Annotated in this window: 63 protein-coding genes, 1 tRNA gene and 1 pseudogene (2 of these 65 only partly in view); 44 read left to right on the top strand and 21 right to left on the bottom strand. The window is 71.0% G+C overall.

All coding sequences use genetic code 11. The features are described from left to right. From FB465_RS12640 to FB465_RS12630, 3 genes are all read left to right on the top strand, one after another. On the top strand, window positions 1–38 hold the 3' portion of the coding sequence (locus FB465_RS12640) for a DUF2752 domain-containing protein (RefSeq protein ID WP_342791799.1). Its footprint begins 301 nt before the window's first position; only the last 38 of its 339 coding nucleotides appear in the window; its start codon lies beyond the left edge, outside the window; its stop codon occupies window positions 36–38. A 350-nt stretch (window positions 39–388) separates the two neighbouring features. Then, on the top strand, window positions 389–1,039 hold the full coding sequence (locus tag FB465_RS12635) for an IclR family transcriptional regulator (RefSeq protein ID WP_057237549.1): 651 nt from the start codon (window positions 389–391) through the stop codon (window positions 1,037–1,039). Between the two features lie 36 nt (window positions 1,040–1,075). Continuing rightward, complete coding sequence (locus FB465_RS12630) at window positions 1,076–1,882, top strand: S16 family serine protease (RefSeq protein ID WP_145790357.1); 807 nt, start codon at window positions 1,076–1,078, stop codon at window positions 1,880–1,882. A gap of 15 nt (window positions 1,883–1,897) precedes the next feature. Here the strand turns inward: FB465_RS12630 and FB465_RS12625 are convergent, their stop codons facing one another. Continuing rightward, a complete protein-coding gene (locus FB465_RS12625) occupies window positions 1,898–2,380 on the bottom strand; it encodes an Lrp/AsnC family transcriptional regulator (protein WP_246192638.1) in 483 nt (160 codons plus the stop codon). 216 nt (window positions 2,381–2,596) lie between these two features. Here FB465_RS12625 and FB465_RS12620 point away from each other — a divergent pair. Then, window positions 2,597–3,154: pseudogene (locus FB465_RS12620) on the top strand (VOC family protein); the annotation flags it as partial. A 10-nt stretch (window positions 3,155–3,164) separates the two neighbouring features. On the opposite strand, the gene FB465_RS12615 reads toward FB465_RS12620, so the two are convergent. Beyond that, entirely contained in the window at window positions 3,165–3,683 is a 519-nt protein-coding gene (locus FB465_RS12615; RefSeq protein ID WP_145790353.1) for a hypothetical protein, read from the bottom strand. 167 nt (window positions 3,684–3,850) lie between these two features. On the opposite strand from FB465_RS12615, the gene FB465_RS12610 reads away from it, so the two are divergent. The 4 genes from FB465_RS12610 (at window position 3,851) to FB465_RS12595 (ending at window position 9,331) form a co-directional block, all read left to right on the top strand. After that, a complete protein-coding gene (locus FB465_RS12610; protein ID WP_145790351.1) occupies window positions 3,851–4,546 on the top strand; it encodes a response regulator transcription factor in 696 nt (231 codons plus the stop codon). A gap of 41 nt (window positions 4,547–4,587) precedes the next feature. Then, a complete protein-coding gene (locus FB465_RS12605; RefSeq protein WP_170290801.1) occupies window positions 4,588–5,994 on the top strand; it encodes a sensor histidine kinase in 1,407 nt (468 codons plus the stop codon). Window positions 5,995–6,163: 169 nt separating this feature from the next. After that, window positions 6,164–7,690, top strand: coding sequence for a glycoside hydrolase family 18 protein (locus FB465_RS12600; protein WP_145790349.1), 1,527 nt, complete (start codon window positions 6,164–6,166; stop codon window positions 7,688–7,690). Between the two features lie 213 nt (window positions 7,691–7,903). Continuing rightward, window positions 7,904–9,331, top strand: a complete 1,428-nt coding sequence (locus tag FB465_RS12595) for a glycosyltransferase 87 family protein (protein ID WP_145790347.1) — start codon at window positions 7,904–7,906, stop codon at window positions 9,329–9,331. Window positions 9,332–9,378: 47 nt separating this feature from the next. Here the strand turns inward: FB465_RS12595 and FB465_RS12590 are convergent, their stop codons facing one another. Then, entirely contained in the window at window positions 9,379–9,795 is a 417-nt protein-coding gene (locus tag FB465_RS12590) for an SsgA family sporulation/cell division regulator (RefSeq protein ID WP_145790346.1), read from the bottom strand. A gap of 296 nt (window positions 9,796–10,091) precedes the next feature. On the opposite strand from FB465_RS12590, the gene FB465_RS37485 reads away from it, so the two are divergent. Further along, window positions 10,092–11,471, top strand: coding sequence for an RDD family protein (locus FB465_RS37485; RefSeq protein ID WP_145790344.1), 1,380 nt, complete (start codon window positions 10,092–10,094; stop codon window positions 11,469–11,471). Window positions 11,472–11,554: 83 nt separating this feature from the next. After that, window positions 11,555–12,223, top strand: a complete 669-nt coding sequence (locus tag FB465_RS12580) for an RDD family protein (RefSeq protein WP_145790342.1) — start codon at window positions 11,555–11,557, stop codon at window positions 12,221–12,223. Between the two features lie 110 nt (window positions 12,224–12,333). Here FB465_RS12580 and FB465_RS12575 read toward each other — a convergent pair whose 3' ends face one another. Continuing rightward, window positions 12,334–12,588, bottom strand: a complete 255-nt coding sequence (locus FB465_RS12575) for a hypothetical protein (RefSeq protein WP_145790340.1) — start codon at window positions 12,586–12,588, stop codon at window positions 12,334–12,336. A 266-nt stretch (window positions 12,589–12,854) separates the two neighbouring features. On the opposite strand from FB465_RS12575, the gene FB465_RS12570 reads away from it, so the two are divergent. From FB465_RS12570 to FB465_RS12545, 6 genes are all read left to right on the top strand, one after another. After that, complete coding sequence (locus FB465_RS12570) at window positions 12,855–13,538, top strand: endonuclease V (RefSeq protein ID WP_145790338.1); 684 nt, start codon at window positions 12,855–12,857, stop codon at window positions 13,536–13,538. A gap of 221 nt (window positions 13,539–13,759) precedes the next feature. Next, entirely contained in the window at window positions 13,760–14,257 is a 498-nt protein-coding gene (locus tag FB465_RS12565; protein ID WP_145790336.1) for a hypothetical protein, read from the top strand. Between the two features lie 88 nt (window positions 14,258–14,345). Then, complete coding sequence (locus FB465_RS12560; protein ID WP_145790334.1) at window positions 14,346–15,737, top strand: WXG100 family type VII secretion target; 1,392 nt, start codon at window positions 14,346–14,348, stop codon at window positions 15,735–15,737. Window positions 15,738–15,854: 117 nt separating this feature from the next. Then, complete coding sequence (gene mycP / locus FB465_RS12555; protein ID WP_170290577.1) at window positions 15,855–17,225, top strand: type VII secretion-associated serine protease mycosin; 1,371 nt, start codon at window positions 15,855–15,857, stop codon at window positions 17,223–17,225. Window positions 17,226–17,311: 86 nt separating this feature from the next. Continuing rightward, entirely contained in the window at window positions 17,312–17,518 is a 207-nt protein-coding gene (locus tag FB465_RS12550; protein WP_145790331.1) for a hypothetical protein, read from the top strand. 145 nt (window positions 17,519–17,663) lie between these two features. After that, on the top strand, window positions 17,664–18,095 hold the full coding sequence (locus FB465_RS12545) for an HIT family protein (RefSeq protein WP_145790329.1): 432 nt from the start codon (window positions 17,664–17,666) through the stop codon (window positions 18,093–18,095). 22 nt (window positions 18,096–18,117) lie between these two features. On the opposite strand, the gene FB465_RS12540 is transcribed toward FB465_RS12545, so the two are convergent. After that, a complete protein-coding gene (locus FB465_RS12540; protein WP_145790327.1) occupies window positions 18,118–18,624 on the bottom strand; it encodes a DinB family protein in 507 nt (168 codons plus the stop codon). A gap of 299 nt (window positions 18,625–18,923) precedes the next feature. On the opposite strand from FB465_RS12540, the gene FB465_RS12535 reads away from it, so the two are divergent. After that, window positions 18,924–19,904 carry an NADPH:quinone reductase gene (locus FB465_RS12535; protein ID WP_145790325.1) on the top strand — a complete coding sequence of 327 codons (981 nt, stop codon included), beginning with the start codon at window positions 18,924–18,926 and terminating at the stop codon, window positions 19,902–19,904. 67 nt (window positions 19,905–19,971) lie between these two features. Here the strand turns inward: FB465_RS12535 and FB465_RS12530 are convergent, their stop codons facing one another. After that, on the bottom strand, window positions 19,972–20,619 hold the full coding sequence (locus FB465_RS12530; RefSeq protein WP_145790323.1) for an NAD(P)-dependent oxidoreductase: 648 nt from the start codon (window positions 20,617–20,619) through the stop codon (window positions 19,972–19,974). Between the two features lie 123 nt (window positions 20,620–20,742). Between FB465_RS12530 and FB465_RS12525 the strand changes: the two genes are divergently transcribed. Together FB465_RS12525 and FB465_RS12520 are read left to right on the top strand one after the other, a co-directional pair. Further along, a complete protein-coding gene (locus FB465_RS12525) occupies window positions 20,743–21,132 on the top strand; it encodes a winged helix-turn-helix transcriptional regulator (RefSeq protein ID WP_211785768.1) in 390 nt (129 codons plus the stop codon). Between the two features lie 123 nt (window positions 21,133–21,255). Next, window positions 21,256–21,789 carry a DinB family protein gene (locus FB465_RS12520; RefSeq protein ID WP_145790321.1) on the top strand — a complete coding sequence of 178 codons (534 nt, stop codon included), beginning with the start codon at window positions 21,256–21,258 and terminating at the stop codon, window positions 21,787–21,789. 21 nt (window positions 21,790–21,810) lie between these two features. On the opposite strand, the gene FB465_RS12515 is transcribed toward FB465_RS12520, so the two are convergent. Together FB465_RS12515 and FB465_RS12510 are read right to left on the bottom strand one after the other, a co-directional pair. Continuing rightward, entirely contained in the window at window positions 21,811–22,878 is a 1,068-nt protein-coding gene (locus FB465_RS12515) for a DUF2332 domain-containing protein (RefSeq protein WP_246192637.1), read from the bottom strand. Window positions 22,879–22,999: 121 nt separating this feature from the next. Continuing rightward, a complete protein-coding gene (locus tag FB465_RS12510; RefSeq protein WP_145790319.1) occupies window positions 23,000–23,449 on the bottom strand; it encodes an RNA polymerase sigma factor in 450 nt (149 codons plus the stop codon). 239 nt (window positions 23,450–23,688) lie between these two features. On the opposite strand from FB465_RS12510, the gene FB465_RS12505 reads away from it, so the two are divergent. Beyond that, on the top strand, window positions 23,689–24,768 hold the full coding sequence (locus tag FB465_RS12505) for a cation diffusion facilitator family transporter (RefSeq protein ID WP_145790318.1): 1,080 nt from the start codon (window positions 23,689–23,691) through the stop codon (window positions 24,766–24,768). A gap of 82 nt (window positions 24,769–24,850) precedes the next feature. Next, window positions 24,851–25,687, top strand: a complete 837-nt coding sequence (locus FB465_RS12500; protein WP_246192636.1) for a hypothetical protein — start codon at window positions 24,851–24,853, stop codon at window positions 25,685–25,687. Here FB465_RS12500 and FB465_RS12495 read toward each other — a convergent pair. Continuing rightward, window positions 25,656–26,135: a hypothetical protein gene (locus FB465_RS12495; RefSeq protein WP_145790316.1), complete on the bottom strand. Its 480-nt coding sequence runs from the start codon at window positions 26,133–26,135 to the stop codon at window positions 25,656–25,658. The two genes, FB465_RS12500 and FB465_RS12495, sit on opposite strands and share 32 nt — an antisense overlap. Window positions 26,136–26,440: 305 nt before the next feature. On the opposite strand from FB465_RS12495, the gene FB465_RS12490 reads away from it, so the two are divergent. Further along, window positions 26,441–27,469, top strand: a complete 1,029-nt coding sequence (locus tag FB465_RS12490; protein ID WP_145790313.1) for a hypothetical protein — start codon at window positions 26,441–26,443, stop codon at window positions 27,467–27,469. Window positions 27,470–27,505: 36 nt separating this feature from the next. On the opposite strand, the gene FB465_RS12485 is transcribed toward FB465_RS12490, so the two are convergent. Continuing rightward, window positions 27,506–28,099, bottom strand: a complete 594-nt coding sequence (locus tag FB465_RS12485; protein ID WP_145790312.1) for an isochorismatase family protein — start codon at window positions 28,097–28,099, stop codon at window positions 27,506–27,508. 204 nt (window positions 28,100–28,303) lie between these two features. Then, a complete protein-coding gene (locus FB465_RS12480) occupies window positions 28,304–29,641 on the bottom strand; it encodes a nicotinate phosphoribosyltransferase (protein ID WP_145790310.1) in 1,338 nt (445 codons plus the stop codon). A gap of 132 nt (window positions 29,642–29,773) precedes the next feature. On the opposite strand from FB465_RS12480, the gene clpS reads away from it, so the two are divergent. From clpS to FB465_RS12450, 7 genes are all read left to right on the top strand, one after another. Beyond that, window positions 29,774–30,067 (top strand): ATP-dependent Clp protease adapter ClpS, encoded by a 294-nt coding sequence (clpS, locus tag FB465_RS12475; RefSeq protein ID WP_145790308.1) that lies wholly within the window; start codon window positions 29,774–29,776, stop codon window positions 30,065–30,067. A 35-nt stretch (window positions 30,068–30,102) separates the two neighbouring features. Next, the gene (locus FB465_RS12470; RefSeq protein ID WP_145790306.1) at window positions 30,103–30,678 is read left to right on the top strand and encodes a DUF2017 domain-containing protein; all 576 of its coding nucleotides are present in this window, start codon (window positions 30,103–30,105) and stop codon (window positions 30,676–30,678) included. 45 nt (window positions 30,679–30,723) lie between these two features. Further along, window positions 30,724–31,011 carry a hypothetical protein gene (locus FB465_RS12465; protein WP_145790304.1) on the top strand — a complete coding sequence of 96 codons (288 nt, stop codon included), beginning with the start codon at window positions 30,724–30,726 and terminating at the stop codon, window positions 31,009–31,011. Between the two features lie 43 nt (window positions 31,012–31,054). After that, window positions 31,055–31,486, top strand: coding sequence for a M67 family metallopeptidase (locus FB465_RS12460; RefSeq protein WP_145790302.1), 432 nt, complete (start codon window positions 31,055–31,057; stop codon window positions 31,484–31,486). A gap of 138 nt (window positions 31,487–31,624) precedes the next feature. Next, window positions 31,625–31,741: a putative leader peptide gene (locus tag FB465_RS37705; protein WP_342791798.1), complete on the top strand. Its 117-nt coding sequence runs from the start codon at window positions 31,625–31,627 to the stop codon at window positions 31,739–31,741. A 94-nt stretch (window positions 31,742–31,835) separates the two neighbouring features. Continuing rightward, complete coding sequence (locus tag FB465_RS12455; RefSeq protein WP_145790300.1) at window positions 31,836–32,108, top strand: MoaD/ThiS family protein; 273 nt, start codon at window positions 31,836–31,838, stop codon at window positions 32,106–32,108. 166 nt (window positions 32,109–32,274) lie between these two features. Next, window positions 32,275–33,243: a PLP-dependent cysteine synthase family protein gene (locus tag FB465_RS12450; RefSeq protein ID WP_145790298.1), complete on the top strand. Its 969-nt coding sequence runs from the start codon at window positions 32,275–32,277 to the stop codon at window positions 33,241–33,243. A gap of 85 nt (window positions 33,244–33,328) precedes the next feature. On the opposite strand, the gene FB465_RS12445 is transcribed toward FB465_RS12450, so the two are convergent. Beyond that, on the bottom strand, window positions 33,329–33,769 hold the full coding sequence (locus FB465_RS12445) for a type II toxin-antitoxin system PemK/MazF family toxin (RefSeq protein WP_145790296.1): 441 nt from the start codon (window positions 33,767–33,769) through the stop codon (window positions 33,329–33,331). Window positions 33,770–33,950: 181 nt separating this feature from the next. On the opposite strand from FB465_RS12445, the gene FB465_RS12440 reads away from it, so the two are divergent. Continuing rightward, the gene (locus FB465_RS12440) at window positions 33,951–34,145 is read left to right on the top strand and encodes a helix-turn-helix transcriptional regulator (RefSeq protein ID WP_145790294.1); all 195 of its coding nucleotides are present in this window, start codon (window positions 33,951–33,953) and stop codon (window positions 34,143–34,145) included. A 188-nt stretch (window positions 34,146–34,333) separates the two neighbouring features. Then, window positions 34,334–35,080 (top strand): MBL fold metallo-hydrolase, encoded by a 747-nt coding sequence (locus tag FB465_RS12435; protein ID WP_145790292.1) that lies wholly within the window; start codon window positions 34,334–34,336, stop codon window positions 35,078–35,080. Between the two features lie 7 nt (window positions 35,081–35,087). On the opposite strand, the gene FB465_RS12430 is transcribed toward FB465_RS12435, so the two are convergent. After that, on the bottom strand, window positions 35,088–35,996 hold the full coding sequence (locus FB465_RS12430) for a branched-chain amino acid transaminase (protein ID WP_145790290.1): 909 nt from the start codon (window positions 35,994–35,996) through the stop codon (window positions 35,088–35,090). A 149-nt stretch (window positions 35,997–36,145) separates the two neighbouring features. Here FB465_RS12430 and FB465_RS12425 point away from each other — a divergent pair, with 149 nt between their 5' ends. After that, window positions 36,146–37,102, top strand: coding sequence for a LuxR C-terminal-related transcriptional regulator (locus FB465_RS12425; RefSeq protein ID WP_170290576.1), 957 nt, complete (start codon window positions 36,146–36,148; stop codon window positions 37,100–37,102). A 91-nt stretch (window positions 37,103–37,193) separates the two neighbouring features. Here FB465_RS12425 and FB465_RS12420 read toward each other — a convergent pair whose 3' ends face one another. Together FB465_RS12420 and FB465_RS12415 are read right to left on the bottom strand one after the other, a co-directional pair. Beyond that, on the bottom strand, window positions 37,194–38,465 hold the full coding sequence (locus tag FB465_RS12420) for a PTS transporter subunit EIIC (RefSeq protein ID WP_145790286.1): 1,272 nt from the start codon (window positions 38,463–38,465) through the stop codon (window positions 37,194–37,196). 252 nt (window positions 38,466–38,717) lie between these two features. Then, a complete protein-coding gene (locus FB465_RS12415) occupies window positions 38,718–40,007 on the bottom strand; it encodes a PTS transporter subunit EIIC (protein WP_145790285.1) in 1,290 nt (429 codons plus the stop codon). A gap of 377 nt (window positions 40,008–40,384) precedes the next feature. Between FB465_RS12415 and FB465_RS12410 the strand changes: the two genes are divergently transcribed. From FB465_RS12410 to rdgB, 4 genes are all read left to right on the top strand, one after another. Beyond that, window positions 40,385–40,618, top strand: coding sequence for a PTS sugar transporter subunit IIB (locus FB465_RS12410; RefSeq protein ID WP_030060521.1), 234 nt, complete (start codon window positions 40,385–40,387; stop codon window positions 40,616–40,618). Window positions 40,619–40,718: 100 nt separating this feature from the next. Further along, window positions 40,719–41,444, top strand: a complete 726-nt coding sequence (rph, locus tag FB465_RS12405) for a ribonuclease PH (RefSeq protein WP_145790284.1) — start codon at window positions 40,719–40,721, stop codon at window positions 41,442–41,444. A 203-nt stretch (window positions 41,445–41,647) separates the two neighbouring features. Further along, on the top strand, window positions 41,648–42,037 hold the full coding sequence (locus FB465_RS12400) for a hypothetical protein (RefSeq protein ID WP_145790283.1): 390 nt from the start codon (window positions 41,648–41,650) through the stop codon (window positions 42,035–42,037). A 21-nt stretch (window positions 42,038–42,058) separates the two neighbouring features. Then, a complete protein-coding gene (gene rdgB / locus FB465_RS12395; protein ID WP_145790282.1) occupies window positions 42,059–42,667 on the top strand; it encodes an RdgB/HAM1 family non-canonical purine NTP pyrophosphatase in 609 nt (202 codons plus the stop codon). Window positions 42,668–42,744: 77 nt separating this feature from the next. On the opposite strand, the gene FB465_RS12390 is transcribed toward rdgB, so the two are convergent. Next, a tRNA-Leu gene (locus FB465_RS12390) sits at window positions 42,745–42,826 on the bottom strand. Continuing rightward, on the bottom strand, window positions 42,792–43,754 hold the full coding sequence (locus tag FB465_RS12385; RefSeq protein WP_211785766.1) for an HNH endonuclease signature motif containing protein: 963 nt from the start codon (window positions 43,752–43,754) through the stop codon (window positions 42,792–42,794). Before FB465_RS12385 ends, FB465_RS12390 begins: the two co-directional genes overlap by 35 nt. 352 nt (window positions 43,755–44,106) lie before the next feature. Between FB465_RS12385 and FB465_RS12380 the strand changes: the two genes are divergently transcribed. The 4 genes from FB465_RS12380 to FB465_RS12365 all read left to right on the top strand — a co-directional run bounded on the left by FB465_RS12380 (window position 44,107) and on the right by FB465_RS12365 (window position 50,377). Then, a complete protein-coding gene (locus tag FB465_RS12380; protein ID WP_170290799.1) occupies window positions 44,107–46,542 on the top strand; it encodes a chitinase C-terminal domain-containing protein in 2,436 nt (811 codons plus the stop codon). A gap of 240 nt (window positions 46,543–46,782) precedes the next feature. Continuing rightward, on the top strand, window positions 46,783–47,832 hold the full coding sequence (locus FB465_RS12375) for a substrate-binding domain-containing protein (protein WP_145790280.1): 1,050 nt from the start codon (window positions 46,783–46,785) through the stop codon (window positions 47,830–47,832). A 2-nt stretch (window positions 47,833–47,834) separates the two neighbouring features. Continuing rightward, on the top strand, window positions 47,835–49,370 hold the full coding sequence (locus FB465_RS12370; RefSeq protein WP_145797299.1) for a sugar ABC transporter ATP-binding protein: 1,536 nt from the start codon (window positions 47,835–47,837) through the stop codon (window positions 49,368–49,370). After that, complete coding sequence (locus FB465_RS12365; protein WP_145790279.1) at window positions 49,367–50,377, top strand: ABC transporter permease; 1,011 nt, start codon at window positions 49,367–49,369, stop codon at window positions 50,375–50,377. The genes FB465_RS12370 and FB465_RS12365 overlap by 4 nt, the downstream gene beginning before the upstream one ends. A gap of 63 nt (window positions 50,378–50,440) precedes the next feature. Here the strand turns inward: FB465_RS12365 and bcp are convergent, their stop codons facing one another. After that, a complete protein-coding gene (gene bcp / locus FB465_RS12360) occupies window positions 50,441–50,917 on the bottom strand; it encodes a thioredoxin-dependent thiol peroxidase (protein ID WP_145790278.1) in 477 nt (158 codons plus the stop codon). Between the two features lie 221 nt (window positions 50,918–51,138). Here bcp and FB465_RS12355 point away from each other — a divergent pair, with 221 nt between their 5' ends. Together FB465_RS12355 and FB465_RS12350 are read left to right on the top strand one after the other, a co-directional pair. Further along, window positions 51,139–51,480, top strand: a complete 342-nt coding sequence (locus FB465_RS12355; protein WP_145790277.1) for a DUF3618 domain-containing protein — start codon at window positions 51,139–51,141, stop codon at window positions 51,478–51,480. Between the two features lie 179 nt (window positions 51,481–51,659). Further along, a complete protein-coding gene (locus FB465_RS12350) occupies window positions 51,660–51,962 on the top strand; it encodes a GroES family chaperonin (protein WP_145797298.1) in 303 nt (100 codons plus the stop codon). Between the two features lie 31 nt (window positions 51,963–51,993). On the opposite strand, the gene FB465_RS12345 is transcribed toward FB465_RS12350, so the two are convergent. The 3 genes from FB465_RS12345 to FB465_RS12335 all read right to left on the bottom strand — a co-directional run bounded on the left by FB465_RS12345 (window position 51,994) and on the right by FB465_RS12335 (window position 53,299). Then, window positions 51,994–52,359 (bottom strand): response regulator transcription factor, encoded by a 366-nt coding sequence (locus FB465_RS12345; RefSeq protein WP_145790276.1) that lies wholly within the window; start codon window positions 52,357–52,359, stop codon window positions 51,994–51,996. Window positions 52,360–52,362: 3 nt separating this feature from the next. Next, window positions 52,363–52,623 carry a hypothetical protein gene (locus FB465_RS12340; RefSeq protein ID WP_145790275.1) on the bottom strand — a complete coding sequence of 87 codons (261 nt, stop codon included), beginning with the start codon at window positions 52,621–52,623 and terminating at the stop codon, window positions 52,363–52,365. Between the two features lie 70 nt (window positions 52,624–52,693). Beyond that, window positions 52,694–53,299 carry an RNA polymerase sigma factor gene (locus tag FB465_RS12335; RefSeq protein WP_170290575.1) on the bottom strand — a complete coding sequence of 202 codons (606 nt, stop codon included), beginning with the start codon at window positions 53,297–53,299 and terminating at the stop codon, window positions 52,694–52,696. Between the two features lie 282 nt (window positions 53,300–53,581). Here FB465_RS12335 and FB465_RS12330 point away from each other — a divergent pair, with 282 nt between their 5' ends. Beyond that, window positions 53,582–54,040, top strand: coding sequence for a helix-turn-helix domain-containing protein (locus tag FB465_RS12330; protein ID WP_145790271.1), 459 nt, complete (start codon window positions 53,582–53,584; stop codon window positions 54,038–54,040). Between the two features lie 14 nt (window positions 54,041–54,054). Beyond that, a protein-coding gene (locus tag FB465_RS12325) for a hypothetical protein (RefSeq protein WP_145790270.1) crosses the window boundary here: on the top strand, window positions 54,055–54,060 show its start. The gene runs 537 nt beyond the window's last position; the window shows 6 of its 543 coding nt (coding positions 1–6); the start codon lies at window positions 54,055–54,057; its stop codon lies beyond the right edge, outside the window.

Below are 54,060 nucleotides of genomic sequence, written 5' to 3'. Positions count from 1 at the left end.
TTGCCGCGCTCTGGACCGTCGGCCGCAATCTCCTCTGAGCTCTCCCCGGCACTCCCGGGTCTGTCCGAACTCCGGAATTCATTCGAACTGGTGTCCGATGAACCCCCTGGAATATGGGCCTGTTGCCCCGTTTTGCGGCTCGGGATTGCGTCGATCCTGACCGAATTTTGGACAACTACTTCCGCAGTGAGCCTCTCGTTCACTACCTTCTCCCCACGCTCTCTCGAACAACCACCCTGACCCGAGACGGGCACCGCAGAGCTGTGTGCTCGTCGATGGCGCCGACGCACCGTTCCAGCGCGGACACCCCAGCTGCGCGCGACACCTCCGTCCCGGCCCCGGCACGCACTGCCGAGGCCGGCGACCGCCGCGGAAAGGAATGCGCGTCGTGACTGCCGAAACATCCCAAACCCTGGACCGAGGGGTCCGGGTCCTCAAACTGCTCGCCGACTCCGAGCGCGGGCTGACCGTCACCGAGCTGGCGGCCCGGCTCGCGGTCAACCGCACCGTCGTCTACCGGCTGCTGGCCACCCTGGAGCAGCACGGTCTGGTCCGCCGCGACATCGGCGGCCGGGCCAGGGTCGGCCTCGGCGTGCTCCGGCTCGCCCACCGGGTCCACCCGCTGCTGCGCGAGGCCGCGCTGCCCGCGCTGCGCAGCCTGGCCGAGGACCTCGGGGCGACCGCCCACCTGACGCTGGTCGACGGCGCCGAGGCGCTCGCGGTCGCCGTGGTCGAGCCGAGCTGGACGGACTTTCACGTCGCGTACCGGACGGGGCTGCGGCACCCGCTGGACGAGAGCGCGGCCGGCCGGGCGATCCTGGAGGCACGGAACTTCCCGGGCCAGCGCCGCCCCGAGCAGGGGTTCGTGATCACCCGCGCGGAGGAGCAGTCCGGGGCCAGCGGTGCGGCGGCAGCACTGCTGGGTCTCAGCGGGATCGAGGGCAGCGTCGGCGTGGTGATGCTCAACGGCCTGGTGCCGGAGCGGGTCGGTCCGCGCGTGGTCGAGGCGGCGACGGAGGTCGCGGACGCGCTGCGATAGGGGACCGAGGGCGCCCGGGTGTGTTTGGATGCCGGTGTGCCCGATGTGAAGCTGCCCCCTGCCCTGACCGCTCCCCGGACCCGCGCGCTCGCGCTGTGCGGCCTACTGGTCGGTGCACTCTTCCTGGTGGCGGCCTTCGTGCCGCTGCCGTACACCCTCACCCTGCCGGGGACGACGGCGAACGTGCTCGGTGTGTACGAGGGCAAGCAGGTGCTCACCATCACCGGGGCGCCGACCAGGCAGACCATCGGGGAACTGCGGATGGTCACCATCTCGGCGACCAACCCGGGCGAGGAGCTCAGCCTCTGGACGTCCCTGAAGGCCTGGGTGAACCAGGACGAGGCCGTGCTGCCCTCCGAGGCGGTCTACCCGCAGCAGGACCCGACCAAGGCTCAGCAGGTGACCCAGCAGCAGATGACGGAGTCCCAGGACAGTGCGACCATCGCCGCGCTGAACTACCTGCACCTCTCGCCGAGCCAGGTCAAGGTGACGGTCGACCTGGGGGACATCGGCGGCCCGAGTGCGGGCCAGCTGATCGCGCTCGGCATCATCGACAAGCTGGCCGGCGACGGCAAGGGCGGTGACCTGACCGGCGGCAAGGTGGTCGCGGGGACCGGCACCATCGACGACGACGGCAACGTGGGCGCGGTGGGCGGTGTGCCGCTGAAGACCCAGGCGGCGGCCCGGGACGGTGCGACGGTCTTCCTCCTCCCCAAGTCCGAGTGCTCGGACGCCAAGGTGAACACGCCGGCCGGCCTGCGGCTGATCCCGGTGACCACGCTCGCCGACGCGGTCGCCGCGCTGACCGCGCTGAACAGCGGCGGCACCGTCCCCAGCTGCTGACGGCAGGCCCCGGGCTCACTCCTTGGCGGCCTGCTCCACCAGCGGCAGCACCCGGTACGGAACGGGATTCTCCAGCGCGATCGCGGTGGAGGCCCGGACGATGCCGTCGAAGCCCACCACGCTGTCGATCACGCGCTGCAGGTCGGCGTTGGAGCGGGCCACGATCCGTACCAGCATGTCCCCCTGGCCGGTGATGGTGTGCAGCTCCAGCACCTCCGGCACGGACGCCAGGTGGGCCCGCACGTCCACCCCCTGGCCCTGCGAGATCTCCAGAGTGGCGAAGGCCGTCACCGGGTAGCCGAGCGCGGCTGGGTCCACCTGCGGCCCGAAGCCGCCGATCACCCCCCTCGCCTGCAGGCGGTCCAATCGGGCCTGGACGGTGCCCCGGGCGACCTGCAGCCGGCGGGAGCACTCCAGCACCCCGATCCGGGGTTCGTCGCTGAGAAGTCTGATCAACTTTCCGTCGAGCGCGTCGATGGTGTCGTTGGGGGAGTGCACGGCGGCTCCGTCCGGTGGGCAATCTGTCCAGCTGTGCCTGCCATTTTCCGGCCCGGCCGCGCAGCTTGCCCAGGATGAATCGGAACAGTTGCGCATCGATGTGAGGGGCGTCACGCTCCCTGCACAACCCCGTGGCGCGGGCCCCCACACTGCGCCGCGGGGTCTACCGGGGAGGTTCTCTTGACCGACATCTTCACCGAGTACACCCAGCCGTTTCTGGCCGGCCGGCCGCCCGTCGCCCACCCCGACGACTCGGGCCCCCTCCCCGCCCGGCGGACCGACGCCGTGATCCTCGCCGTCGGCGACGCCCGGAAGACCGCCCACTACTACGCGGCCGCCCTCGCCATGCGCTGCACCGCCTACGCCGGTCCCGAGACCGGCAGCCCCGAGACGGTCTCCTACGTCCTTGAGTCCGGCGGCGCCCGCTTCGTCGTCACCTCCGTCGTCACCCCTGCCGCGAGACCGCTCACCGATGGCGGCCGACGCCTCGCCGCGCACGTCGCCACCCACGGCGACGGCATTCTCGACCTGGCCATCGAGGTGACCGACGCCTACGCGGCGTACGACTACGCGGTGGACCGCGGCGCCACCCCGGTCACCGAACCGTACGAGCTGAGCGACCGGTACGGCACGGTGGTGCTCGCGGTCATCGGCACGGCGAGTACGGCCGGCCCGGCCGACCCGGCCCGGCACATCCTGGTCGAACGGACCGCCTACGCGGGCCCCTACCTGCCGGGCTACGTCGCTCCGCCGGCCGGTGTGCTGCCGCCGAGCCACTCGCTGCTCATCTGACCACCGTCTGCACGTCCGGCGGGTGGCCGTTCCAGGTGACGAAGACCGAGTTGGTGCTGCTGCCCTTGGAGAAGTCGATCCGCATCCACTCGGTGTCCTGCCAGACCTGCATCTGCCAGCCAGAGTCCGGAGTCGCGGAGACCAGCTCGGCCCGGTCGGCCTTCATGTCCAGCGCCACCCGGCCGCCCGGCACCAGGTAGCTGTGCACCGAGGTGGCGGTCGACGCCTTGCGGACGGCCGTCGGGCTGGGCTTCGAGGACGGGGTGGGGGACGGGCTCGGGGAGGAACTGGGGTCGGCCGGGCGCTGGGTGGCCTCGCCGACGGTGGCCACCGCGACCTGCCCGGTCGACGGATCGTCAGGCGTACCGCCGGTCGCGGAGGGCAGCGGAAGTGCCGACGGCTGCTCGAAGCCCGCGTCCACCAGCACCGCGTGCACGCCGAACCAGGACAGCGCCACCGCCGCCCCGGTGGCCGCCGCCCAGGCGCCGAGTTGTACCAGTCCGTTCCGCATAGCGTGCACATCCTGCCGCATGGCCGTGATCGGCAGGTCGGGGGCCCTGGAATTCGACAGGGAAGTTGCACAAAAGCCGCAGGCGCTCGCTCCGGCCCTGTTCCCGACCTCGATCCCACCCCCCGAGGTACAGACCAGTTCCCCCGAATGGCGTACCGTGCAGGGCCATGGCAACAGTGCTCGTGGTCGAGGACGACCCCTTTGTACGCTCCGCCCTCATCCGGCACCTGTCCGAGTCCGGCCATGCCGTCCGCAGCGTCGGCACCGCGCTCGAGGCGCTGCGCGAAGTCGCCCAGGTCGGCTGCGACCTGGTCATCCTCGACCTCGGCCTGCCGGACCTGGACGGCAGCGAGGCGCTGAAGATGATCCGCGGCCTCACCAACGTCCCGGTGATCATCTCGACCGCCCGGGACGACGAGGCCGAGATCGTCCGCCTGCTCAACGACGGCGCGGACGACTACCTCGTGAAGCCCTTCTCCGTCGAGCACCTGACGGCCCGGATGGCCGCGGTGCTGCGCCGGCTCGGCGGCGGCAGCGCGCCCGTCGTACAGGTCCTGCGGGTCGGCGGCCTCGCCATCGACGCCCAGCGCCGCGAGGCCGTCCTGGACGGGCGGACGCTCGACCTCACGCGCCGTGAGTTCGACCTGCTCGCCTTCCTGGCGGCCCGGCCCGGCGTGGTCGTCCCGCGCAAGGAGATCCTCGCCGAGGTCTGGCGTCAGACGTACGGCGGCGACCAGACCATCGACGTCCACCTCTCCTGGCTGCGCCGCAAACTGGGTGAGACCGCGTCAAACCCGCGCTATCTGCACACCGTGCGCGGCGTCGGGGTCCGGCTGGAGGCGCCCGCGGAGCACCGGGCGTGAGGCGCGGACGGGGGGGACGTACGGGACGCACCGGGCAGTCGCTGCGATGGGCCCTCATCAAGGCCGCCGTCGCCGGCACCACCATGGTCGCGCTGGCCTTCCTCATCCCGCTCGGCCTGATGGTCCAGCAGACCGCCCGCGACCGGGCCTTCACCGCGGCCGAACGGCAGGCCGCCGCACTCGGCCCGGCCCTCGCCATCACCACCAACCAGGAGGCCATCGCCCGCGCCCTGGCCAGCACCGACGCCGGTGCCCAGGACCGGATCGCCGTCCATCTGCCGACGGCCACCGCCGTGGACGCCGTGGTCGGCCAGGGCCGGGCCGACGCCCTCGCCGTCTCCACCGCGAACGGCAGCGCGAACGGCGGCCAGGGCCGGTCCTTCACCGTGCACGTGCCCGGCGGCTTCGCCCTGCTGCAGCCCGTCGCCGTCGACGGCGGCCGGGTCGCCGTCGTCGAGGTCTACGTCGCGGAGAGCGACCTCACCCGGGGGGTCAGCACGGCCTGGCTGGTGCTCTCGGTGGTCGCCCTCGCCCTGGTGGCGATCTCCGTGCTGGTCGCCGACCGGATGGGCGCCCGGATCGTCGCCGCCGCCCGCCACCTGGCCGGGGCCGCCCGCTCCCTGGGCAGCGGCAACCTGGCGGTACGGGTGCCCGTGGAAGGAAAGCACGCCGACGGCGCCCCCGACGAACTCCGCGAGGCCGCCCACGCCTTCAACTCCATGGCCGACCGGGTCGTCCACCTGCTCGCCGCCGAACGGGAGCTCGCCGCCGACCTCTCGCACCGGCTGCGCACCCCGCTCACCGTGCTGCGCCTCAACGCAGCCTCGCTCGGCGAGGGAGACGCGGCCGACGCCACCCGGCACGCCGTGGCCCAGCTGGAACGCGAGGTCGACCAGATCATCCGCTCGGCGCGGCGGGCACCCGATGACGCACCGTCGGTCGCCCTGGGCTGCGACGCCGCCGAGGTGATCCGCGAACGGGTCGGCTTCTGGTCGGCCCTGGCCGAGGACGAGGGCCGCCGCTGGCAGCTGGCCGGCGACGACGGGCCCGCGCCCGTGCCCGTCCAGCGCGGCGACCTGGCCGCCGCCGTCGACGCACTGCTCGGCAATGTCTTCCGGCACACCGCGATGGGGACGGCCTTCTCGGTCGACGTCCTGGCCACCGAGAGCTCCGTCATCGTCCTGGTGGGCGATGCCGGCCCCGGCTTCGCCGACCCCGACAGCGCGCTTCGGCGCGGCGAGGGGCAGGGCGGCGAGGGCTCGACCGGGCTCGGCCTGGACATCGTCCGCAAGCTCGCCGAGGCGACCGGCGGCGACCTCGCGCTCGGCCGCTCCGCCGTCCTGGGCGGCGCCGAGATCCGCCTCCGCCTGGAGACCCGCGGCACCCCGCCGCGCACCACCCGCCGCCGGGCGGCCCGGCTGGCGGGCACGGTCCGGCGCCGGGGGTGAGCCGCCCTGGCGGCTTTCCGGGTCGGAGGCTGATCTTCCTTAAGTGATCCCTAAGGGAGGCGTACCCCTCGCTCAGGTGACCGATTCGGGGGGTTCGGCCCCGCTAGCGTCAGCGTCGGCGGGGCTCGGAGCCCCGATCTGACGGTCAATTCGCGGAGGTACGCCGACCATGACGCAGCCCACCCGACGCTCAGGACACCGCCGGCGCAGCCGTAAGGGCGCGGTCATCGGAGCCTCGGCCGTCGCCACCGCCATCGTCGCCGGCGGCGTGGTCGCGCTCGCCTCCTCCGCCAGCGCCGCCTCGCTCGGCGCGGTGTACAGCAGGACCAGCAGCTGGGAGAGCGGCTACACCGGCCAGTACCTGGTGACCAACCCGGACGCCAAGGCGATCGAGGACTGGACGCTCTCCTTCGACCTGCCGGCCGGCGCGAAGATCGACTCGCTCTGGAACGCCAGCTTCACCGCCTCCGGCCAGCACATCACCGTCAAGCCGCAGTCCTGGAGCAAGCGGATCGAGCCGGGCAAGACGGTCGACGTCGGCTTCGTCGTCCAGGGCTCCGGCGCGGCACAGGGCGAGCCCGGCAACTGCCTGATCAACAACGTCTCCTGCAAGGCCGGCACCGGCCCGGCCCCCACCCCCTCCGGCCGCCCGACCACCGCCAAGCCGACCACCCCGGCCCCGACGGCCAGCGCCACCACGGCGAAGCCCACCCCGACGGCCACCAGGACCACGGCGTCGCCGACCCCGACCGCCACCAGCACCCCTGTTCCGACGACGGGCGCCCGCTTCGCCCCCTACGTGGACACCTCGCTCTACCCCGCGTACGACCTGGTCGCGACCGCCAAGGCGAGCGGTGTGAAGAACTTCAACCTCGCCTTCATCGTCTCCGGCGGCGGCTGCACCCCGAAGTGGGGCGGCGTCAGCGACCTCTCCGCCGACGCGGTCGCCTCCCAGATCGGCGCCCTGCGCGCGATCGGCGGGGACGTCCGGGTCTCCTTCGGCGGCGCCAACGGCAGCGAGCTCGCCACCGCCTGCTCCTCGGCGGCCGACCTGGCGGCCGCGTACCAGAAGGCCGTCGACGCGTACGGCCTCACCAAGGTCGACTTCGACATCGAGGGCGGCGCGCTGGGCGACACCGCCGCCAACGCCCGCCGGGCCCAGGCCATCGCGCAGCTCCAGAAGACGGCGGCCGGCAAGGGCAAGACCCTGGACGTCTCCTTCACCCTGCCCGCCCTGCCCAGCGGCCTGACCCAGGACGGCATCAACCTGGTCTCCGGCGCCAAGAGCAACGGCGTCTCGATCGGCGCCGTCAACATCATGGCGATGGACTTCGGCGACGGCGTCGCGCCCAACCCCAAGGGCCAGATGGGCAAGTACTCCATCGACGCCGCCACGGCCACCCAGGCGCAGGTCAAGAGCGTCCTCGGCCTGAGCGACAGCGCAGCCTGGGCCAAGGTCGCCGTCACCCCGATGATCGGCGTCAACGACGTCGCCACCGAGGTCTTCACCGTCGCCGACGCCACGCAGCTCGCCGACTTCGCCAAGACCAAGCACCTGGCCTGGCTCGCCATGTGGTCCGGCACCCGCGACAAGACCTGCGAGGGCGGCGCCAAGAGCTACGCCGACGCCACCTGCAGCAGCATCGTCCAGCAGCCCCTCGACTTCACCCGCGCCTTCGGCGCCTACACGGGCTGATCCGCCGATCCCCTGATCCGCTGATCCGCCCCCGCTGACCCCACCGGCAGCGCTCCTGGCCCACTGAGGGGAGGGCCAGGAGCGCTGACGTTACTTTCTCGGCCACCTTCGGTCGGTGGCCACCGCCACCCCCGGCAGGACCGCTGAGCCGGTGGCGCTCCGAGCCCCGTCCGGTAATGTCGCTAGCTGGTCTACCGGCGGACGGAGCGGAACGTGACAACGGTGCAAGAGGAACGCAGGGCGCCCGAAGGGCTGCCCGCGCAGGCCCCTGCCCCGGCGTGGCGCCGCCCGCTGCAGGCGCTGGAGGCACCCGTACGGGCGCTGCGCGAGGCCCCGCGCCGTCCGCTGGCCCTCGCCGGCGCGGTCGCGCTGGTCTCGCTGCTCGCGTACGCGATCGTCCGGCACTTCGTCGGCACCTCGATGGTGGACATGATCGTCTACCGCGCCGAGGGCGCCGCCGTCGCCAACGGCCAGGACCTCTACGGCCTGCGGGTCACCGAGTGGAACCTCCCCGCGACGTACCCGCCCTTCGCAGCGATGCTCTTCGTGCCGACCACCTGGTTCGGGATCGGCTTCCTGCGGATGGCCATCACGGCGGGCAACATCGCCCTGCTCGGGCTGCTCGGGCTGCTCGCCTTCCGGCTGGCCGGCTGGCCGCGCCGTGAGCTCCGACCGGTCGGCGTCGTGCTGATCGCGGGTCTCGGCGTCTGGCTGGAACCGGTCTTCACCACGCTCCGCTACGGCCAGATCAACCTCGTCCTGGCCTGCCTGATCCTCTGGGACCTCACCCGCCCCGACGGCCGCCGCAGCAAGGGCATCGCCATCGGCATCGCGGCCGGTCTCAAGCTCACCCCCGGCCTGTTCGCCGTCTACCTGCTGATCACCGGCCGGGTCCGGGCCGCCCTCGTGGCCGGCTTCACCTTCCTCGGTACGTTCGCCCTCGGCGCGCTCGTCCTGCCCGACGCCACGTACGGCTTCTGGACCAAGTACCTCTACGACTCCTCCCGGGTCGGCAAGACCGAGATCGTCGACAACCAGTCCGTGCGCGGGGCCGTCGCCCGCCTGCTGCACGCCGCCGACCCCGGCAGCCTGGCCACGCTGGCCAGTGCCCTGGTCGCCGTCGCCGGGCTCGCCACCGCCGCCTGGGCCTACCGCAGCGCCCGCTGGCTGCCGCGCGCCGAGGCCTGGGGAGTCTGCAGCGCGGCCGTCACGGCGGTACTCGTCTCGCCGATCAGCTGGACCCACCACTGGGTGTGGTGCGTCCCGATGCTGGTACTGCTCGCTGCCGAAGCCGCCCACGAGCGCTCCCGGCCGGCGGCGGTGCGGCGGCTGCGGTGGCGGCCGATCCTCGGCGCGACGCTGCTCGCCTTCCTCTCCTTCGCGATGTGGGTCGTACCGCACAAGGGCGACCTCGACCTGCACCTGCCCGCCCTGCACCAGGCCCCGGCGGACGTCTATCCGCTGGTCGGGGTCGGCTTCCTGCTGCTCTCCGCGCTGCGGGTGCAGGCCCGCCGCCGGGCGGCGGGTGCGCCGCTGGTACGGCTCCCGCGCCAGCGGGCCGGCTCGCCGGACGGGGCTGGGGCGGACTCGGGTTCAGGTGCGGGCTCTCAGGAGCGCCAGCAGGCCCCCGCGGCCCGCTGAGACTCCCTGGCCCGCTCCGAGGCCGGGTCCTGCTGTGGGCCTCCCCCTCACGCGAGCAGCTCGGCGAGGGAGTGGTCCAGGTCCAGCGCCGCCAGCTCGGCGCCCGGCGGCACCAGCCGGTGCGCCCGCTCCAGCCACGCCGCCACGGCGGGCAGCGGCGCCTCCAGCAGCGCGTCGCCCGCCGGGGAGGTCAGGGCGAGGCAGAGCACGCTGCGCCGCCCCGAGCGAGTCGGCCAGATCCGGACGTCCCCCTGACCGCACGGGCGGAAGGTGCCCTCCACCAGCAGCTCGCGGGCGAACACCCAGGTCACGGGCGTGCCGGTGTCCAGGTGGAAGGTGATGTGGACGGCGAACGGGTCGTGGCTGCCGTACGACAGCCGAGCCGGGACGGGGACGCTGCGCTCGGGGGACAGCACCAGGTTCAGCTCGAGTTCGTGCTCGACGACGCTCGTGGACCTCTCCATGACCAGGTTTCCTCTCGGGTGTCCGTGGGACCCGCCTCCGAGCCCCTACACAGGGGAGAGCGCGATGGGTGGAAGGTCTTACACACGTTTCGCGGACGTCCTGGAATTGCGTAACTGCCCGTCCGCAGGCCGCAGAGGTACTACCCTTTGTGACTGACTGGCGACTGTCCGCCTGCATGCCGGTCGGTCGTCCGGCCGCGGCGCTCGGAGCGTTGCTGCCCGGAGCTGCCCATACGCCGCCACGAACCCTTGCCCGGACTCGCCGCCAGGACCCGCTGCCACGAAAGAAGAACCACATGACGGAACGGCCCTTCGTCGGCGGCGCGGACACCGCCGTTGGCCCGACGCCGGGCTACTACCCCGACCCCTCCATCCCGGGCTTCGTCCGCTACTGGGGCGGCACCTCCTGGGTGCCCGGCACCACCAGGCCGGCCCCGGCGGAGGGCGAGGTGCTGGAGCCGCCCCGCTTCGTCGCGCGGCACGCGCCGTCGGTCGGAGCGCGGTACGTGCCGCCGCCGGTGGTGGCTCCGGTTGCGCCGGTTGTGCCGGCCGTGGAGTCGACGGCGTCGGCTGTGTCGGCTGTGGCGGAGCCGGTGTCCTGGCCGACGGGGGCGGGGGCGGGGGCGGGGGCGGGGGCTTCCACGTCCGTTGCCGAGACCGGGCCGGTGTTCTTCGACCAGACCACGGCCGGTGCCTCGTTCACGCTGGCTCCGCACGCCGAACTGGAGCTACGGCCGCGCTCGGCGGTCGAGGCCCGGAGCGAGGCATGGAGCGCGGTGCCCGCTGAGCCCGTCCTGGAGCCGGTGATGTCGCCGCTGCCCCCGAGCTCTGAGCTGCAACCGGATCCGCAGCCTGAGGCGCAGCCGCAGCCGTCGGGGCAGGCAGCCGCAGCAGGCACAGGCTGGCAGGCCGACCCGAAGGCGCAGCGTGGGCTGCTGGAGTCGGAGGACGCCCCGCGCTGGGTCTCCTGGGGCGTACTGCCGACCGCTCCGGCTCCCGTGCCCGTTCCCGCCCCGGCTGCCGCTCCCGACCCGACCCCTGTCCCGGCCCCTGCGCCGGCAGCCGCTCCCGTCGCGGTGCCGCCGCAGCCCACCCCGGTTCCGCCGGCCACCCCGGCCACCCCGGCCGCTGCGCGCCCGGCTCGGCGGAAGGCCGCGTCCCGCAGGCCCGCTCCGCCGCGCCCGGCGGCCGGCCTCGGCAGGCGGCTCGCCGCGCGGTTGCTCGACAGTGCGGTGGTAGCGGTGGCCGCCGCTGGGGCCGGGCTTCCGCTGTTCGCGTCCGCCATGACGCATGTGCAGCTCAAGCTGGACCAGGCCCGGATGGCCAGCGCGCTGACGGGCCGTGAGGTGAAGGTCTGGGTGATCGACCCGGTCGTCCTCGGCAAGGCGGGCGTGCTGCTCGCCGTGCTGATGCTGGTCGGCTTCCTCTACGAGGTGCTCCCGACCGCCCGTACCGGCCAGACCTTCGGCAAGCGCCTGGCGGGCGTCCGCGTCGTGGACGCCCGTAACGGTGGCCGGAGCGCCAATCCGCCCGGCCTCGGCCGGTCGATTGCCCGGTGGTTCGTCAGAGAGCTGTCCGCTCTGCTGCTGATCGGCCTGGTGTGGCCGCTGTTCGACCGCCGTGCCCGGCGAGGCTGGCAGGACCGGGCGGCGCGGACGCGGGTGGTACGCGCCTGAGGGCCGGTCGGCGGCGCCATGCAATGCGGCAAAACGGCTCAAATATCCCAACACCGTAGTATTCGCGATGTTCTACTCGGGTCATGAGCACCCAAGACCCCTCAGGCCCCGAGCCGGAGGAGGGGGGCGGCAAGCCCTCCTTCGACAAGCAGCCCCCGGACGAGGGTACGCCGCCCCCCGGGGCGTCCGGCCCGTACGGGGCGCCGCCCCCGCCGCCTCCGCCGACCGGGAGCCCGTACGACACGCCCGGCGGTTACGGCGCTCCCTACGGTGCCCCGCCGCCGGCCTACGGTGCCCCGTCCTCGCCCGGTCCAGGTCCCGTTCCGGGGATGCCCCCGCTCGGCAGCTGGCCCAACCGGATCGTGGCCAAGGTGCTCGACTTCGTCATGATCCAGGCCATCGCCGCGGTCATCGTGCTGCCCTTCACCAACCTCGACAACCAGAACGGGTACGTGGGCGCAACCTGGCTCGGGTATGCGATGTACCTGGTCTACGAGGGCCTGATGCTGAGCCGCGACGGCCAGACCCTGTTCAAGAAGCTCATGAAGGTCCGCGTCGCGATGCTGGTCGACGGCAGCGCCCCCACGAGCGCGGCCGCCTGGACCCGGGCGGCCACCTTCGTCGTCCCGGCGTTGATCTGCTGCGGACTGCTCTGGTGGCCGGTCGACGGCCTGTTCGGCGTCTTCGACAAGCCGTACCGTCAGTGCATTCACGACAAGTCCGCCAAGACCGTCGTCGTCTCGACCGCCTGACCGGCCGTCCACTCGGACCACGGGCCGCGACCTGAGCGGCACGCGCCCGCGGTCACGGCCTCGGTGTCTCCGGCGGCGTGCAGGAGCCGGTGGATTCTGCTGACCCGGTGTCAGTGCTGGCGCGCGTACTCCGGCTGCGGTGCGGCCGAGGAGGTCGGGGAGAGGGTGCTCGGCCGGGGCGTCGACCTCCGCTGGGTGGCCGTTATCAGCAGCGCCGTGGCGAGGGTGCCGAGTGCCACGGCGAAGGCGACCAACACCATGATCTCGAACACCTCCGTGGCGCCGGAGACGGCGAGCAGCGCCACGGTGGTGGCGACGACGGTCAGGGTGCCGGTGCAGAACTGGGCGATGGTGGGGCGCGTCATGGCGGTCAGTCCTTCGCGCGAGGTTGGTTGTCCCCGAGGGGTCGTGCTGAAGGTCTACCCACGACGGTAGGCCGGTAAGTACAGCCTAACTCGGCATATGCGGGGCACAGGGGGCGCACGGGCTCACACCCACTGCGCGCTGTGCTGCCCCTCCACCGAGGGCTACGGGCGGCTGCGATGTGACGGGTGTTCATGCCGCCTCTCTCCCGCTCTCTCCCGCTCGATACGGTGATCCCCGAACCGTCTGCCGCTTCCTGGGGGAATCCGTGCCCGTACCCGCCGACTGGCCCACCACCGAGGCCGAGGCCCTCGCCGAGCAGCAGCGTCTGCGGGAGCTGGTCGAGCCGTACGGGCCGGGCCTTGCCGAGGGCGAGTTGGTGGCGGGCGTCGACGTGGCGTACGACGACGAGCGGGACGTGGTCGTGGCGGCGGCTGTGCTGCTGGACCAGGCGAGCCTGGAGGTGGTCGAGGAGGCCACGGCCGTCGGGCGGATCAGCTTCCCGTACGTCCCCGGCCTGCTGGCCTTCCGTGAACTTCCGGCCGTCATGGACGCGTTGGCCTCCCTGCACCAAACCCCCGACCTGGTCGTCTGCGACGGCTACGGTCTCGCCCACCCGCGCCGCCTGGGCCTGGCGAGCCACCTCGGGGTCCTCACGGGGCTGCGGACGGTCGGCGTCGCCAAGACCCCGTTCACCTTCACGTACGAGCAGCCCGGGCCCGAGCGCGGTGCGTGGGCGCCCCTGTCGGACGCCGAGACCGGAGAGGAGGTCGGCCGCGCGGTCCGCACCCGGCCGGGCGTGAAGCCGGTCTTCGTCTCGGTCGGCCACCGCATCGGCCTCGACGAATCGGTCGCCGTGACACTGGCGTTGGCCCCCACGTACCGACTCCCGGAGACGACTCGCAGAGCCGATTCGCTGTGCCGCCGGGCGCTGGCGGCCGCGATCGGGTGAGCGCCGGGTGAGCGCCGGGGGAGTCCGGTCAACTCCGTGCGGGTAGGAGGAGAACGGAGTCTCCCTGGAGGACGTCGGGTGAGCGCAGGTCAGGGCTGGGGCCACTGGTTGGGGTACGAGGCGGCGTTCTGGCTGACGGTGGCATGTGTTAGACATATGGGTTAGAGCTGGGTTGAGTTGCTGAGTTATGGCGTACGAGATGTACGGGGGAGGCACGAGTCGTGAGCACGGGGACCGGTTCGAGCGGTGGCTCCGGCGCCGGGTACCGCGTCGAGGTGGATGGCCTGCGCGCGTTCGCTTCGCAGGTGCGTGGGCTGCTGAGCGAATTCCAGGCGGCCGCGGACGGCACGCGGACACACGGGCAGAGCGGGGTCGGGAGGTCGGCGTTCGGTACGTTCGCCGAGGCGGAGGCCCTGCACGACAAGTACGAGGCGATGCGTGACGGCCTGCGCGACGTACTGAACGCGCTGCAGGACGCGATCGACGAGGCGCAGCGGAAGGCAGATCTCACCGCGGCCAACTACGAGGAGCAGGAGCACGAGACCTCCCGGCACCTCAAGGTGAGCGGCGACGGTTGGTCGGTCGGCAACCCGTCGGCCACCACACAGGCCATGTACAGCAGCAGTGCGACGACCAGGCCGTCCAGCCCCACCGCCTCGCCGAGGCCCCCGGCCGGCAGCGCCCCGGCGGGCAGCGGCGAGCCGCAACCGACGTGGTAGGCGACAGCGGCCCTATGAGGGACAGTCAGGGCCGTCGAGGCCCGCTTGAGGTGCGGACGGGACGGGGACGGGAGGAGTCCGAGCGAGCATGAGTGACTACACGAACTTCAACGGCTACAGCCACGGTGACCTGCGCCGCATGGTCCAGTCGATGGACTCCGGCGGCGTCATGTCCGCCAGCGACCCATGGCGCAAGGCGGCGGCCACCCTCAAGCAGATCCGCACCGCCCTCAACACGGCCTCGGGTGACGCCACGTCATCCTGGGAGGGTGCCACCAGCGACGCCTTCTACGCCAAGATGACCAAGCTGGCCAACAGCGTCAACAACGTCGCCGCTTACGCGAACGACGCGGCCATCACGATGCAGATGATGTCCGAGGCCATCGACCAGGCCAAGCGCGACATGCCCGAGGAGCCCGGCTTCTGGGACAAGGTCGGCGACGCGGTGACCGACACCGCGAAGTCCTCGGTGGGCGTCGACGACGAGGACACGAAGACCGCGGTCACCGACGAGAAGAAGGCCCAGGCAGTCGCGGTCATGCAGACCTTGGCTACCAAGTACCGGGCTGCTACGTCCTACTTGAAGCCGCCGAGGACCGGGCCGCATGAGGACATTGAAGATATTCCGCCTCCAGACTCCTCGGGGTCCGCAGCGATCAGTGGCATGATCGTCGGCGGTGGCATGGGATTTGCGGGTGCCAGTGGCGGCTCGAGTGGTACCTCCACGATGTCGCGGTCTTCTGGATCCACGAGTGGCCGTACGCCACAGTCCCCGAAGCCGGTGACACCTGCCCCAACTGACTCTGGGATCAAGGGCGGCACAGCAAACCCGGCGCCCAAGCCTCAGTCTCCAGGAACCCCGGGACCGGGCACCGGCATTGACGGTGTAGCCATCGGCACGAAGCCCGGTGGAACTGGCGGTGGCTCCCTCGGCCTAGGCGGAACCGGCGGCGGCTCTGGGGCTGCCGGTGGAGGCCACTCCGGTGGAGGGACATTCGGTGTAGGCGGCGGCGGTCTTACCGGAGGTAGCGCTAAGGGCGGTACCTCCGGAGGCCCTGGTGCAACTGGGCGCGGCGGGCTCGGTGCCAGTGGTGCCAGCGGTGCTGGAACTACGAAAAGCGCCAACGCCTTTGGTGCCGGTGGAATGCAGGGCGCCGGAGGCGGTGCTGGAGCTAGTGGTGGCAAGGGCGGTGCTGGTGGCCGCTCGGGTCCGAGCCTCGTCCGCCGCTCTGGTGGCGTAGTTGGTGAAGCCGGCCAGGGTGGATCGCGTGGCCGTGCGTTCACCGAGGGTGGTTCGGGCCTCGGACGTGGTCGTGGACAGTCTGGCCAGGGGCCCGGCGGCCAGGGCCACGGCATGCTCGGTGGTGCCCAGGCGAACAAGAAGGACAAGAAGAAGGGCAGCGAACGCCCCGATTACCTCGTCGAAGATGAGGAAACCTGGGTGTCGGGCGATAAGGCCAACCCGAACGTGGTGGAATGATTCCCTGTCCGTAGGACAGTCGGACCTGACCGGTCGTCCCGCAGATCTACGTCTGCGGGACGACCGCTTCAACGAGTGGGGTGACGAGGCTTGACGACCAGCCGACCGATGCGCGGTATGGCCGTGCTCGCTGCAGGAGCCCTGCTTTGGGGCATCGGTGCCGGGCCTGCTAGTGCGGACAACATCAGGGACGGCCAGTGGGCCCTGAAGAACTATCACGCGGCAGATAGTGTCTGGCCGGTATCAGAGGGAGATGGCGTAACGGTCGCCATAGTTGATAGCGGTGTAGAGGCCAATCACCAGGACTTGACAGGGCAAATCCTGCCCGGCGCGGACTTCTCTGGGGAGAAGAGCGATGGCCGAGTCGATTCGCTTGGTCACGGAACTCAGATGGCAAGCATTATCGCGGGGCACGGTCATGGCGACCAGAGTGGCGTGATGGGTCTCGCGCCAAAGTCAAAGATCTTGCCGGTACGAGTTGCGCTCAGCGAGGCCGGGGATCTGACTGCTGGCGACACAAACCTGGCTCCCGCGATCCGCTACGCCGTTGATCACGGCGCGAAGGTTATCAACCTCTCACTCGGCGGAGGGTTGAGGACCGTCCCCGAGGTGCGCGCGGCAGTCAGTTATGCCGTGAACAAGGATGTAGTCGTCGTGGGGGCCAGTGGAAACACGGGCAATCATGGCGACCCGGTTGGCTACCCCGCCGCGTTCCCCGGAGTGGTGGCTGTCGGGGCGGTTGATCAGACGGGAAATGTCTGGGAAAAGTCCAACAAGGGACCCGAGACAACCCTGGTTGCTCCTGGTGTCGGCATCTATGTTGCGAATAGCAAATCGGCTTCTAGCTACGGAAATGGGTTCGGAACCTCTGCATCCACTGCCTACGTTTCCGCCATTGCCGCCCTCATCCGTTCCAAGTACCCCAACCTCTCTGCGGGCCAGGTCATCAACCGGATGATCAAGACGGCGGTTGCGCCGCCCGATGGCTCCAAGGCCCCTAACAACAGCTACGGCTACGGCATCGCCTCGCCCTCCAAGGCCCTCGCCGCGAACCCGGCCGTCGACAACGGGCCCAAGGAGAATCCGCTTCTCTCCCGCGCCGAGTCGCAGGGCAGCTCGGACACCCCGGCCTCCCCGTCCGCTTCCCAGACCGCGGCAACCCCGGGCGGCAACACCAGCGGTGACCAGGCCGCGCCTGCGAAGAGCGACAGCGGCGGCATCCCCGTGTACGTCTACGGACTGATCGGCGTGGTCGCGCTCGTCGTCATCGTCGGTGTCATCGTCCTCGCCCGCCGGTCCGGCGGCCGTAACGGCGGTGGACCGGGCAACCCCGGTGGCCCCGGTGGTCCCGGCGGTTATGTTCCGCCGACCGCGCCGCCGTCGTACAACCCGGGTGCGCAGCAGTACCAGCAGTACCCGCCGCAGCCCCAGCCTCCGTACGGTGCTCAGCCGCCTCAGCAGCCGCCGGCGGGTAACCCGTACCGCTGACACGCCCACGAACGGCCCAGAATCACCGTATGACAACGGCCCTTCGGGTACTGATGGCTCGTCCATCACCTACCCGAAGGGCCGTCATGTTGAAGAAGCTGGCCATCCTCGTCGTGTTCGCCGCTGCCGCCGTCGTGATGCCGCTCGGTGCCGCGTCCCCGGCTTTCGCCGACGGCCCCGCCAACGCCAACGAGGCCAAGGTCTGCAGGGACCTGCTGGCGTGGGCGACCCCGGTCGGGTTCACCCCGACGTCCGTCGACGCCGTCTGCACGATCAAGGGCAATCACAACTGACACCCACCCCGCCCCGCCCGCCGGTCAGCCCCTGAGGGCGACTCCGCCGAGATACTCCCAGCTCGCCCGTATCACGACGGCCAGGTCGAGCGGTTGGGCTGGGAGCCTCGGCCAGGCGGTCCCGGGGCCCGTACGCTCAGGCGTCATGGACTGCTACACCTGCGACCAGAACGCAGACCTTGATGCCCTCCCGCTCCGCGAACGGATCGCCACCGACCGGCATTGGCGCGTCGCGCACGCCTTCGGCACGGCTGTCCCGGGCTGGCTCGTCCTGGTGCCGCGCCGGCACGTCACGAGCCTCGCCGACCTCACCGATGCCGAAGCCGCGGACCTGGGCCTCTGGCAGGTCCGGCTCTCGCGGGCGCTCGTAGCCGTCACGGGGTGCGCGAAGACGTACGTGGCCCAGTTCGCCGAGGCGGAGGGATTTGCGCACGTCCACTTCCACCTCGTCCCCAGGGCACCGGACCTCCCGTCGGACCTACGCGGTCCACGCGTCTTCAGTCTTCTCGGTGCGGAGCCGCAGGTGAACCCGAGCGAGATGGACGATCTCGCTGCAGAGCTGACGAAGTTCCTCTGACGTGCCCCCCGTGGTGGGCGTATCAGGCCCCGACGGTCCCGTCGATTCCCTCGCGCAGGAAATCGGCATGCCCGTTGTGCCGGGCGTACTCGTGAATCAGATGCAGTATCACCAGTCGTAGTGACACGTCCTCTTCCCACTTGGGCTGGTAGCCGGTGACGTCGAGCGACTCCGCGGCCTCCTCGATCCGGCGTGAGTGCTCGACCTCCGCCTGCCAGGCCTCGAACGCCTCCGACCGCGTGGACGCACTCGCGTCGTACGCGACCTGGTAGTCCCCCTCGTCCGACCACACGAGGGGGATGTCCTCCCCGTTGATCACACGGCGGAACCAGGTGCGCTCCACCTCGGCCATGTGCCGGACCAGCCCGAGCAGTGAGAGCGTCGAGGGCGGCATCGACTGACGGCGCAGGTCCTCGTCGGAGAGGCCGTCGCACTTCATGGCGAGCGTCGCGCGGTGGTAGTCGAGGAAGGCCCGCAGCATCTCGCGCTCGGACGCGATCACGGGCGGGCCGATTCGCTCGGTGGTCACTGCTGGTTCCCTTCGGCGGCGGCGATGTTGCCCTGGCCTCAGCCTCGCCGCAATGAGATTGTTCCGCCTCGGCTGAACCCGTGGGGCGGTCAGGCCGCGTGGGCGGCCTCGTAGTTGGGGACCACGGTAGTGGAGCGTGTCGTGCGAGGTGGGCTCGGGTGACCGCTTCGGCTGCGGGGCGGGGGCGGGCCACTCGGTTCGGGACGACCCGCACCGGGGCGGCCCTGGCAGCGCGCACTCCGGAGCCGGCCCGATTACGCTCGACGAGTGCGTCGACTGCGTGGCTGGGAGGCCTGGAGATGATTGCGTCCTGGTACGACGAACAGGGATCCGCCGCCGATGTACTCCAGGTGGGCGAGCTGCCCGACCCGCATCCCGGGCCCGGTGAGGTGCGGGTGCGCGTGCGGGTGTCGGGTGTGAACCCCGGCGACACCAAGAAGCGGCGCGGCTGGCTCGGGTCGTCCATGCCCTTCCCACGGGTGATCCCGCACAGCGATGCGGCGGGTGTCATCGACGCCGTCGGCGACGGCGTCGACAACAGTCGCATCGGGCACCGGGTCTGGGTCTACGGCGCGCAGTCCTACCGGGCGTTCGGGACCGCTGCCCAGTACACGGTCGTACCCGACCACATGGCCGTAACCCTGCCCGAGCAGCTCAGCGACGAGCTCGGTGCCTGCTTGGGCATCCCGGGGATCACCGCGCACCGGACCGTGTTCGGCGACGGTCCGGTCGACGGCAGGACCCTGCTGGTGCAGGGCGTGCTCGGCGGTGTCGGATCGCTGGCCGCTCAACTCGCTCACTGGGGCGGGGCAACCGTCATCGGCACTGTTGTGCGCAGCGACGACCTGGACCGAGTCGACTCCTCCGTGGTGTCCCACAGCGTGGCCCTCGACCAGGACGATCCGGCCAAGGCGATCCGCGCGTACGCGCCGCAAGGCGTGGACCGCATCATCGAGGTCGCCATGTCCGACAACGCCGACCTCGATGCCGCAGTAGTCGCCGATGGCGCGGTCATCGCTGCCTACGCCACCCGGATCGACCGGCCCGAACTTCCGTTCTGGCCCTTGCTGTTCGCCAATGTGACGCTACGTCTGCTGGGCAGCGACGACTTCCCTGCCGACGCCAGGAAGCAGGCAGCCCGCGACCTCACCTCCGCGGCCGCCGTCGGCGCCCTGAAGGTGGACATCGGCACTCGCTTCCCCCTGGAGGAGATCGCCAAGGCCCACGACCGTGTTGACGCCGGCGGCCGCGGCCGGGTCCTGATCACCGTCCCGCAGTAAACGCCTCCAAGCCGCTCAGCAGCCCTCGACCTCTGCACGACCGACGGGTGCTCGTTACGGGCGGGGCTCAGGCCCAGACGCTGATCTGCGTGCGGTGGTGCTTCGGCCGCTCGATTTCGTCGAGGACCGCGAGCGCGAAGTCGGCGTGCGAGATGTGCCCGCCGCCCTCGGGAAGTTCCGTCCCGCCCACGCGGTACCGGCCGGTGCGCACGCCGTCGTGGCCGAGGTCCATGGGTGGGGTGGCCACCAGCCAGTCCAGGGTGGTGGGCGCCTCGCGCAGCACCTCCAGGGCGGTGGCATGGCCGAGCGAGAACGCGCGGTGGTCGGCGGGGAAGTCGGGCCCGTCCAGGATGCGCACTCCCGGCGATGTCTCCAGGGTGGCGGCCATACCCACGCTGATCAGGCGCCCGACTCCCGCTCGGCCGAGGCCGGCGAGCAGGCTCCCGGTCGTCGTACGGTAGAAGTCCTGGGACGGTACGTCGGCGCGGTACAGCGAGCTGACGGCGGCCGAGTGCCCGGCTGCGGCCTCCGCCACCGCCGCCGTGTCGGTCACGTCGCAGCGGACGAGCGACACCTGGGACCCCGCGAGGTCGGCGTGGCGCTCGGGCTCCCGTACGGCGGCCGTCACCGACAACCCGCGGACGACGGCCTCTGCGGTGATGGCGCGGCCGACCCGGCCGCCGGCTCCGAAGACGATGATGCTGGTGCTGGTCACTGGAGGCTCCCTGGGGCAGCGAGTACGGATCTTCTGCTCGTGAAGGTAGGCCCAGGGGTGCCGGTTACTTCAACGGTACCGGCGGGCTGCTGTTGCTGCGGTCGCGGCAGTACGGTCGTGGGTATGACTGTGCCTCAGCCGCTGACCGCGGACTTCTTCGACCCGGCCTGTCCGAGCCGGGCGCTGCCGATCCGCGGTGGCGAGAAGTGGAGTTGGAAGATCATGCGCTGCCTGGAGGCCGGGCCGCGCCGGTTCTCCGAGCTCAAGGTGCCGCTGCGCGGCATCACACCCAAGGTGCTGGCCGAGTCCCTGCGCGCGCTGGAGCGCGACGGGGTGCTCACCCGCACCGCGTACGACGAGAATCCGCCACGCGTCGAGTACGAGCTGACCCCGCTCGGGCGGTCGCTGTTCGGACCGATGGACGCCGCCTGCGCATGGGCGCGCGAGCACCTGGACCACCTGCTCGCGGCGCGAGAGGCGTACGAGCAGAGCAGCGAGCGGAGCGACGGGTAGCAACCCGCCGGGCAGCAGGCGGAGCAACGGGCACAGCAATCAGCCGGCGGCTGGCAGCATCTTGGCGCAGCGTGGCGGTCCCGCCGCTGGTGAGGGCTGCCGCTGCCGGGCCATCCTGGATGCATGATCACTCCTGACACCAAGGACTGGACCTGGGTCCTTCAGCGGGCCTGCGCCGACTGCGGCCTCGACACCCCGTCGGTCGTCCGTGAGGACGTCCCGGCGATGGTGCGCGCCAACGCCGCCTCCTGGGTGGCCCTGCTCACCGAGCGGTCGGCGGAGGAGCTGCGGCGGCGGCCGAGCCCGGAGGTGTGGTCGGATCTGGAGTACGCCTGCCATGTGCGGGACGTCTTCCGGCTCTTCGACTTCCGGCTGGAGCTGATGCTCACCCAGGACGGCCCGCGCTTCCCCAACTGGAACCAGGACGAGACCGCCGTGGCCGAGCGCTACGGCGAGCAGGACCCGGCCGAGGTCGCGGTCGACCTGGCGGCGGGTGCCGAGCAGCTCGCGAGCTCCTTCGAGGCGGTGTCCGGCGAGCAGTGGCAGCGCACGGGCGACCGGAGTGACGGGGCCCGCTTCACGGTGGAGTCCTTCGCGCGGTACCTGATCCACGACCCGGTGCACCACCTCTTCGACGTCACCGGGGAGAAGCTCTAGGAACACCTGCTGTCGGAGCCTTCAAGCCTCCGGCTCCCACGCCGGCAGGCCGTGCGGTGCCGCCTCGGCGATGGTCCGCTCCCGGCCGAGGCCGGCCCGTACGGTGAGCAGGAAGCGGTGCCCGGCGTCGACCCGGCGGGGCTCGAAGGCGATGTGGGCGAAGGGTGCGCTCGCCGTGCTCGCGGCGGCCAGGCGGTCCAACTCCGCCTCGACGCGCGCCCATTCCTCGGCCGGCACGTACTGGCGCATGACGGAGTGCCAGACGACCGTCAGCGCGCCGTCCACGACCTGCACGTCGCGAAGGAAGTCGGCCGCGCCGAGCGCCTCGACCCGGACCGGCACCTTCGCGGCAAGCTGCAGCGCACCGTCCAGCCGGGCGGTGCGGGCGGGCTGGTCGGCCCAGACGTACGCGCGCAGGGCGAGCGCTCCCTCGGGGGAGAGCGGGTCGATGGGGGTGAGGTCGCAGCCGCGCCGCTCGATGAAGGAGAGCGCGGGCTGCGGCCCGGCGAGCCAGGAGGGCGGGGCGTCCCGCCAGGCCTGGGGGAGCAGTACGGGGGAGTCCGCAGGGCCGTACGCGAAGCCGGGCGCCTCGCACCGGAACCGGTCGGCGAGCAGGTTGAGGCCGGCGCTGGAGCCGAGTTCGAACAGCCGGACGGGCAGCGGGGCCGCCGCGAGGGTGTGCAGCAGGCCGGTGATCAGCAGGCTGGCGCGGCCGACCTCGTTGGTCTGCGGGGGCCTGGTCAGCCAGTCCCTGATCCAGGGGAGGCCGGCGGCGACCGTGGCGCGGAACGCGGGCCAGGGGGCGTCGGGCGAGGCGGGGTCGAAGCTCCCGCCGGCGCTGGGGTAGTGCGCGGCCAGCGAGGGCGCCCGGCCGGTCAGGACGAGCGCGTGGACGCCGCCGAGCAAGCGCAGGGCGATGGCGTCGGGGCCGGGAGCGTCCTCGTACCCGGCGATGGCCGCCGCGCAGGGGCCGCCCGCGCGGACGTCCTCGGAGACGCGGTGCAGCAGCGCGGCGTACAGCGGAGAGCCCAACTCGGCGCAGGCGGCGGCCTGGTGATCGATCATGGCGACGGCGTGCTCGACTGACACGGGTGGACTCCTGTCGGTTCGACTGGAGATCATCTTTCGCCTGCCGAGCGCGCCGGAGAAGTAGCCGACCGAGTGATTGCGGTCACCGTCCTCCGGTGGACCGGACCCATGGGTGGGCAGGTCACCACTCCGACGGTTCGCGTCGCAGCGCGTGCCGCAGCTGACTGGCGATGCTCGCGGTGTCGGCGCCGACCACGTCGGCGATCTCGGGGGTGGCGAGACCGACCACGTAGTGCAGGATGGCGAGGTCCTCGTCCTTGGTGGCGGCCCGCGGCGCCGGTACACCGCACGGGTCGAGTCGCTCGTCCACGGTACTGCGCAGGATCTGCCAGGCGGCGGCCGTCGGGTTGGGGCTGCCCAGGACCTCGGGCCAGACGGCGGCCAGGGCGCGGAAGGCCTGCTCGACCGTCTCCGCGGCCTCGGCGGGCTCGTGGAACCAGACGCGTGCGTAGCTCAGATAACGGGGGTGGTGCAACTCCCGGAATGCCGTGAACTCCAGTGGCATGGCCGACAGTTCAACCGGATCGCCGGATCCGCCCAGGCCGGTGGCGGGGACATGACGGTCGGTCACATCGGCCTCTCGATCTGGTCTCGGGGTAGGGGCAGCAGCCTGCGCTCACTCTAGGCCCTCGCGCAGCTGCTTTGAGTGACAAGTTCCATCGGATATCGGGAATGGGCCTGATTGAGCCGCTGTGTGACGGCATGTCAGCTTCGGTGGCGCAGCAGACGCAGCTGCAAGGGTGTCGCAGCTGGTCAGGGAAGGTAGAACGGCAGTGGCTGCAGGGGAGTTGGTGTGCCACCGTGGGCCGTATGGAGGCAGCGGAGGCACACGGACACCAGCATCACGGTCCACACCATCATCACGGTCACGGTCACGGTCACGAGCGCGGTCACGATCACGTTCAGCGTCACGATGACGTTCAACGCCGCGATCACGGCCACGGTCACGGTCGCCGGCCTGCGCATCTGTTCAGGCCGCACTCGCACGAGGCCGCCGACAAGGTCGACAGCGCGCTGGAGTCCTCCTCCGAGGGGCTGCGCACGCTCTGGATCTCCCTGCTCGTGCTGGGCCTGACGGCGGCCGTCCAGGGCGTCATCGTGATGCTCTCCGGCTCGGTCGCGCTGCTCGGGGACACCGTGCACAACCTCGCCGACGCCCTCACCGCCGTCCCGCTGGGCCTGGCCTTCCTGCTCGGCCGCCGGGCGGCCAACCGCCGCTACACGTACGGCTACGGCCGGGCCGAGGACCTCGCGGGGGTGGCCGTGGTGGCCGCCGTCGCGGCCTCCTCGGTGCTGGCGGCGGCCACGGCCGTGGACCGGCTGCTCCACCCGCAGCCGGTCACGCACCTGTGGGCGGTGGCCGGTGCGGCCCTGGTCGGCTGCCTGGGCAACGAGTGGGTGGCCCGCTACCGGGTCCGCACCGGACGGCGGATCGGCTCGGCCGCGCTGGTCGCGGACGGCCTGCACGCCCGTACGGACGGTCTCACCTCGCTGGCCGTCCTGCTGGGCGCGGCGGGCAGCGCACTGGGCTGGCGGCTCGCCGACCCGATCGTGGGGCTGGTGATCACCGGCGGCATCCTGGTGGTGCTGCGGACCTCCGTACGGGAGGTCGGCCGGCGGCTGATGGACGCGGTCGACCCGGAGCTGGTCGACATGGCCGAGCGTGAGCTGCGCGCGGTCGAGGGCGTGCGCGGGGTCGGTGCGCTGCGGATGCGCTGGATCGGCCACTCGCTGCGGGCGGAGGCCGAGGTGGTGGTGGACGGCGCGCTCACGGTGGTGGCGGGGCACGAGGTGGCCGAGGCCGCGGAGCGGGCGCTGATCCGTGCCGTACCGCGGCTGCTGGCCGCCACCGTGCACATCGACCATGCGCCTCTCGGGGTGAAACCCTGACGGCACGTCATGGGCGCGTAGGGGTAAGGGCGGGGATGTCACCGATGGTCGCCGGGCGGGGGCGGGCGGCAGGCTGACGGGCATGGAGATCACCCCGCAGAGCCCGTCCCCCGCCCGCCGCGCCGCCCGCACCGGTACGGCCCGCACCCGCACGGCCCGTACCCGCGTCGCCCGTACGCTGGCCGGGGCCGCGGCCCTCGCAGGCCTGGTGGCCGCCTACGCACCGAGCATCGCGCACGCCGAGACACCGACGCCGACGGCGCAGACACCGACGCCGACGGCGAGTGTCACGATGCCGCCGGCCCTGACCGACTTCAGCGATTGCCCGGCCCTCCCGGCAGGGGTCGACCCGGCCGCCTGGCGCTGCGAGATCCATCTCGCCACGCCGCAGCTGAGGATCGGTGCCATCAGCGTCCCCGCCCTCGCACCGATCACCATGACGCACGCCGAGGGCCTGCTCCCGGACGGCACCAGGGCCCAGGTGTGGGGTGCCATGCACAGTGCCCCGACCACCGTCCCCGGTGGGCTGCTCGGCGCCCCGGCGGGCGATCACGCGCCGCTGCTGGGGCTGACCGTGCAGCCGGAGTACGGCGACCGGTCGGACTTCTACACGGGGCAGTTCAGCCTGCGGTTCCGGCTGCGGAGCCCGCTGCTGCCGCAGGGCTGCACCATCGGGGCGAGCGCCCCGGTCGACTTCCGGCTGAAGCGGTCAGGCCCGTCGGAGTGGGTCTCGAGGACGCCTCCGCTGGTCAGGTTCTCGGCGTACGACGACGCCTTCACGGCTCCGGCCGCCGAGGGGTGCGGGCCGCTGGCCGGACTGCTCAACCAGCGGCTCGGTCTCCCGGCGTCGAGCGGCAACCTGATGACCTATGACGCGAGCTACACGTTCAAGACGTACGACCAGCTGTCCGTGCGCTGACCTGCTGCTCGGAGGCGCACCGTGCCCGCTGAGCGGCGACGGCGGCCGCAGAGGAAGCGGAGGAAGCAGCGGACGAGGCGGTGGCGGCCTGTTCGGGGCACCCCTGACGTGGGACGGCGGGCCGGCCGCGTCGGCTGCGGGTGACGTCCTCGGCGGCCTCGCGTGCCGCGAGGTACGCCTGGACCGCCGCGATGCCGTACACCGGCTGGATCAGCTGGTGGCCCTTGAAGAACGGCCTGGCCGGGGCGAAGCCCGCCGCGATCACCAGGTCGCGGATCTCGGCTATCTCCTCCTCGGTCCGCGCGGTGAAGCGGACCTCCCAGCCCTTCTTGTAGGTGTGGCCGTCCTCGCCGTTGCGGCGGGCCAGGTCTGGCTGGCGGACGTAGCCGGGCAGGCGGCCGAGGCGCAGTTGGGCGGCTCGCAGGCCGGTGGTCTCGTCACGTGGCATAGAGGTGATGGTAGGCAATCCGGGGGGTCTGTCGTGACTCCCGGGTGGTGCTTCACAGTATGGCGCTCGTCACTCTCGGTCAGACGGCGCAGCTCAGACGTTCGCCCCGTCGATCCGGGCAGAGTGCGAAAATCGGATGGTACAGGCCAACTGCGGTCGAATCCGGCAACTGAGTGAACGTCCGTTACGCCGAATGAGTGAGGGTATGGGGACTTTAGTGCGGGCCAGTCCCGATTTCGCGACGGTTGGGTAACAGTGCGTCAGGTCGTGGATGCGGCAGCGGAGCTCTTGGGGAGGGTGTCGGCATGAGCTACCAGATTCCTTCCCCGTCCCCGTCCCTCGAAGAGCTGGCTCAGCGTCAGCAGAACGTCATCACGGCCAGTCAACTCCGCGCCCGTGGCGTGCCGACGCGCGTGGTCAGCGAGCACTGCCGCCGGGGCGGCCCGTGGCAGCGGCTGCTGCCGCGGGTCTACCTGCTGCAGGACGGGGAGCCGACGCCCGAGCAGCGGATGTGGGCGGCGCTGCTCTACGCGGCGCAGGACGGGCGTGAGGAGGGCCGCCGCGACGGCGCCGTCATCACCGGTGCCGCGGCGCTGGCGCTGTACGGCTTCGCCTCGGCGCCCCGGCTGCCGGCCGTCACCGGGGTCGAGGTGCTGGTGCCCCGTCAGCGGCGGCTCAAGGATGCCGGCGAGGTGCGGATCCGCCGCACCGAGCGGGAGTTGGAGGCGAGGTCGGTGCACGGGCTGGCCTGCGCACCGGTGGCGAGAGCGGTCGCGGACACCCTGCGCGAATGGACGGACGAGGGCGCCTTCGACACCGGTGCCGTCCCGTCGGGTCTGCTGCGCGCGGTCATGCGGGAGGCCGTGTCGCGGAAGGAATCCGGCTGCACGCTGGGGCAGTTGCTGGCCGAGCTGCGCGAGGCAGGCCTGGTGGAGGAGACCCGTGTTCGCGCCGCGATGGACGAACTGCTCGCGGCGGAACGGGAGTCGGTGCTCGACCGGCTCGGCGAGCTGGTGGACGAGTGGCTGCTCCCCGCGCCGCTGACCGGCCCCGAGCTGAGGATGCGCGGCGGCACCTACATCGCGGTGCCCGACCTGTACTGGCCGGAGGCCGCGGTGGCCGTCGAGGTCGACTCCGAACTGCGCTGCGTCAGCGAGGGGGAGGCGGCCTGGGTGCGCGGCGGGCAGCACCGGATGGAGTACCTGGGGGTGCGGGTGGTGTACGTGTCCGGCCGGCGTATCGCCGCCGAGCCGGACGTGGTCGGCGGCGAGCTGCGCGAGGCCTTCACCGCGGGTGGGGAGGACGTGGTCGATCTGGTGGTGACGGAGCGCTAGGTGTACGGCCCCGACGAGGAACCCGATGCCGTGCGGTCAGGCTTCGCGTACCACCGGCGTGCCGGTCAACTCCACTCCTGCTGAACGGAGTTCTCCGAGCGCTGCCTCGGTGGTCGGGGCGGCGACCCCGGCGGTGAGGTCGAGCAGGACGCGGGTGGTGAAGCCCTCGCGCGCGGCGTCCAGCGCGGTGGCCCTGACGCAGTGATCGGTGGCGATGCCCACCACGTCCACCTCGGTGACAGCCCGCTCCCGGAGCCAGCCGGCGAGCGTCCCGCCGTTCTCGTCGAAGCCCTCGAAGCCGCTGTACGCGGCCGAGTGCGCGCCCTTGTCGAACACGGCCTCGATCGCACCCGAGGTCACGGAGGGGGCGAAGTTGGGGTGGAAGCCGACGCCCTCGGTGCCGGCCACGCAGTGCACGGGCCAGGAGGTGACGTAGTCCGGCTCGGAGGAGAAGTGCGAGCCCGGGTCGATGTGGTGGTCGCGGGTCGCGACGATGTGGGTGTAACCGGGGGAGGACTCGGCGATCAGGTCGGTGATCGCGGCGGCCACCTCGGCGCCGCCGGCGACAGCGAGGCTGCCGCCCTCGCAGAAGTCGTTCTGCACGTCGACGACGATCAGTGCCCGGTGCATGGGGTGCTTCCTTCTTGCTTTCGCTTGCTGTCGGACGGTGGGTGAGGGATCGAGGAGTGAACGTTCGAGGGGTGAATGACCGAAGGGGGAAGGGGGCGGGGGCGCCGGATCGAAGGTGCCGGATCGAAGGCGGCGCGGCGGTTCGGTGGTGGCAACTCTAGGGAGTTACGCGCGTAGGCGGAAGGGTCCCGGCGCGCGGTCGCCTCAGCCCGCGAGCCCGAGGACGTCCGCGGGCACCAGCAGCTCGGTCGCCAGCACCGGCTCGCCCTTCGACAGCTGGGTGGCCGACAGCGGAAGTGCGGCCCGGGCCCGCCGGTGGCGGTCACGGGCGGCGGCCAGCGGCTCGCGCCCGACCACCTCGCCCCGGCGGATCAGCGGTACGTGCAGCAGGTGGGCCGCGAGCTGCGCCGGCACCTCGCCGGTGCCGACCACCTCGGCCTCGGCGACGCCGTCCGCGTCGGGCCGGCGAGCGGCCCACTTCCGGCCGCCCACGCTGGTCTTGGCGCCCGCCGAGCGCTTGGCGACGGGCACCAGCGGCCCGCCCGGGCCGGTCTCCCTGGCGACCAGCTTGTAGACCATCGCGCAGGTCGGGTGGCCGCTGCCGGTGACCAGGCTGGTCCCGACGCCGTACCCGTCGACGGGGGCGGCGGCGAGTGCGGCGATGGCGTACTCGTCCAGGTCGGAGGTGACGATGATCCGGGTCTTGTGCGCCCCGAGCTCGTCCAGCTGCCGGCGGACCCGGTGGGCGAGCAGGGTGAGGTCGCCGGAGTCGATACGGACGGCGCCGAGCGTCGGCCCGGCCACCTCCACGGCCGTCCGGACGGCCTCGGCGAGGTCGTAGGTGTCGACCAGCAGGGTGGTGCCGCGGCCCATCGAGTCGATCTGGGCGGTGAAGGCGTCCCGCTCGCTGTCGTGCAGGAGGGTGAAGGCGTGGGCCGCCGTGCCGGTGGTCGGGATGCCGTAGGCGAAGCCCGCCTCCAGGTCGGAGGTGGCGGAGAAGCCGGCGACGTACGCGGCGCGGGCGGCCGCCACGGCGGCGCGCTCGTGGGCCCGGCGGGCGCCCATCTCGATGCACGGGCGGTCGCCCGCGGCGCTGGTCATCCGGGAGGCCGCGGCGGCGATCGCCGAGTCGTGGTTGAGGATCGACAGGATGACCGTCTCCAGGATCACCGCCTCGGCGAAGGTGCCCTCGACGGTCAGCACCGGCGAGCCGGGGAAGTACACCTCGCCCTCCGGGTAGCCGTGGATGTCCCCGGTGAACCGGTAGTCGGCCAGATGGCGCAGGGTGTCCTCGTCCACCACGCCCTCGTCGGCGAGCCAGTCCAGCTGCGGGGTGGTGAAGCGGAAGTTCTCGACCGCGTCCAGCAGCCGCCCGATGCCGCCCACCACGCCGTAACGGCGCCCGTTGGGCAGCCGCCGGGTGAAGACCTCGAAGACCGAGCGGCGGTGGGCGGCACCGCTGCGCAGCGCGGCCTGCAGCATGGTGAGCTCGTAACGGTCGGTGAGCAGCGCGGTGGAAGGGTGCGCGGTGATGGCGTCCATGGTGATGATGCTACTACCACTTAGCGTCAAAGTGACGATTTCTCTGGGAGTGTGTTGACCCGGATTCGCTCGCACGTCCCCCGGATGGAAGCATGAGAGACGGAAACCGTGTCCCAGCGAGGAGTGTCAGCCGTGAGTGTCGCGCCCGTGGAGATCGAGCGCCCGGAGGTCGAAGGCCTTCCCGCGGTGGAGCCGGACACACCTTGGGTGACCATCGTCCACAACGACCCGGTCAACCTGATGAGCTACGTCCAGTACGTCTTCCAGGCCTACTTCGGCTACCCGAAGGACAAGGCCAGGAAGCTCATGATGGAGGTGCACACCAAGGGCCGGGCCGTGGTCTCCAGCGGCTCGCGCGAGGAGATGGAGCGGGACGTCCAGGCCATGCACGGCTACGGGCTGTGGGCCACCATCCAGCACGACTGAACCATCAAACGACGAAGACGGGCTGACCGATACTTATGGCTGGGTTGTTCGAGAGCGCCGGCGGAGGCAGTGCGGCGATCGCGCTGGACGAGCTGGAGGCGTCCATCCTGCGCTCGCTGGAAGTGCAGATGGTGGAGCTGATCGGGCCGGGCCCGGGGGAGGGGAGCGACGACCCGCTGGCCGCGCTGTTCGCCGAAGGCCCGACCGAGGCGCCGGCCGACCCGGCGCTGGCCCGGCTCTTCCCCGACGCCTACGGCGAGCCCGGGCAGGACGCCGACCAGCAGACGAAGGCCGCGTCCGGCGAGTTCCGCCGCTACACCGAGCCGGACCTGCGCACCCGCAAGCGCGAGGACGCGCTGAGCGTGATCCGCGCACTGGACGAACTCGGCGGCGACGGCGGCGTCCTGAAGGTGGCCGCCGCCGACTGCCTGCACTGGCTCGGGGCGCTGAACGACCTGCGGCTGACGCTCGGTGCGCGCCTGGAGGTCACCGAGGAGGACGAGCAGGGCCTCTACGACCTGCCCGACAGCGACCCGCGCAAGCCCCTCGTGATGGCCTACCTGTGGCTCGGCGGGATGCAGGAGTCGCTGCTGGAGGCGATGGTCGACTGACGCGCCGTCACCCTTGGCCCCCTGTCCGCATGCTGGACCTGGGCGATGATCCTGATCTGCCAGATCCGCTACCGCACCGCATGGAAGGCCGGCCTGCTGCCGCCGCCCACCTTCAAGGCGCCGGGCGGTGCGTACGTCAGCTGGGGAGCGCTCGCCTTCCTGGCGCTGGTGGTCGTCCTGATCGCGTTCGACGAGGACAACCGGATCTCGCTGTACGTCTTCCCGGTGTGGGCGGTGCTGCTGGTCATCGGGTACCAGGTGCTCGAGCGCCGCAGGCCGGAGGCCCTCCAGGGGCCGGCGCAGGACCACGTCCACGCGCCGTCCGGCAGTTGAGCCGGGGCACGGGCCCGTCCGGGCGCGTGGCTATCCTGACCGCATGCTGACCATCTCCCGAGAGCTGCACGACGCGATCGTCGCCCACGCGCGTGCCGACCACCCGGACGAGGCCTGCGGCGTGGTCGCGGGCCCGGCCGGCACCGGGCGCCCCGAGCGGTTCATCCCGATGCTCAATGCGGCCCGCTCGCCCACGTTCTACGAGTTCGACTCCGGTGACCTGCTCAAGCTCTACCGCGAGATGGACGACCGGGACGAGGAGCCGGTGGTCGTCTACCACTCGCACACCGCCACCGAGGCCTACCCCTCGCGCACCGACGTCAGTTACGCCTCCGAGCCGTTCGCCCACTACGTCCTGGTCTCCACGGTGGAGGGCACCGGCCCCGAGGACCCGTTCCAGTTCCGCTCGTTCCGCATCGTGGACGGCGAGATCACAGAGGAAGACGTCCAGGTCGTCGAGGCGTACGAGGCCTGACCGGGCCGGACCTCACCGGGCCCGCCGCACCGCCCTCCGGCGGTCGGCGGGCCCTCCCGTCTCACCAGGAGAAACGGAATCATCCGGATCGCGAGACGGAGATGTCGGAGCGGGGGCGGGAATCTATACGATGAGCCCATGCGTTCCGTCGATGTGAGTACCCAGGCCCCAGGCATCCGCCTCGTGGCGCGCCTGCACATCGACCTGTGCCGGCTCGCCAGCACGATCTGTCCCGGCACCGCCGACGCCTGCTGACCTCGGCACCAGCCGCCCGCCCCGCACCCGGGGCCACTCTTCCCTGCCGCGCCCCTGCGGCCCACCCGAAATCATCTCCACAGGAGCAGCAGCCATGGCCATCGAGGTCCGCATCCCCACCATCCTCCGCACCTACACCGACGGCGCCAAGGCCGTCGAGGGCACCGGTAACAACCTCGGGGAGCTCTTCACCGACCTCGACGCCCGCCACCCGGGCATCGCCGCCCGCCTGCTGGACGGCGGCGAGCTGCGCCGCTTCGTCAACGTCTACCTGAACGACGAGGACGTCCGCTTCCTGGACGGCATCGGCACCTCCCTCACCGACGGCGACAGCGTCACCATCCTCCCGGCCGTGGCCGGCGGCTGAGGGGCCTCCGGCAGTTGGGGGGCGGCGTCGCGACGTCCGGGCTCTCGCCTGAACGGCTTGTCGTCAGTCGCCGCAGCTCCGCTGCCACTCCCACCTCCGCACCGCCCGGACTCGGCCCGGACGCCGCTCCTTGCTCCACCCCCCAACTGACGAAGGCCCCAAGCTGATGCGTTACGACAGCCCGCTCGAAGCCGTCGGCAACACCCCGCTGGTCCGGCTTCCCCGGCTCTCCGCCGCCGTCCCCGGCAACGGGGACGGGCTGGTGAACCTCTGGGCCAAGCTGGAGGACCGCAACCCGACCGGCTCGATCAAGGACCGCCCGGCCCTGCACATGATCGAGCGGGCCGAGGCCGCCGGGAGGCTCACCCCCGGCTGCACCATCCTGGAGCCCACCAGCGGCAACACCGGCATCTCGCTCGCCATGGCGGCCAAGCTCAAGGGCTACCGCATGGTCTGCGTCATGCCGGAGAACACCAGCGAGGAGCGCCGCGAGCTGCTCCGCATGTGGGGCGCCGAGATCATCCCCTCGCCCGCCGCGGGCGGCTCCAACACGGCGGTCCGGATCGCCAAGGAGATCGCCGCCGAGCACCCCGACTGGGTGATGCTCTACCAGTACGGCAACCCGGACAACGCGGGCGCGCACTACGCCACCACCGGCCCGGAGATCCTCGCCGACCTCCCGACCGTCACCCACTTCGTCGCCGGCCTCGGCACCACCGGCACCCTGATGGGCGTCGGCCGCTACCTGCGCGAGAAGGTCCCCGGCATCCAGATCGTCGCCGCCGAGCCGCGCTACGACGACCTGGTGTACGGGCTGCGCAACCTCGACGAGGGCTTCGTCCCCGAGCTGTACGACGCCGAGGTGCTCACCACCCGCTTCTCCGTCGGCTCGGCGGACGCGGTGCGCCGCACACGCGAGCTGCTGCAGCAGGAGGGCATCTTCGCGGGCGTCTCCTCCGGCGCCATCCTGCACGCCGCGATCGGCGTCGGCCGCAAGGCCGCCCAGGCCGGCGAGCGGGCGGACGTGGTGTTCGTGGTCGCCGACGGCGGCTGGAAGTACCTGTCGACCGGCATCTACACGGCCGAGTCGACCGAGGAAGCGGTCGAGGCGCTGCAGGGCCAGCTCTGGGCCTGACGGGTCTGACGGGTCTGACCGGGGTCCGACCGGTCCGACGGCGCTTCGGAAGGCGCGGCACCCCTCACGGGGTGCCGCGCCTTCGTCACTTCATCGCGTTCCGGGCGCGGCCCCAGGTCTTCACGTCGACCGTGCCCACCTTGCGGCGGAAGTCCGCGATCGGCACCTCGCGCAGCTCGTCCGTCTCCAGCCAGCTGGCCCGGCCCCGCCGGTCGCCGACCGTGCCGCGGGGCAGTGGGAGCACGCCCGGGCGCTCGGCGTGGTGCTTGCTGGTGATCTTCGCGACCGTCGCGTGCGTCCGGTTCACCCGGATCACCAGGCAGGGCCTGTCCTTCGATCCCGGGCCGTCCTCGAACGGCACCTCGGCCCACCAGACCTCGCGCGGCTCCGGGTGACCGGCGGCACGCGCGCGGGCGCGCTGCACGGCCTGCCACAGCCAGGCGGCCGCGGCGGCCGTCAGGATGACCGCGACCAGGGCCAGCAGCAGGAGGAGCTTGACCGCGCCGTACGGGAGGTGGATGTCCATCCGCAGACCGTACCGGCCGCCCCGGCCGCCGTGACACTCGGGTATTTGTCCGTTCCCGGCTGCTGATTTGTCACGGAACGACCACCGAGTCCGTTCTGTGGCGGACTGCGTCGTTGGGCCGTAAAAGCTGATCGCCACAACCGAGTCCAGCCCTCGGAACCCTCACCCGAAGGTGGCACAGATGAGCCCACGCAGCACCGATCTGTGGTCCTATGCGGAGATCGCCCGCCACATCAGCGTCCAGCCGGACACCGTACGCAACTACCGCCGGCACGGCCTGCTGCCCGAGCCCGACGTGATCGACGGCGGCGGGCACCCGCGCTGGTACGCCGACACGATCCGCGCCTGGGCCCGCAACCGCCCCGGCCACCGCTGACCCTCGGGCCCCCGCCTCCGCCCGGCCCGTTCTGGTGATTCCAGCCACAGCGCGGCACGGAGACGGGGGCAAAGTGCCTCTCCGCCCTTACTCTCGACAACGCGAAGACAGCGCTACCGGCAGGTACAGCACTACCGGTCGGTGCAGGCAGACGCGGACCATGACCCATCGGGGCGGAGGGGCTCGGCATGAAACTGACCGTGGTGGGGTGCTCGGGGAGCTTCCCGTCCGCCGACTCGCCCTGTTCCAGCTACCTGGTCGAGGCCGACGGCTTCCGCGCGGTGCTGGACCTCGGCAACGGCGCGCTCGGGGCCCTCCAGCAGCACTGCGGCCTGTACGACGTCGACGCGATCCTGCTCAGCCACCTGCACGCCGACCACTGCATCGACCTCTGCGCCTACTGGGTCGCCCGCAACTACCGCCTCGAGGGCTGCCCCGACCCCCTGCCCGTCTACGGGCCGCACGGCACCCCCGAGCGGCTCGCCCGCGCGTACGACATGCCGGAGGACCCGGGGATGAAGGAGGTCTTCGACTTCCGCACCCTGACCGAGGGTACCTTCGACCTCGGACCGCTGCGGATCACCGCCGTCCCGGTCAACCACCCCGTCGAGGCGTACGCCTTCCGCATCGAGCACGACGGCCGGAGCCTGGTCTACTCCGGCGACACCGGCGTGTGCGCCGAGCTCGTCGAGCTCGCCAGAGGCACCGACCTCTTCCTCTGCGAGGCCGCCTTCACCCACGGCAAGGAGGACTACGAGGCCGTGCACCTCAACGGCCGCCAGGCCGGCGAGCACGCCGCCGCCGCCGGGGTCGGCCGCCTGGTGCTCACCCACATCCCGCCGTGGACGGACGCCTCCGCCAACCGGCGTGACGCCGCCGCCGTGTACCCCGGACCGGTCGAGCTCGCCCGCGCCGGCGCGGTGTACGAGCTCTAGCCGCCCCTCAGCCCACAGGCGTCAGCCAGCCGCGGTAGCGCGCCTCGGCGCCGGTCACCGCCGCCTCGTACAGCTCGCGCAGCCGGACCGTCAGATCGCCCGGTGCGGACGGGAGTTCGCGGTTGTCGAGCGAGCGGACCGGGACGATCCCGGCCGCCGTACCGCACACGAAGACCTCGTCCGCCGCGTACAGGTCCGAGCGCAGCAGGTTCTCCACCTGCACCTCGACGCCCAGATCCCGGGCCAGCGTCAGCACCGTGTCCTGGGTGATGCCCTCCAGGGCCCCCGCGCCGGCCGGCGGGGTGCGCAGCACGCCGCCGCGCACGGCGAAGATGTTCTCCGAGCTGCACTCGCTGACCGCGCCGTCGGCCGCCAGCAGCAGCGCCTCGTCGAACCCGGCGTCCGTCGCCTCCCGCCGGGCCAGCACCGAGTTCAGGTACGGGCCGGTCGCCTTCGCGGCGGGCGGCACGGCGTTCGGGTCGGTGCGGCGCCAGCTGCTGGTCATCACCCGCAGCGCCTCCGAACCCACCGGGCTGTCCCACTCCCAGCTCGCGATCACCGTGGTGGTCGGCGAGGAGCGCATGTCCAGGCCCATCGCTCCGTAGCCAAGGAAGGCGAAGTGCCGCAGGTAGCACGAGCGGTGGCCGTTGGCCCGGAGCAGTTCCAGGGTGCCCTTGGCCAACTCCTCGGCGCCGTACGGCATCGGGAGCCGCAGCATGTGCGCGCTGCGGGCCAGCCGGCGCAGGTGGTCGTCCAGCCGGAAGACCGCGGGCCCGTCGGCGGTGGCGAAGACCCGGGTGCCCTCCAGCACCCCCGTGCCGTAGTGCAGCCCGTGCGTCAGGACGTGCACCCGGGCCTGCTGCCAGGGCACCAGGGCGCCGTCGAACCAGATGGTGGGAGCTTCGATCAGAGACATGGGGCCATCCTGGAGCCGGTGCCGGCCGCCGGCGGGCTTCGCACCGGTGCCGGATCCGGCCATGGCCGGGAGCGGAGCCGCCGCCCACGGGAGTCCGGATGGTGAAATCGCCCGTCCGAATGGTGGCCAGGTGGCTAGGGTCCGGCGCTGTGGAGAACAGTGCCGCCCTGTACGGGTACCTGCTGGCCGACCCGGGGCGCTCCCTGGACGATCTTCGGTGCGAACTCGGCTGGAGCGAAGCCGAGTTCGAGTCCGCGGTGGACGAGCTGCGCCGGCTCGGACTGCTCCAGCCGACCACCGCCACCGGCAGCGGGCTCGCCGCCGTCTCCGTCGACAGCGCCGTCCGCCAGCTGCTGCTCGACGCCGACGGGCAGGTGGCCGAACTCTTCACCGCCGTCCAGCGCACCCGCGACTCGGTCGAACAGCTCCACGCCCGCTACCTGCCCGTCCAGACCCGGCAACGAGTCGGCCGCGCACCGGAGCTGGTGCGCGGACCCGACAGGATCGCCGCCCTGCTGGAGGACGCCGCCCGCAGCGCCCGCACCGAGGCACTCTCGCTGCGCCCCGGCCAGGACCTCTCCGAACCGGCCCTCGCCGAGAAGCTCGCCCGGGAACGGATCGCCCTGGCGCGCGGCGCCGAGCTGCGCACCATCTACCCGGCCGCGGTGCTGCGCCGGCCCGCCGTGCTCGCCCACCTCCGGGCGCTCACGGCCGCCGGGGCGGGGATCCGTGTCGCGCACGCCCTGCCGCTCCGGCTGATCGTCGTGGACGCCTCACTGGCGGTCCTGCCCGCTCCGGCCGCGGACTCCGGAGCGGCGGTGGTGGTCCGCGATCCGGCGGTGGTCGGGGTGGTCCGCGAGCTGTTCGAGTACTTCTGGGCGGTCGCCTGGGTACCGCCCGAGCTGCTGACCCGGGCGGTACCGGGCGACCGGCACCGGGAGGTGCTGAGGCTGCTGGCCGCCGGGCTGACGGACGAGGCCATCGGCCGGAAGCTGGAGATCTCCGACCGCACGGTCCGCCGGCTGGTCGCCGACCTCACCGCCGACCTCGGCGCGCAGAGCCGCTTCCAGGCCGGTGTGCACGCGGCCCGGCTGGGCTGGCTGTAGCAGGCCCTGCCGGTCCCGGACCGGTCATGCGAACGGCCCCGCCCCGCCGCAGGGGAGTGCGGCGGGGCGGGGCCGGGGCATCGGGAGGGCGTCAGGCCTTGGTGACGTCCTCGATCTCGGTGTCGTCCTCGCGTCCGGGGGTCTTGAGGTTGAACTTGACGATCGCGAAGCGGAAGACCGCGTAGTAGATCGCCGCGAAGACCAGGCCGATCGGGATGATCATCAGCGGGTGGGCCGCCTTGCTGAACCCGAGTGCGTAGTCGATCAGGCCGGCCGAGAAGGTGAAGCCGGCGTGCACGCCGAGCGCCCAGGTGACCGCCATCGAGACGGCGGTGAGGACCGCGTGGATGGCGAACAGGACCGGCGCGATGAACAGGAAGGCGAACTCGATCGGCTCGGTGACGCCGGTGACGAAGGAGGTCAGCGCGAGGGACATCATCATGCCCATCACGGCCTTGCGACGCTCGGGGCGGGCGGCGTGCGCGATGGCCAGCGAGGCGGCCGGGAGCGCGAACATCATGATCGGGAAGAAGCCCGACATGAACTGTCCGGCGCTCGGGTCACCGGCGAAGTAGCGGGTGAGGTCGCCGTGCACCACGGTGCCGTCGGCCTTGGTGAAGTCGCCGGTCTGGAACCACGCGTACGAGTTCACGAACTGGTGCATGCCGACCGGGAGCAGTCCGCGGTTGACCAGGCCGAACGCGCCTGCGCCGAAGGCACCCGCACCGATCAGGCTGTCGTTGAGGCTGCCGATGGCGTCGCCGACCGGGCCCCAGCAGAGAGCGAAGATCACGCCGACGGCGGTGCCGACGAAGGCCATGAGGATCGGGACCAGGCGGCGGCCGTTGAAGAAACCGAGCCAGTCGACCAGCTTGGTGCGGTGGTACTTCTGCCACAGCACGGCGCTCAGCAGGCCGATGACGATACCGCCGAGCACGCCGGGGTTCTGGTAGGTCGGGGCGACCCACTTGCCGTCCGCGATGTGGCCCTCGGTGATCGGGAACGCGGTCAGCACGTTCTTGTACACCAGGAATCCGACCAGGGCGGCGAGGGCGGTGGAGCCGTCCGCCTTCTTGGCGAAGCCGATGGCGATACCCACCGCGAACAGCAGCGGCAGGTTCGAGAACACGGCGTCACCGGCGGTGGCGAACACCGCGGCGACCTTGTCCCAGCCGAGGCCGTCCTTTCCGAACACGTCGTCCTGGCCCAGGCGCAGCAGCAGACCTGCGGCGGGCAGGACGGCGATCGGCAGCTGGAGGCTGCGACCGATCTTCTGCAGACCCTGGAGGAGGCTCTGCCCGAACTTCTTGCCCGGGGAGGGTGCCGGGGCGGCGGGCGCCGGTGCCTGCGCAGTCGTACTCATGGGGGTAGTTCCTAACGACAGGGCGGGTCGGTCGGGAGGTGCATCGGGGGGCCGAACCGCGGACTGGTCTACACCACAAGTGGTGTAGACCAGTTTTGTAGCACGCGGGGACAAGGGGGGGAACCCCTGGAAGCGGTGCAGGTAGGAAGCGCTATGAAATCGAAACCTTGTTATGGATTGACGATCTTGGCTACCCGCCGTAACCGCTGATTTGGAGAGTTGCGCAACAAAAGACCCCGCCCCCGCCTGGGGTCAGGCCTTGGTCACGTCCTCGACCTCGTCCTCGTCCTCGCGGCCGGGAGTCTTGAGATTGAATTTGATGATGATGAACCGGAACATCGCGTAATAGACGACCGCGAAACACAGGCCGATCGGCATGATCAGCCACGGTTTGGTCGCGAGCCCCCAGTTGATGACGTAGTCGATCAGCCCGGCTGAGAAGGTGAAGCCGGCGTGCACCCCGAGGGCCCAGGTGACCGCCATGGAGACGCCTGTCAGCACGGCGTGCACCGCGAACAGCGCCGGGACGACGTAGGCGAAGGAGTACTCGATCGGCTCGGTCACGCCGGTGACGAACGAGGTCAGCGCGACCGAGGTCATCAGGCCGTAGATCTCCTTGCGGCGGTGCGGCTTGGCGGAGTGCGCGATGGCGAGCGCGGCGGCCGGCAGCGCGAACATCATGATCGGGAAGAAGCCCGAGGTGAACTGGCCGGCGGTGGGGTCGCCCGCGAGGAAGCGCGGGATGTCGCCGTGGACGATGCTGCCGTCCGCCTTGGTGAACTCGCCGAACTGGAACCAGAGGAAGGTGTTCAGTAGCTGGTGCATGCCGACCAGCAGAAGTGCGCGGTTGGCGACGCCGAAGATGCCGGAGCCCCACGAGCCGAGGTCGGAGAGCCACTGTCCGAACGAGGTCATCCCGTCGCCGATCGGCGGCCAGACCCACACGCTGAGGCAGGCGAAGAGCATGCCCACCAGGGCCGTGATCATCGGCACCAGGCGGCGGCCGTTGAAGAAGCCGAGCCAGTCCACCAGCTTGGTGCGGTGGAAGCGGACCCAGAGCCACGCGGACATCAACCCGATCAGGATGCCGCCCAGGACGCCCGGGTTCTGGTAGGTCGCTGCCGCCGCCTTCAGGGAGGCGTAGTCGATGCACTGGTTGCCCACCAGGACAGTCGGCGCCTTGCAGGCCTCCGGGAACGCCCGCAGCACGTTGTAGTAGACGAGGAACCCGACGACCGCGGCGAGCGCGGTGGAGCCGTCCGCCTTCTTGGCCATGCCGATCGCGACACCGATGCAGAACAGCATCGGCAGACCGAGCGAGGAGTCGAGCAGGGCGCCGCCGGCGGCAGCGAAGACCTTGGCGACGTTGTTCCAGCCGAGGCCGTCCTTGCCGAAGACGTCGGGCTGTCCGAGGCGGTTGAGGATACCCGCGGCCGGGAGGACGGCAACCGGGAGCTGCAGGCTGCGGCCCATCTTCTGCAGGCCGCCGTAGAAGGAGTGCCACCACTGCGCCTGGGGAACCGCGGCCTCTGCCGAACTCATCTCGCCCTCCGAGTGCCGTGCCGAGCCGGTCGGTGGGCGCGGAACGCCGGGGGCCGGTCCTGCGTTGTCCGGAGTGCACCTAATATTGGTGTAGACCACTTATGGGCAGGGGCGGGCACGTCGGGTCCAAGGTCCCACTGATCGTCATCCTCGGGTGAAGATCGGGAGTGCGCGCGCCGAAATGGGCCAAAAGTGAACTAACGTGGCATACCGGTCCAACTCGGGCGATGCTTGTCGCGCTGTTGTGCAGCGCGGCGTCTGAACCCGCGTCACTTCCGGCAGCGACCCTCCCCCAGCCATCGGCCGGGGGTACCCCAGCACCGAGCATTACGGCACCCGGCGCACCAGCCGACGCGCCGAGACAGAGGGAGAAAGACATGGCCAGCAAGGCTGAGAAGATCGTCGCCGGTCTCGGCGGGATCGACAACATCGAAGAGGTCGAGGGCTGCATCACCCGCCTCCGCACCGAGGTCAAGGACGCCTCCCTCGTCGACGAAGCCGCCCTGAAGGCCGCCGGCGCCCACGGCGTCGTCAAGATGGGCACCGCGATCCAGGTCGTCATCGGCACCGACGCCGACCCGATCGCCGCCGACATCGAAGACATGATGTGAGCTGACCACACCGGTCACCCGCGCCCGGCCCGCCGACCACCCGTCGGCGGGCCGGGCGCGTTTGATGGAGCACCTCCGGGACCGACTACGCTCGGAGGCTATGTCACGCATCGACGGCCGCACACCCGACCAGCTCCGCCCCATCACCATCGAACGAGGCTGGAGCAAGCACGCCGAAGGCTCCGTCCTGATCACCTACGGCGACACCAAGGTGCTCTGCACCGCCAGCGTCACCGAAGGCGTCCCCCGCTGGCGCAAGGGCACCGGCGAAGGCTGGGTCACCGCCGAGTACTCCATGCTCCCGCGCGCCACCAACACCCGCGGCGACCGCGAGTCCGTCCGCGGCAAGATCGGCGGCCGCACCCACGAGATCAGCCGCCTCATCGGCCGCTCGCTCCGCGCCGTCGTCGACCACCGCGCCCTCGCCGAGAACACCATCGTCCTCGACTGCGATGTCCTCCAGGCCGACGGCGGCACCCGCACCGCCGCCATCACCGGCGCGTACGTCGCCCTGGTCGACGCCGTCTCCTGGGCCCGCGACAAGAAGCTGCTGCGCGCCAAGGGCCAGCCCATCACCGGCGGCGTCAGCGCGGTCAGCGTCGGCATCATCGACGGCGTCCCCATGCTCGACCTCCAGTACGAGGAGGACGTCCGCGCCGAGACCGACATGAACATCGTCTGCACCGCCGACGGCCGCTTCGTCGAGGTCCAGGGCACCGCCGAGGGCGCCCCCTTCGACCGCGCCCTCCTCGACCAGCTGCTCGACCTCGGCACCCTCGGCTGCGCCGAGCTCGACGAGATCCAGCGCAAGGCCCTCCAGGGCTGAGCCCCCAGACCCCCAGGTCCGAGCGATCCTCCAGGGCTGAACGAGCGTCAGCTGCTACGGGCTCCGGGTGCGGCCGCTGTACAGGCGGGGCCCGGAGCCCGTACGGTCGGCTCAGACGCCCGCCCGGTACGGGAACCGGCGGCACCCCGCCGGCCGTCTCCACCTACCGGACCCGCCCCAGCGCTCTCACCGGAGGACCATCGATGCCGCACAGCATCAACCGCTCCACCACCCTCGCCGTGGCCGCGCTCATCCTCCTGCTCCCGCTCAGCGCGGTGAGCTGCTCCGCCGCCCAGAAGGCGATCGACTGCGGCAACACCGCGATTAAGATCACCAGTGACATCTCCGACGTCACCGCCGCCTTCAACAACGCGAACAACGACCCGCAGGCCGCCGGGCAGGCCCTGCAGAAGCTCAAGAACGACCTCGACCAGCTCGGCCGCAACTCCAGCGACACCGACGTCACCAAGGCCATCACCGACCTGCAGACCCAGGTAGACAAGACCCAGCAGGCCGTCGACGCCAAGCAGGTCCCCGACCTCAAGCCCCTCGGTGACGCCGCCGCCAACCTCAGCAAGGTCTGCACCGGCTGACGCCCTGGCTAGGGTTCTCCCATGACTACCCGACGCCTCGTCCTCGCCACCCGCAACCAGCACAAGATCGCCGAGCTGCGCGCCATCCTCGGCGACGCCGGGCTGGACGTCGAACTGGTCGGCGCTGACGCGTACCCCGAGATCCCGGACGTTCCCGAGACCGGCGTCACCTTCGCGGAGAACGCCCTGCTCAAGGCCCACGCCCTGGCCCGCGCCACCGGTCTTCCGGCGGTCGCCGACGACTCCGGCCTCTGCGTGGACGTCCTGAACGGTGCGCCCGGCATCTTCTCCGCCCGCTGGGCCGGCAAGCACGGCGACGACCGGGCCAACCTGGAGCTGCTGCTCGCCCAGCTCTCCGACATCGCCGAGTCGCACCGGGGCGCCCACTTCGCCTGCGCCGCGGCCCTCGCCCTCCCCAACGGCACCGAACGCGTCGTCGAGGGCCGCCTCCTCGGCACCCTCCGCACCGCCCCCTCCGGCAACGGCGGCTTCGGCTACGACCCGATCCTCCAGCCCCTCGGCGAAGCCCGCACCTGCGCCGAGCTGACCCCCGCCGAGAAGAACGCCATCAGCCACCGCGGCCAGGCCTTCCGAGCCTTGGCGCCGGTCGTCCGCGAGCTGCTCGGCTGACGCTTCGCCATATGACGCACCGAAGGCCCATCCGTGAGGTACTCCCGGATGGGCCTTCGATTCAAAGGGTAATGATGTGCGGCCGAAGGGATTCGAACCCTCAAGCCCTCACGGGCCAACGGACCTAAACCGTCTGCGTCGCCACTGCGCCACGGCCGCCTGCTGCGGGACAGTGTACTTCGAGCGCCCGCAGACTGTCGCCCGCGATTGATTGAGCGGGGATCATGCGGCCGACCTCCGCGACCAGCCCGCGCGATCGATTGCGGCCACGATAGGTCGGGGTCTGGCTGTGGCAGTTCGGACACAGGAACCGGACGTTCTCCAGCCGGTTGTCCAGCCAATTGCCGTTGATGTGGTCGATCTCCAGTACCAGCTTTGCGCCGTTCCACGCCGCGCTGACACCGCACAAGGTGCAGTGGTAGGCCACTCCGAAGTCCTCCATCGCACGTCGCAGCTGAACGTTCTTGGTTCGCCTGGAACCGGGCGGGAGCGTGACGAGGATGTCCTTAGCTGACTTTCGGTTGTGAGACGGCTGCCCCTTCGTGTGTCCCTGGCCGGAGAAGTGGTCCGTGTTGACGTGGTGGAGAGCGATGCTCTGCTTCACGAGCCTTCGGGAAGCGGTGCCCTCGACAAGGTCAAGTGCGCGGACCACTCCGATGATGCTGCGCTGTTCAGCCACCGTCCGTGCCAGCAAGGCTTTCGGGATCACGTCGCCGCGGAAGCGGGCTGTCCCCTGTTGCCCGAACGAGAAGTGTGAGGTGTCAATTCCGAACTCGGTGAGTCGCTTCTTCATGTACGAGTACGCGCTGTCGTACGGCTCGACGCCCATGTAGCGGAGCATCGAGCTGATGCTGGTGCTGTTGGCAGCCGCCTCCGCCAGCTGCTCTCTGGTGTAGCGGCGCCGTCCGTAGTCGGGGCGCCCCTGGTTGAAATGCGAGGTGTCGATCCCGTAGAACTTCAGCCGCCTGCTGAGGTAGCTGTGAGTGCCTCCCGCCATCGGTACGCCGAGCCTGCGCATCATGTCGTTGACGCTGTCGGACTCGGCGGCCAGCTCTGCGAGCAGTTCGCGGGTGTACTTGACCGGCATTGGAACCCCTCCCGGGCCTTGTGGTGCGCCCGTCCCCCAGGGATACGAACGAGTGTTGGGGTGGAAGGACACGGGGTGGGATGTGATGAGGATCACGGGGTGCCGGGGGCCTCAGTTGGCTGCCGATTGGTACAGACCTATTGACCTATGTGGTTCAGACCACATAGCTTCGGCGCCAATCTGCAGCGCGGCAGCCGGGGCATGGTGACCGGACGTCAGCTGTGGTGTGTCCGACCTCCCCCACTTGCGCGCCCCCACAGCGCGCGCCCGACACTCTCTCCTGGAGGACCGAGTGTTGATCCGATCCAAGGCGCCGCAGCGTCCCACCGCTGCCGGCCGCCAGACGTCCGGCCTGCGGGTGGCCCTCGCCTCCGCTGCCGCCGCCGGGTTGGCCGGTCTGCTGGTCGCCACGCTCGGTGCGGCGCCTTCGCAGGCGTCGGCCACCGTCGACAACCAGTCCTGTCGCCCCGACGGTATGTACACCACGCCCGGCGTGGACGTGCCGTACTGCACCGCGTACGACGACGCCGGTCGCGAGAAGATGGGCGCCGACCACCAGCGCCGCATCATCGGCTATTTCACCGGCTGGCGCACCGGCAAGGACGGCACCCCCGCCTACCTGGTGAACAACATCCCCTGGGACAAGGTCACCCACCTCAACTACGCCTTCGGGCACGTCGGCAGCGACAACAAGATCTCGGTCGGCACGGACGGCCCGAACAACGCCGCGACCGGGATGACCTTCCCGGGTGTCGCGGGCGCGGAGATGGACCCGGCGTACGCGTACCAGGGCCACTTCAACCTGCTGAACAAGTACAAGAAGCAGTACCCGAACGTGAAGACCATGGTCTCGGTGGGCGGTTGGGCCGAGACCGGCGGGTACTTCGGGGACGACGGCAAGCGCGTCGCCTCGGGTGGCTTCTACTCGATGACGGTCAACGCGGACGGCAGCGTCAACCAGGCTGGCATCAACACCTTCGCGGACTCCGCCGTCGACTTCATCAAGAAGTACGGCTTCAACGGCGTCGACCTCGACTACGAGTACCCGACCTCGATGAAGGACGCGGGCAACCCGCTGGACTGGTCGATCGCCAACGCCAAGCGCGGTTCGCTGGTGAAGGGTTACGTCGCGCTGCTGAAGACCATGCGCGAGAAGCTGGACCGGGCGAGCGCGGCGGACGGCAAGTACTACCTGCTGTCGATCGCCTCGCCGTCCTCCGGGTACCTGCTGCGTGGCATCGAGACCTTCCAGGTGACGCAGTACCTGGACTACGTCAACGTCATGTCGTACGACCTGCACGGCGCGTGGAACCAGTACGTCGGCCCGAACGCCTCGCTGTTCGACGACGGCAACGACGCCGAGCTCAAGGCCGCGAGCGTGTACAGCACTTCGCAGTACGGCGGCATCGGCTATCTGAACGCCGACTGGGCGTACCACTACTTCCGCGGTGCGATGCCGGCCGGCCGGATCAACGTCGGCCTGCCGTACTACACCCGCGGATTCAAGAACGTGACGGGCGGGACGAACGGCCTGTGGGGCACCTCGCAGACGTCCACCTGCCCGGCCGGGTCGGGGCTGACCACCTGTGGTGACGGTGCCGTGGGCATCGACAACCTCTGGCACGACCTGGACGACAACGGCAAGGAGGCCCCGGCGGGCTCCAACCCGATGTGGCACGCGAAGAACCTGGAGCAGGGCGTCGTCCCGGACTACCTGTCCAAGTATGGGCTGACCGACACCGCGCTCTCGGGCACCTACAGCCGCAACTACAGCTCCTCGCTGGTCGCGCCGTGGCTGTGGAACTCGACCAAGAAGGTCTTCCTCTCGACCGAGGACGAGCAGTCCGTCGGCGCCAAGGCGGACTACCTGGTGAACCAGGGTGCCGGTGGCGCGATGATCTGGGAGCTCGCGGGCGACTACAGGTGGGACGCCGCGGCGAACGGCGGCAGGGGCGAGTACGTGCAGGGTTCGACCCTGACCTCGCTGATGTACGACAAGTTCAAGGCGGCCTCGCCGTACGGCGCGACACGCTCGACGATTGCGCTGCCGGCGCAGACCCTGCCGGTGGACGTGTCGTTCACCAACTTCGCGCTGGGTGACTCCAACTACCCGATCAACCCGAAGATCCATATCGTCAACAACTCGACACTGACCCTGCCGGGCGGCACCGAGTTCCAGTTCGACTACAGCAACTCGGCTCCGGGCAACGCCAAGGACCAGTCGGGCTTCGGGCTGACCGTCATCAGGCAGGACAACCCCGGTCCGGGCAACGTGGGCGGCCTCAAGGGCACCTACAACCGCGTCTCGGTCAAGCTGCCGAGCTGGCAGTCGCTGGCGCCGGGTGCCTCGGTGGACATCGACTTCGTCTACTACCTGCCGGTGTCCACGCCCGCCAACTGGACGGTGAACGTGGGCGGCACGCTGTACGGCCTGGCCGGGGACTACAGCCGGGGTGCGACCGGCGGCGGTACGTCGTCGCCGAGCCCGTCCTCCTCGCCTTCGTCGAGCCCGTCGACCAGCCCCACGTCCAGCCCTTCGTCCAGCCCGTCGACGAGCCCTTCGTCCAGCCCGAGCAGCTCCCCGTCGAGCAGCCCGAGCAGCAGCCCCAGCAGCACGCCGTCCGGCAGCTGCGCGGCGCCGAGCTGGAACGCCGCCACGATCTACGCCACCGCGGGCATCGAGGTGTCGTGGAAGGGCCACCACTACACCAACAAGTGGTGGACCCAGGGCGAGGACCCCACGACGACGGGTCAGTGGGGTGTGTGGAACGACCTCGGTACCTGCTGAGCTGACGGCAGGTCGCTGAGGTGACGGACGGCGGTGGCGGTGCACCCGGTCGGGGGGTGTGCCGTCACCGCCTCGTCGTGGAGGGAGTGGGTCTGTCGGATCTCTGTCAGATCTCTTGACTCCCATCTGCGACCGGAGTGTCATATCCCCCATCGAGTTCGATCCTGTTTAATTCTGATGGATTGTGATTCGAAAGTAAGGCGCCACCCACCTGACCGCGTCTTCAAGGGGAGTCCCCGCATGTCCAGTTCGCGCTCCGGCAGTCGCGTCGTCGCTGCGGTCGGTCTCGTACTGACCCTCGGCCTGACGGCCTGTTCCACCGGCCGGGAGTCCACCGGCAACGCCGGCGACACCGGCGCCACCGTCAGCGGGAAGATCTCGCTGACGTACCTCCAGAAGCAGGGCGATCAGGAGTACTTCATCGGCGAGGCGGCCGGCGCCAAGGCCAAGGCGGCCGAGCTGGGCATCGACCTCAAGGTGGTGAACCTCGGCAACGACGCCAACAAGACCGTCAGCGAGGTGCAGTCCGCCATCGCGCAGAAGAGCAACGGCCTGATCATCGTCGTACCGGACCCGGCGGTCGGCCCGCAGGTCGTGCAGACCGCGCGCGACGCCAAGATCGCCCTGCTCACCTCGGACGACCAGATCTGCACCACCGGCCCCGACCCGTCCGCCTGCTCCGCCGACTCGCTGGTGCCCCGGATCGGCTTCAGCGGCGCCCAGATGGGTGGCGAGGTCGGGAAGCGGGCGGCCGAGGAGTTCAAGAAGTCCGGCTGGAACCCGGCGGAGACCAGGATCATCTCGGCCTGGAAGCAGGACGTGACGGTCTGCGGTGACCGGGTGAAGGCAGCGAAGGAGGCCTTCGGCTCCGCTGCGGGCACGGGTGTCCAGAACATCGATGTGGCCACCGACAACACCCCGACCGGCGCCCAGGACAAGATCGCGGCGACCGTCACCGCCAATGCGGGCGTCAAGCACTGGGTGGTCTGGGGCTGCAACGACGAGAACGTCCAGGGCGGGGTCACGGCGCTGCAGAACGCCGGGTTCAGTGCCGACAACGTGATCGGCGTCGGCCTCGGCGCGTACCTCGCGTGCAAGGGCTGGGGCTCGGGCAAGCCGTCCGGGATGAAGGCCGCGCTGTTCATCAACGGCAGCGACGTCGGCGCCCTGGCCGTGCAGACCATGTACGACCGGCTCAGGAACGGCAAGGACTTCCCGAAGGAGGCGTTCGCCCCGACCAAGATGGTCGACGCCGCCACCTGGCAGGCCTCCGGCGTGAAGTGCAGTTGAGCGTGGAGACCACGGCGAGCGGCGGAGCCGCGGTACGGGACCTGGGCAAGCGCTTCGGCGCGGTCCAGGCCCTCGACGGGGTGACGCTGGAGTTCCCGGCGGGTCAGGTCACCGCGCTGATGGGGGAGAACGGGGCCGGCAAGTCCACCCTGCTGAAGATCCTGGCCGGGGACCAACCTCCCAGCCAGGGAGAGGTGTTGATCGACGGGAAGCCGGTCGTGCTGCACTCCCCGGCGCAGGCCAGGGCGGCCGGGATCCGGATCATCCCGCAGGAGCCGGAGATCATCCCGCATGTCTCGGTGGCCGAGAACGTGTACGTCGGCGCCCTGCCCCACAGTGCGGGTCGCCGGCTGGACCGGGCCGAGCTGGGGCGCCGCATCCGCGCCGACCTCGACCGGCTGGGTTTCACCAGGGTGCTGGACCCGGAGCTGCTGGGCTCCGAACTGACCCCGGCGCAGCGCCAACTGGTCGAGATCCTCAGAGCGTTGACGGGCGAGGCCAAGGTGATCGCCTTCGACGAGCCGACCTCCTCGCTCTCCGAGCAGGAGGTGGCGGCGCTCTTCGCGCTGATCCGCCGCCTTCGCGAGCAGGGCGTGGCGGTGGTCTATGTCTCGCACCGGATGCAGGAGATCTTCCAGCTCGCCGACCGGGTGGCGGTGTTGCGCGACGGAGCACTGGCCGGGGTGCTGGACGCGGCCCGGACCTCGGAGGCCGAGCTGGTACGGATGATGGTCGGCCGCGACCTGTCGGCGATGTTCGTCCGGGAGCGGGTGGCCACCGACCGGGTGGTGCTGGACGTCCAGGACCTCCGTACGGACGATGTGCACGGCGTCAGCCTGCGGATCAGGGCCGGCGAGGTGGTCGGCCTGGCCGGTCTGATCGGGGCCGGGCGGTCGGAGCTGGCGCTGGCGCTGGCCGGGGACCGACCGGTCCTCGGCGGTCGGGTACTGCTGGACGGGACGGAGCTCAGGCCGGGCAGTCCGGGCGCGGCGATCCGGGCCGGGCTCGGGCTGGCGCCGGAGGAGCGCAAGGCGCAGGCGCTGTTCCTGTACCGCTCCGTCCGGGACAACATCTCGCTGGTGGTGCTGGAGAGGCTGCGCCGCCGGCGGTTCGTCCGGCGCGGCGCGGAGCGGGAGTTGGCGGGGGAGTACGTGGACCGCCTGCGGGTGCGGACGCCGTCCGTGGAGCACGAGGTGCGCAAGCTCTCCGGCGGCAACCAGCAGAAGGTGGTGCTGGCGCGCTGGCTGGCGCGCAGGCCGAAGGTGCTGATCCTGGACGAGCCGACCCGGGGGATCGACGTCGGCGCGAAGGCGGAGATCTACCAGATCATCGCGGACCTGGCGCAGCAGGGCGTGGCGCTGCTGGTGATCTCCTCGGAACTGCCCGAGGTGATCGGCTTGGCCGACCGGGTGCTGGTGATGCAGAACGGGCGTATCACGGGGGAGCTGGACCGAGCGGAGGCGTCGGAGGAAGCCGTCCTGTCGTTGGCGATGGCCGACGACCTGGCGGGAGCGACACGGGAAGGGAAGACGGAATGACCAGCACCACCCTGGCGGGGAGTGCACCGCGCCGGGTCACCCTGCTGGTGACCCGGGTCGGCGGCCAGAACCTCAGCCTGATCGGGGCGTTGGCGGTGGTGCTGGCGCTGTTCGGCCTGCTCAACGACAACTACCTGAGCTGGAACAACGTGCAGGTGATCGGCCAGGCCGTCACCATCACCGGCTTGCTGGCGGTGGTGCAGACCGTGGTGATCATCTGCGGCGGCCTGGACATCTCGGTCGGGTCGCAGGCCGGTCTCGCCTCGGTGGTCAGCGCGATGGCCTTCACCTCGGCCGGTTCGAACGCGCTGCTCGGCATGGGCGCGGCGGTCGGCGTCGGGGTGCTGGTCGGCGTGCTGAACGGCGTGGTGATCGTGTACGGGCGGGTGAACGCGACGATCGCCACCCTGGCCGGGCTCGCGGCGTACAAGGGGGTGGCGCAGCTGATCTCCAACGGGCGGGCCCAGGGGTACGTCCTGAACGACAGCGTCTTCATCTTCCTGGGGCGCGGGAAGATCGCCGGGCTGCCGGTGATGATCTGGATCCTGGTGCTGGTCGCGACGGCGGTCCACGTGCTGCTGAAGTACACCGACATCGGCCGGAACATCTACGCGATCGGCGGCAACGACACGGCGGCCCGGCTGGCCGGTATCCGTATCAACAAGTACCTGGTGGCGGTGTACGGCCTGATCGGCGCGGTGGCGGCGGTGGCGGGCATCCTGCTGACGGCGCGGACCGGGTCGGGCCAGCCGGTGAGCGGTAGCGAGGGCCTGGAGCTGAAGGCGATCACGGCGGCGGCGCTCGGCGGCTGCGCGCTGCGCGGCGGGAAGGGCGGCATCGGCGGCACGCTGCTGGCGGTGGCGCTGCTGGGGGCGCTGGAGAACGGCCTGACGGGCCAGAACATCAACGCCTTCTGGCAGAACGTGGCACAGGGCTCGCTGCTGGTGGTCGCGGTGGTGATCCAGCAGCGGCGCAGCGGGGAGCGCGCGGTCGGCCTGCCGGCGTGAGCGGTCTGCCGACGTGAGTTCGCCGCCCCCTGGCGGACGGGCCAGGGGGCGGCGAAGTCGGCGTCAGGCTGCGGCGATCTTGAGGTCGCGGAGCAGCTTGGCGACGTGGCCGGTGGCCTTGACGTTGTAGAGCGCGTGCTCGACCTTGCCCTGCTCGTCGACGATCACTGTGGAGCGGATCACGCCGACCACGGTCTTGCCGTACAGCTGCTTCTCGCCGTAGGCGCCGTAGGCCTCGAGGACCGACTTGTCCTCGTCGGCCACCAGAGTCACCTTGAGGTCCTCGGTCTCGCGGAACTTGCCGAGCTTCTCGGGCTTGTCCGGGGAGACGCCGATGACGTCGTACCCGGCACCGGAGAAGGCCTCCAGGTTGTCGGTGAAGTCGCAGGCCTGGGTGGTGCAGCCCGGGGTGAGGGCGGCGGGGTAGAAGTACACGATCACCTTACGGCCGAGGTGGTCGGCGAGGGACACCTGCTTGCCGTCGGCGTCGGGCAGGGTGAAGGCGGGGGCGGTGTCGCCCGCCTTGAGGCGCTCGCTCATGCACCCGCCTCGCTTCGCTCGGCGGTCGCTTCGCGAAACGCGCCCCTCTTAATTGTTCGCTCGCTACGCTCGCTCACGGTGGGATCTCTCCTCGTGCGTGGACTGGTGGTCGTACCAACGGCAAACTTACCTCTCTTGGTGGGTGGGGCCGCGCGTGCGGGGATGCCAGCTGACAGACTGGGCCTGTCGCACAGGACAACATCAGGTAAGGGGTGGCCCGAGTGGGCAAGGCCGGCACAGACCACAAGGCGGCGCGGACGACCGCCCAGATCGAGGCGGACATCGTCCGGACCCGCGACCAGCTGGCGGCGACCCTGGACGAGCTCGCCGTCCGCGTCCACCCGAGCACCATGGTGGCCCAGACCAGGGCCCGGATGCTCGGCTCGGTGGAGCAGAAGGCCGGGCGGGCGTATGTGGCGGCGAGCGGTGCGGTGGAGAAGGTGAAGGCGCAGTTCACGGACGAGAAGGGCCGGCCGCGCCAGGAGCGGATCGTGCCGGCCGCCCTGGTGGGTGTGGGTGTGCTGCTGCTGGCGGCGTCCGTGCGCAAGCGCAGGCAGGGCTGAGCCGAGCGGAAGGGGCCGGGTGCGCACCGTGTGCGAACCGGCCCCTTCCGCATGCCGGGCCAGCGTCACACGGGCGGCTCCGGCCGGGTACCGTCGGGGGCGTGAGCACGAACGCAGAGCAGAGCACGCAGCACGAGGAGCGCCGCCACGACCGGCTTGGCGAGAAGCTGCCGATCAAGATGTTGCACGACCGGGTGCTGGTGAAGACCGAGGCGGGCGAGGGCGAGCGCCGCTCGACCGGTGGGATCCTGATCCCGGCGACGGCCGAGCTGAGCAAGCGGTGCGCCTGGGCCGAGGCGGTGGCAGTGGGCCAGAGCGTGCGGTCCGTGGAGCCGGGGGACCGGGTGCTGTACGACCCGGAGGACAAGCTGGAGGTCGAGGTCCGCGGCGCCACGTACGTGCTGCTGCGCGAGCGGGATCTGCACGCGGTGGCGGCGACGCGCTTCGGTGACACGGAGGGCTCGACGGGGCTGTACCTCTGAGGCCTCGGATGAGGCCTCGGACGGCCCCGGTTCACGGACCCGGCGGGCCGGGCAGGGGCAGCCGGGCGAGCCGGCCGGCGAGGCCGGTGCCCGCGGCGAGGTCGGCGGTGCAGCGGCGGCAGGCGCAGATCGCGGGCACCCGCCACCGCTCGGCCGGTCGGTAGGCCGGCAGTGTGAGTTGGCCGCTGCGCAGGGCGGCGGCGACGATCCCGGCCCGGTCGCCGGTGCCCAGCTTCCGGCCGATGCGGGTCAGATAGGACTTGACCGTCAGCGGGGACAGGCCGAGCTGCTCGCCGATGGCCCTGTTGCCGTGGCCTCGGGCGAGGTGCTCGACGATCTGCCGCTCGCGGGTGGTGAGGGGCTGCCCGGACAGGGCGGGCCGGCCTGTGGTCGTCACCGGTCACTCCACCTGCCGCGCGGCGCGGACACCCTTGCTGAACTCCTGGGCGGGAATGCGCACCTGCAGGGCCTCGAGCTCCAGGACGGTGTTCAGCAGCACCTCGCGCTCGGCGCTCAGACACGCGATCAGGTCGTCGGCGGCGGCGAGCCGGAGCCGCTGCTCGACCGTGGTCTCGCGGAGGGTCTGGAGTTCGGTGGCCAGGGCGGCCCAGGATGCGGAAGTCCGGCGGTGGACGCCGCGCCAACGCCTCGTCGTGATCACAGTTGTCCCTTCCCTCGCTGATGAGTTGACTGACTTTCCGGTCCGGTCCGGTCCGGTACAGGGTCCAGGTCTAGGCGGCGGTCGCGAGGGCCTGGCGCAGCCTGACCCGGGCGCGGTAGGTGAGGGTCTTGACCGCGCCCACCCGCAGGCCGGTGCAGTCGGCGACCTCCTGAGAGGTCAGCCCGCCCCAGTAGCGGAGCTGGACCGCCGCGCGCTGGAGCTCGGTGAGCGTGGCCAGCGCGGCGCAGACCCGGGCCGCGTCGGCCCCGGCGAGGACGGCGTCCTCCACGCAGACCCCGGAGTCGGTGTCGGCCGGTGCGGCCACCGTGGTCTCCAGCCTGGTCGACCTGCGCTTGTTGTGGTCGAACAGCAGGTTCCGGGCGATCGTGAGCAGCCAGGCCCCGATGTCCTTCCCGGTCCACCGGAAGCCGCCGATGCAGTTCATCGCCCGCAGGAAGGTGTCCTGGGCGAGGTCCTCCGCGAGCGACCAGTCCCCGGTCCGGCGGACCAGGAACATGACCACCTTGCGGTGGTAGAGCCGGTACAACTCGGACCAGGCCCCCGTGTCCCCGGCCTGCGCCGCCTCGATCAGCGGCGGCAGGCCCGCTCCCTCGCCACCGTCCGGTCGGTCCGTGCACTCCGGTCGGTCCGCGCGTTCAATCGGCTCGTCGCTCATACGGCTGCCTCGGTGTCGGTGGGGGTTGATGCGACCGAAGCTGAACCTGCACACACACGCGCGATCTTGCATGCGTGCAAGCTAGCTGGCGTGCACGCAAAGATAGCCATACCGGTGCATGCGTGCAAGCGGTGGCATGTGCCAATTATGTTCGGTTCGGCGGGGCTTGGGTGTGACCGGAAGTCGCTGGCCTGCGGTGATTGTCCGGGTCCTCGCACATCACGTGCGTGCACGCGTGCAAGCCGGGGCTGTCCGGCATGCACACGCGATAGCCTGCGAGGCATGGGGACCACAGACAACACCCGGGAGTCGAGTACGCCGGCCGAGCGGTTCGGGGCGGTCGTCCACGAGGCGGCCCAACGTGCGGGCTACGACCTCAGGCCTGGATCGGGCGGACGCGTCGCCCTCGCCAGGGACACCGGCATGAGTGCGTCTGCGGTCGGGCGAATGCTGAGGGGTGAGACCCTGCCGAGGCCCTCGCAGTTCGAGCGGATCGCCCGGGCCGTCCATCTCGACCTTCACGAACTCCTGGTACGCGGCGGTGTCATCTCCGCAGAATCCGCCAATGATCTGTCGGAACGAGTACGCTCACAGCCCATCACCCCTGAGGAAGCAGCAGACGCATGGGGCATCACCAACCCCATGGTTCGCAAGATCCTCCTCGCCGACATCGCTCAGGCGATCAGCCTGCAGCGGGAGGCCGAGCCCGAGCAGCAGGAGGGGAGTGCAGCACAGCGATAGGGGTGAGGCGAGACATGGCC

This window comes from Kitasatospora atroaurantiaca, assembly GCF_007828955.1.
GTDB lineage: Bacteria > Actinomycetota > Actinomycetes > Streptomycetales > Streptomycetaceae > Kitasatospora > Kitasatospora atroaurantiaca.
The sequence above is the reverse complement of the archived record's forward strand: the minus strand, read 5'-3'. Positions and strand labels throughout refer to the sequence as shown.

Coding starts and splice junctions, on each gene's coding strand:
- FB465_RS12615 (WP_145790353.1), bottom strand. CDS start 3,683: ATGCGGAACGGACTGGTACAACTCGGCGCCTGGGCGGCGGCCACCGGG.
- FB465_RS12610 (WP_145790351.1), top strand. CDS start 3,851: ATGGCAACAGTGCTCGTGGTCGAGGACGACCCCTTTGTACGCTCCGCC.
- FB465_RS12600 (WP_145790349.1), top strand. CDS start 6,164: ATGACGCAGCCCACCCGACGCTCAGGACACCGCCGGCGCAGCCGTAAG.
- FB465_RS12590 (WP_145790346.1), bottom strand. CDS start 9,795: ATGGAGAGGTCCACGAGCGTCGTCGAGCACGAACTCGAGCTGAACCTG.
- FB465_RS37485 (WP_145790344.1), top strand. CDS start 10,092: ATGACGGAACGGCCCTTCGTCGGCGGCGCGGACACCGCCGTTGGCCCG.
- FB465_RS12580 (WP_145790342.1), top strand. CDS start 11,555: ATGAGCACCCAAGACCCCTCAGGCCCCGAGCCGGAGGAGGGGGGCGGC.
- FB465_RS12575 (WP_145790340.1), bottom strand. CDS start 12,588: ATGACGCGCCCCACCATCGCCCAGTTCTGCACCGGCACCCTGACCGTC.
- FB465_RS12560 (WP_145790334.1), top strand. CDS start 14,346: ATGAGTGACTACACGAACTTCAACGGCTACAGCCACGGTGACCTGCGC.
- mycP (WP_170290577.1), top strand. CDS start 15,855: ATGGCCGTGCTCGCTGCAGGAGCCCTGCTTTGGGGCATCGGTGCCGGG.
- FB465_RS12550 (WP_145790331.1), top strand. CDS start 17,312: ATGTTGAAGAAGCTGGCCATCCTCGTCGTGTTCGCCGCTGCCGCCGTC.
- FB465_RS12545 (WP_145790329.1), top strand. CDS start 17,664: ATGGACTGCTACACCTGCGACCAGAACGCAGACCTTGATGCCCTCCCG.
- FB465_RS12535 (WP_145790325.1), top strand. CDS start 18,924: ATGATTGCGTCCTGGTACGACGAACAGGGATCCGCCGCCGATGTACTC.
- FB465_RS12525 (WP_211785768.1), top strand. CDS start 20,743: ATGACTGTGCCTCAGCCGCTGACCGCGGACTTCTTCGACCCGGCCTGT.
- FB465_RS12520 (WP_145790321.1), top strand. CDS start 21,256: ATGATCACTCCTGACACCAAGGACTGGACCTGGGTCCTTCAGCGGGCC.
- FB465_RS12505 (WP_145790318.1), top strand. CDS start 23,689: ATGGAGGCAGCGGAGGCACACGGACACCAGCATCACGGTCCACACCAT.
- FB465_RS12500 (WP_246192636.1), top strand. CDS start 24,851: ATGGAGATCACCCCGCAGAGCCCGTCCCCCGCCCGCCGCGCCGCCCGC.
- FB465_RS12495 (WP_145790316.1), bottom strand. CDS start 26,135: ATGCCACGTGACGAGACCACCGGCCTGCGAGCCGCCCAACTGCGCCTC.
- FB465_RS12490 (WP_145790313.1), top strand. CDS start 26,441: ATGAGCTACCAGATTCCTTCCCCGTCCCCGTCCCTCGAAGAGCTGGCT.
- FB465_RS12485 (WP_145790312.1), bottom strand. CDS start 28,099: ATGCACCGGGCACTGATCGTCGTCGACGTGCAGAACGACTTCTGCGAG.
- FB465_RS12480 (WP_145790310.1), bottom strand. CDS start 29,641: ATGGACGCCATCACCGCGCACCCTTCCACCGCGCTGCTCACCGACCGT.
- FB465_RS12470 (WP_145790306.1), top strand. CDS start 30,103: ATGGCTGGGTTGTTCGAGAGCGCCGGCGGAGGCAGTGCGGCGATCGCG.
- FB465_RS12465 (WP_145790304.1), top strand. CDS start 30,724: ATGATCCTGATCTGCCAGATCCGCTACCGCACCGCATGGAAGGCCGGC.
- FB465_RS12460 (WP_145790302.1), top strand. CDS start 31,055: ATGCTGACCATCTCCCGAGAGCTGCACGACGCGATCGTCGCCCACGCG.
- FB465_RS37705 (WP_342791798.1), top strand. CDS start 31,625: ATGCGTTCCGTCGATGTGAGTACCCAGGCCCCAGGCATCCGCCTCGTG.
- FB465_RS12455 (WP_145790300.1), top strand. CDS start 31,836: ATGGCCATCGAGGTCCGCATCCCCACCATCCTCCGCACCTACACCGAC.
- FB465_RS12450 (WP_145790298.1), top strand. CDS start 32,275: ATGCGTTACGACAGCCCGCTCGAAGCCGTCGGCAACACCCCGCTGGTC.
- FB465_RS12445 (WP_145790296.1), bottom strand. CDS start 33,769: ATGGACATCCACCTCCCGTACGGCGCGGTCAAGCTCCTCCTGCTGCTG.
- FB465_RS12440 (WP_145790294.1), top strand. CDS start 33,951: ATGAGCCCACGCAGCACCGATCTGTGGTCCTATGCGGAGATCGCCCGC.
- FB465_RS12435 (WP_145790292.1), top strand. CDS start 34,334: ATGAAACTGACCGTGGTGGGGTGCTCGGGGAGCTTCCCGTCCGCCGAC.
- FB465_RS12430 (WP_145790290.1), bottom strand. CDS start 35,996: ATGTCTCTGATCGAAGCTCCCACCATCTGGTTCGACGGCGCCCTGGTG.
- FB465_RS12420 (WP_145790286.1), bottom strand. CDS start 38,465: ATGAGTACGACTGCGCAGGCACCGGCGCCCGCCGCCCCGGCACCCTCC.
- FB465_RS12415 (WP_145790285.1), bottom strand. CDS start 40,007: ATGAGTTCGGCAGAGGCCGCGGTTCCCCAGGCGCAGTGGTGGCACTCC.
- FB465_RS12410 (WP_030060521.1), top strand. CDS start 40,385: ATGGCCAGCAAGGCTGAGAAGATCGTCGCCGGTCTCGGCGGGATCGAC.
- rph (WP_145790284.1), top strand. CDS start 40,719: ATGTCACGCATCGACGGCCGCACACCCGACCAGCTCCGCCCCATCACC.
- FB465_RS12400 (WP_145790283.1), top strand. CDS start 41,648: ATGCCGCACAGCATCAACCGCTCCACCACCCTCGCCGTGGCCGCGCTC.
- rdgB (WP_145790282.1), top strand. CDS start 42,059: ATGACTACCCGACGCCTCGTCCTCGCCACCCGCAACCAGCACAAGATC.
- FB465_RS12385 (WP_211785766.1), bottom strand. CDS start 43,754: ATGCCGGTCAAGTACACCCGCGAACTGCTCGCAGAGCTGGCCGCCGAG.
- FB465_RS12375 (WP_145790280.1), top strand. CDS start 46,783: ATGTCCAGTTCGCGCTCCGGCAGTCGCGTCGTCGCTGCGGTCGGTCTC.
- FB465_RS12365 (WP_145790279.1), top strand. CDS start 49,367: ATGACCAGCACCACCCTGGCGGGGAGTGCACCGCGCCGGGTCACCCTG.
- bcp (WP_145790278.1), bottom strand. CDS start 50,917: ATGAGCGAGCGCCTCAAGGCGGGCGACACCGCCCCCGCCTTCACCCTG.
- FB465_RS12350 (WP_145797298.1), top strand. CDS start 51,660: ATGTTGCACGACCGGGTGCTGGTGAAGACCGAGGCGGGCGAGGGCGAG.
- FB465_RS12335 (WP_170290575.1), bottom strand. CDS start 53,299: ATGAGCGACGAGCCGATTGAACGCGCGGACCGACCGGAGTGCACGGAC.
- FB465_RS12330 (WP_145790271.1), top strand. CDS start 53,582: ATGGGGACCACAGACAACACCCGGGAGTCGAGTACGCCGGCCGAGCGG.